Origin of the sequence: Clostridium tetani (genome assembly GCF_900167265.1) — a bacterium.
Classification (GTDB): domain Bacteria; phylum Bacillota; class Clostridia; order Clostridiales; family Clostridiaceae; genus Clostridium_G; species Clostridium_G tetani.
This window is the reverse complement of the sequence record NZ_FUWT01000020.1, coordinates 1-44685: the sequence shown is the minus strand read 5'-3', so window position 1 is coordinate 44685 and position 44685 is coordinate 1. Positions and strand designations below refer to the sequence as shown.

The window sequence follows — 44685 nt, the reverse complement described above, 5'->3', positions numbered from 1 at the left end:
TTCCCCTCTTTGAGGCAGGTTGCCCACGTGTTACTCACCCGTCCGCCGCTAATCCACTTCCCGAAGGAAGCTTCATCGCTCGACTTGCATGTGTTAAGCACGCCGCCAGCGTTCGTCCTGAGCCAGGATCAAACTCTCAATTTAAAAGTTTAGTCTTTATCAACTATATATAATTGATAAAACCTTGCTCAATTACTATTTTTTGATTCTCAATAAGAATCGACTGGCTTATTTCTCTGTTTAATTTTCAAAGACCTATTTGTCTGTCGCACTCAAGCGACTTTTACAGTATACAAGTTTTTTTTAAACTTGTCAACACTTTTTTTTATTGAATATTTGTTTCAATAAATATGTTGCTTTTAAATCTCTGCGTTGTTTTCTCTCAACAACGTATTTCATTCTAACACATTTGAATTTACCTATGTATTGTTGACATCTTATTCTACAGAATTATCTTTTATTTAATTCTTATTTTTAGCTTTTTCTACATATTTCGCATAAAGATACACTTGATTCAGTTGTTTTATATAAACAAAATTAATACTCCTGATTTTAATGACTTCAGGAGTATTATATCCATAAACTATAAAATAATTACAAATTCCTTATAATGCTTTTAAACTTATTTCCCCTTTCTTCAAAGTTTTTAAACATATCAAAACTAGCACAAGCTGGAGATAAAGTTACTACATCTCCGGATTCTCCATTCTCTTTAGCTATATTTATAGCTTCTTCTATAGAATTACAAATAGAAATAGGCAAATCTTCACTACTATCTCTCATTACCTTTTTAAAAGCTTCTTCTATTTTGTATTTGGTATCTCCCAGAAGGATTAAATGTTTTATATGAGAAATTCCTTCTTTAGCTAAAACCTCAAAAGATATCTTTTTATCATATCCTCCTGCAATTAAAATAACAGGTCTATCAAAGGATTGTAATGCTGCTAATGTTCTAGTTGGACTTGATGCAATGGAATCATTAAAATATTTGACTTCTTGAATTTCTTTAACAAATTCCAATCTATGCTCCACCCCGTTAAAGTTTTTAGCTACCTCTCTCATACTATCTATACTACTATCTTCACTAACACAAGAAAAAGCAGCCAATAAATTTTCTACATTATGCATACCCTTCAATTTTACTTCACTTACATTACACACTTTTTTTTCATTAATATACAAATCTTCATTATAATAAAATGATCCTTCTTTTAATTTTTCTTTCATGCTAAATTTAAGTAATCTTCCTCTACATTCTTCTTCCATAGATTTAGTTATTTTATTATCTTCATTAATTACTAAGAGGTCATTTTCTCTTTGATATTTAAAAATATTCTTTTTAGCTTTAATATATTCTTCCATATCCTTATGAATATCTAAATGATTAGGCGATACATTTGTTACAAGTGCTACTTCTATAGGTTCTTTTATAGACATTAGTTGGAAACTTGATAATTCTAAAACCACTTTATCATCTTTTTTTATCTCTTCAATTTTAGTAAATAAAGGATTTCCTATATTTCCGCCTACCCAAACAGTATATCCTTCAGTTTTTAATATATTATATATTAAAGTAGTTGTAGTAGTTTTACCATCACTTCCTGTTATACAAAACAGTTTTGCTGGACAATATTTTATAAATTCTTCCATTTCAGAAGTTATATACGCTCCTTCAGATTTAGCTTTTATTAAAATAGGATGATCTGTCCTCATAGATGGCGTTCTAAAAACAACATCAAAATTTGAAAGCTTATCTAAATAGTTTTCTCCTAATTCAAAATTGACTCCCTTAGCTTTTAATTCATTTATATTATTTTCTAATTCATTTTCATTTTTTTTATCAAAGCCAGTTACTCTAGCCCCCAAATTAGAAAGAAATTCTACTAGTGGCATATTGCTAATACCTAAACCTATTATAGCTACTTTCTTATTGTATATAAATTTTTTGAATTCATTAAAGTCCTTATTCATTTTTCCCTCCATGCTCATTTTTATTATAAATAATTATAACACTTTTACTCACTAAAATTATACTCTAAGCTAATTGAATTTATAAAATTTATATCTACTTCTTTCAAAAAAATTCTGTTTAATTATGTCGAAATTATTAGAAAATATTTAATTTAAAGACTTCACTTCTGAGTATTGCATTGTATAAAACATGATGATATACTAATAAACGTGCCGTAAGGAAACATTAATATAATTCCCCAAGTTTTAATTGAACATATAACATATCCCCATGATTAAACCCTATTTATACCGGATAAAAAATCCGGTCTTTTTTTAAGTATTTTTAAATAAAGAGAGGAGTTAAGATATCTTAACTCCTCTCTTTATTATTATAAATTCTAAAACTCAACTTTTTCTGATATATATTTTACTAATTCATCTATATTTATTCTTATTTGATCCATAGAATCCCTATCTCTAATAGTTACAGTGTTATCTTCTAATGTATCATAATCTATAGTTATACAATAAGGAGTTCCTATTTCATCTTCTCTTCTATATCTTTTTCCTATAGTTCCTGCTTCGTCATAATCCACATTAAAGTATTTACTCAACATGCTATAAACTTCTAATGATTTATCTTTAAGTTTTTTAGTTAATGGAAGAATAGCCGCTTTGAATGGTGCTAATGCTGGGTGCAATCTTAAAACAGTTCTACTATCTCCTCCATCAAGTTCTTCTTCATCATATGCATCAACTAAAAATGCAAGGGCAACTCTGTCTGCTCCTAGTGATGGCTCTATACAATAAGGAAGATATTTTTCATTAGTTTCTGGATCTAAATAAGTTAAGTCTTTTCCTGAATGATTCATATGTTGCTTTAGATCATAATCTGTTCTATCTGCTATACCCCATAATTCACCCCATCCAAATGGGAATAAATATTCTATATCTACAGTAGCTTTACTATAAAAAGCTAGCTCTTCTTTTGCATGCTCTCTTATTCTTAAATTATCTTTTGCAAGTCCAAGTGATAATAAAAAGTTCCATGAATAGTCTCTCCAATATTCAAACCATTCTAAATCTGTTCCTGGTTTACAGAAAAACTCTAATTCCATTTGTTCAAACTCTCTAGTTCTAAAGGTAAAGTTTCCAGGAGTTATTTCATTTCTAAAGGATTTACCTATTTGTGCCATTCCAAAAGGCATTTTTCTCCTGGTAGTTCTAATAGCGTTTTTAAAATTAACAAATATTCCTTGAGCTGTTTCTGGTCTTAAAAATATTTCTGATTGAGCATCTTCTGTTACTCCCTGAAAAGTTTTAAACATTAAATTAAACTTTCTTACATCAGTAAAATTATGTTCTCCGCATTTAGGACATGCTATATTATTTTTATCTATAAAATCTTTTAGTTGTTCATTACTCCATCCATCTGCACTTTCAAAGTTTTCATCTTTATCTTGCATATAATCTTCTATTAATTTATCTGCTCTACATCTTGCTTTACATTCTTTACAATCCATTAAAGGATCTGAAAATCCCCCAACGTGTCCTGACGCTACCCATACTTCTCTGTTCATTAGTATTGCTGCATCTATCCCTACATTATATGGTGATTCTTGAACAAACTTTTTCCACCATGCTTTTTTAACATTATTTTTAAACTCTACTCCTAGGGGACCATAATCCCAAGAGTTTGCTAGACCCCCGTAAATTTCAGACCCAGGAAATATAAATCCTCTATTTTTAGCTAATGCTACTATCTTATCCATAGTCTTTTCAACTGTCATGTTATTATCCTCCTTAATTATTAATAATCTTATTTTTTTGTATAAAAAAAACTGCTACCATAAGGGACGAAAGAAAACTTCCGCGGTTCCACCCTTTTTGGCAACAGCCCTGCTCTACATTTTACACTCTTGAGCTCCATTCACAATAAAAACTTAGTTATTTACACCACCCATAACCTCTCTTTAAAGTTTATATAGTTACTCTTCTCTATCATCGTGGTATATTCAATTATAATATATTCTATCAAATATGTTAATTTTATCAATAGTCAAAAAATAAAAATGGCTCCGTGGAAAGGATTCGAACCTTCAACCCTTCGGTTAACAGCCGAATGCTCCACCATTGAGCTACCACGGAACGTTGATACAATAACTATTATAACACATATTTTTTATAATGCAACCACTTTTTTTATTTAATGAACAAATAACAATAAACAATGAATAATCAACGTAAAAATTTTATGTATTTTAAAGTTTTTTATAATGATAATGAAAAATTTATCCATAGTTATTCACTGTTTACTGTTCACTTAATAAAAAACTGTGTCGCAGTTTTTTTTATTAATTATGTGTTGGCTTCATAGTTGGGAATAGAATTACATCTCTTATTGAATGAGAATCTGTTAAGAACATAACTAATCTGTCTACTCCTATCCCTAAGCCACCTGTCGGAGGCATACCTATTTCTAAAGCATTAATAAAGTCTTCGTCCATCATAAATGCTTCGTCATCACCTAATTCTCTTTCTTTTAATTGTTGAATAAATCTCTCTTTTTGTACTATAGGATCATTTAACTCAGTATATGCATTACATAATTCTCTTCCGTACACAAATCCTTCAAATCTTTCTGTATACTCAGGGTTATCATTCTTTTTCTTACTTAAAGGAGATATTTCAACTGGATAATCACATACAAAAGTAGGTTGAATTAAATTCTTTTCAACATATTCTTCAAAGAAAAGATTTAAAATATCTGCTTTTGTACAGTCTTCTAATTTTTTCTTTAATTCAAAGTCTTTTCCTTTAACAAGCTCTCTTGCTTCTTCATCTGTTTTTATTTCGTTGAAATCTACTCCAGAATATTCTTTAACAGAGTCTACCATTGTGATTCTCTTCCACGGAGGTCTAAATTCTATTTCTGTTTCTTCATATTTTACTTTTGTATTTCCACAAACCTTTTCCGCTATATAAGCTACCATATTTTCTGTTATTTCCATCATATCATTATAATCTGCATATGCTTCATATAATTCAATCATTGTAAACTCAGGGTTATGTCTAATATCTATTCCTTCATTTCTAAAGTTTTTACCTATTTCATATACTTTTTCAAATCCACCAACTATTAATCTTTTCAAATAAAGTTCAGTAGCAATTCTTAAATACATATCTATATCTAATGCATTGTGATGTGTTGTAAAAGGTCTAGCTGCTGCTCCCCCTGCTATTGGTGATAGTACAGGTGTTTCTACTTCTATGTAATCTTTAGCATCTAGAAATTCTCTCATATATTTTATTATTTTAGTTCTTTTCATGAAAGTATCTCTTACATCTTCGTTTACAATTAAATCTACATATCTTTGTCTATATCTTAAATCCGGATCTTTTAGTCCATGCCATTTTTCTGGTAATGGCTTTAAAGACTTTGCTATAAGCTTAAAGTCTGTTATGTGTATAGAAACTTCTCCCGTTCTCGTTTTAAATACCGTTCCTGTAATAGTAACAAAATCTCCTATATCAAAAGATTTATATTCTTTTAATCTTTCTTCTCCTACATCATTTATTTTAATATAAAGTTGAATTTTCCCATATCTATCATGAATATCGGAAAAACCAGCTTTACCATGTACTCTTTTAGACATTAGTCTTCCAGCTACAGTAACCTCTTTATCTTCTAGTTCTTCAAAATTACTTTTTATTTCTTCGGAAGTATGAGTTCTTTCTACTTTTGTTACTTCAAAAGGATCTTTTCCTTCAGCCTGAAGATCAAAAAACTTCTGTCTTCTTTCTTGAATAAGCTGATTAAATTCTTGTTCTTCATTCATTAAATTCTTTTCTTCATTTGACATGCTAGCATTCCTCCAATTAATTTCTTCTTACTGATATTATTTCATACTTACTTATACCATCAGGTACAATTACCTCTACTTTTTCTCCTGCTTTTTTGCCTATTAAAGCTTTGCCAACTGGTGATTCATTAGAAATTTTGTTTTCTAATGGGTCTGCTTCAGCTGAACCTACTATTATAAATTCTTCTTCATCATTGAATTCAAAATCTTTAACTTTCACTATACTTCCAACATTTACAGTATCGGCTGGCATTTCATTCTCATCTACTATGGTAGCATTTTTAAGCATATTTTCAAGCTGAATTATTCTGCCTTCAACAAAAGCTTGTTCATTTTTAGCTTCATCATATTCTGAGTTCTCACTTAGGTCCCCAAAGGATAGTGCAACCTTTATTTTTTGTGTAATTTCTTTTCTTTTAACGGTCTTTAAATATTCTAATTCTTCCTCTAGTTTTTTTACCCCTTCATATGTCATAACATACTTTTTTGAATCACTCATGTCATTCTCTCCTTTTAGATCTTTTTTATAAAAATAATAGTTTTCGTCAAAATCATTGACGTTATTATAAATCAGCATAATTTTAATGTCAACTTAGTATCTAGTAAAATTTATATTTCTGTCATTAAATTTAATATTTCTTAATTCAATTCCATTATACTTTAGTGCTTTTTCTACATTTTTTTCTTCCATTTCATTTAAAATAGCTCCTAATACTTCTATAGATATATTATTTTCACTGAAAATATTCCATGGTACATTATAATAAACATCATTAACTGCCTTTATACTTTTACAATCTACCTCATAAAGATTATCTATATACCAAATTAGTTTATCATAGGTTTTTATATTTCTAGAAGTTACTACAAAGTCGCTATATTTTAATGCATACTCTTTGTCTTTTGTTATTATCGGAGCTATCCCATAATTTGCAGAAATACATTCTGAAATTTTAATAACTTTACTTATATCCTCTGTTAAAAAAATTAAATTTTTTGCCATAATACAAATAAATTTAATTATTTCTTTCATCCCTTCATCTAAAGGGTCATATACTAATATAGTGCTATTTTTTATACTTTTGTTTTGTAACCTTAATATTAGCTGAATACTTTTGCTTACGCTATATGAAAATAAATCTTTTTGAAAACTATTAAAATATTTAAAGTCTTTTTTCCTCCATACTTTTGGAGCTATGGAATAATCTTTATATCTTTTTCTCTCTATTATTCTTTTAAAATTTCTATTATATGCTACCGAATTTATATTATATGGCATTTTTACATTTAATATCTTTATACCTAAATCTTTTATAAAAATGCTTCTATCAAACTTTATTTTCATCTTATCAATTATATTCGTAATAATATCATTTTTATTATAAATTTTATTTTGGTTGTAGCCACTTATATATATTATATCTTTCATATACCTTCTTAACCTAAATTGATTCAATAAAGTATATGCTAATTATATTTTCATTATACAAATTCTTTTCTATATTCTTCTAATATATTTAATACCTTATCCTTATCTACTTCTTTATTTATAGTATCTTTTACTTTGCTACAATTTTTTAATCCTTTTATATACCAACCTATATGTTTTCTCATTTCTCTTACTGCTTTTTTTTCATCATAATAATATAAAGCCCTTTTAAAATGTTCTATACAAACCTCCAATATCTCATCTGGAGAAGGTTCTAATATCTGTTGTCCTTTTAATGCTTCACTTATTTGATTAAATATCCATGGGTTTCCTAGAGCTCCTCTAGCTACCATTACACCATCACAATTAGTACTTTCAATCATATTTATTGCGTCTTCACCTGTAAATACATCTCCATTGCCTATTACTGGTATCTTAACACTTTCTTTAACTTTCTTTATGATTTCCCAATCTGCTTTTCCTTGATACATTTGTTCTCTTGTCCTACCATGTATGGTTAAAGCATCTGCACCTGAATTCTCCATTATTTTAGCAAATTCTAAAGCATTTATATTATCATTATCAAATCCCTTCCTAAACTTTACTGTAACTGGTTTAGTAGAAACTTTTTTTATGCTCTCTACAATATCTGATGCCAATTTTGGATTTTTCATTAGAGCTGATCCTTCTCCATTCTTTACAATTTTAGGAGCTGGACATCCCATATTTATATCTATCAAACATACATTATCGTTACTATTAAAATATTTTTCCACTACATTTGCCATAATATCTGGTTCCTTGCCAAATATCTGTACTGCTATAGGTAATTCTTCTTTAGAAAAGCGTAACATATCTTTGGTTTTGTCACTGTCATAAAAAAGAGCCTTTGCGCTTACCATTTCCGTATATACAAGAGTACATCCCATTCTTTTACATAAACCTCTAAAAGCTAAATCTGTAACCCCTGCTAGTGGGGCTAAAAAAACGTTCCCTTTCAGTTCTAGTCTAGATATTTTCATTAAGCATCCAAATCCTTATTCTTTTCATATATTATTCTTAAACCTTCAAGAGTTAAGAATGGGTGTATTATATCTATAGTTTCTGATTCTTCACTTATTAATTTAGCTAAACCACCTGTAGCTACTACTAAAGGTTCCTTTTCTCCTGAATCCATCAATTCTTGCTTTATTTTTGATACTATATGATCTACTAGTCCTCCATATCCATAAGTCATTCCTGCTTGCATACTGGATACAGTATTTTTGCATATTACGCTAGATGGCTTCATAAGCTCAACTCTAGGTAATTTAGCAGCTTTTTCAAATAATGCTTCAGAAGATATTTTTACACCTGGCGCTATAGCTCCTCCTAAATAATCTCCTGACTGAGTTACCGCACAAAACGTAGTTGCAGTACCAAAATCTATTATAACTAACGGTTTCTTATATATTTCATGAGCAGCAACAGCATTAACTATTCTATCTGCTCCTACTTCCTTAGGATTATCATATTTAATATTTATACCTGTTTTTGTGCCAGGTCCTACTATAATAGGCTTCTTCTTGAAATACTTAGCTACCATGTGCTCTACAGAATACATGATATTAGGTACAACTGATGATACTATAACTCCCTCTACATCCTCTAGTCTTAAATTACTTTGTAAAAACAATTGTATAACTTGTATGCTATATTCATCTGCAGTTCTTAAAGGGTCAGTTGATAATCTCCAATCAGCTATAAGGTTTTTATCTTCATAAAGTCCTAAAACCATATTAGTATTACCTGCATCTAAAACTAATATCATTAGCCTTCACCACTCCTTTGATATGTACTTACAAAAATACATAACATTGTTTACTTTTGTATTATGTTATATTTTTATATAATTATTCATATTTCTTATATTACACAAACCATTATAAGTTAAAAAAAGATATCTGTAAATTAAAAAGTACAGATATCTTTATATTGTAGCCTATATCCTTATTTCAATTTTTCCATAAACTTTTTACTATTTACTATATATCTTACATGTGTTCCTTCTCCTATCGTTCCTTTTTCATCCCAAGCTTGAACATTGAAAAATAGTTTCTTACCATCTACTTTATATAAAGTAGCTTCTGATCTTACTTTCATTTTTAAAGGAGTTGCTTTTAAATGTTTAATATCTATACCTATTCCTACAGTGGTCGTTTCTTCTTCTAAGTAAGGTGTTACACAAATTTTAGATGCCTTTTCCATTAATCCTATCATAACTGGTGTTGCCAATACTTCCAAATCTCCAGAACCATGGATTATAGCTGTATCTTTTTCTTCAACAGTTATTTCAACTATTGAACTTATACCTTCTTTTAAATTAATTGCCATAAACTCATCCCTTTTCTTTTTCCATTTTTACTTCATATAAATTATATCATATATTAACCATTTATTAGAAAATATTAGTATATTTATAACATAAAAAAACAGAGGGAAACCTCTGTTTTAATTACTTTCAAATATTTCTTCAAATTCTTCTGCTTCTAATTTTTCTTTTTCTAGAAGCTCTTTGGCTACTGCATGAAGTTTATTTATATTTTCCATTAGTAAGTTTTGGGCTCTATCATATGCTGTGTCTATTATACCCTTAACTTCTTTATCTATCTTAGATGCTACTTCTTCACTAAAGTCTTTAGATTTTCCAAAGTCTCTACCTAGGAATACCTCATCATGCCCACTTCCAAATGCTATTGGACCAAGCACTTCACTCATACCATAATCCATAATCATTTTCTTGGCTATAGTAGTTGCTCTTTCGATGTCATTTTGTGCTCCAGTACTTATATCTCCTATTATTAGTTTTTCCGCTACTCTTCCTCCCAGTAATCCTACTATTTCCTCTTCTAACTTAGATTTTGACATATACGCTCTATCTTTTTCAGGAAGATGCATAGTATATCCTCCTGCCATACCTCTAGGTACTATACTTATTTGATGTACTGGATCTGCATGAGGTAATAATTTCATAACTACAGCATGCCCTGCTTCATGATAAGCCGTCAATCTTCTATCCTCTTCATCTATGACTCTACTTTTCTTTTCAGGTCCTGCTATTACTCTAGTTACTGCTTCTTCTAATTCTTCCATGTCTATTTGTTTTTTATCTTTTCTTACTGCTAATAATGCGGATTCATTCATTAAGTTTTCCAAATCAGCACCTGTGAATCCTGGAGTTCTTTTAGCTAATACATCTAGTTTTACTTCCTCAGATAAAGGTTTATTTCTTGAATGTACTTTTAATATTTCTTCTCTGCCTCTAACGTCCGGAGCTCCAACTAATATTTGTCTATCAAACCTTCCCGGTCTTAATAAGGCTGGGTCCAAAATATCTGGTCTATTAGTTGCTGCAACCATTATAATTCCTTCGTTAACTCCAAATCCATCCATTTCAACTAAAAGCTGATTTAGTGTTTGCTCTCTTTCATCATGACCTCCACCTAATCCTGCTCCTCTTTGTCTTCCAACTGCATCAATTTCATCTATAAATATTATACATCTTGAATTTTTTTTAGCTTGATCAAATAAATCTCTAACCCTTGATGCTCCTACCCCAACAAACATTTCCACAAAATCTGAACCTGATATACTAAAAAATGGAACTCCTGCTTCACCTGCTATAGCTTTCGCTAGTAAAGTTTTACCTGTACCTGGAGGACCTACTAGTAACACTCCCTTAGGTATTCTAGCTCCCATTTCAATATATCTTTTAGGCTGTTTTAGAAAATCTACAATTTCTGCTAACTCTTCTTTTTCTTCCTCTGCACCTGCCACATCGTTAAAAGTGACTTTCTGCTTGTCTGGCGTTGCCATCTTGGCTCGACTTTTACCAAAGTTCATAACATTTCTATTTCCACCGCCACCTTGCGATTGTTGCATAAACATAAACCAAAATATCACAAACATTAAAATAACTAAGGCCGTCGGTATCCAATTTAACCACATAGGTGTTTTTGCAGGTAATGCATATTTTTCTATAACTTCTCCATTTTTATCATGGGCACTTATAAATTGATTTAACCTCTCAAAGGGAACTATAGTTTCATATTGACTCCCGTCCTTCAAATTACCTGACACAGTCATTTTATCTTCTTTTACTTCGAAACTTTTTATCTCATTATTAATCCAATGCTTTTGAAACTTATTGAATGTAATAGTTGTTGCTGTTTCATTGTTTCTAGCTAAATACAAAGATGCAAAAATCACAAAAACAAAAATAATAACCCAGGCCGTTGCACTTGAAAACTTTTTATTGTTCATTGGATGGCCCCCCTTTCTACTAGTTAATAATTATACTGTAAAATTGTATCATATGAATTATGGCTTTACAACATTATTGATATTAAAACCATAGTAAATTAACTGTAAACTTCTTCTTTTAATATTGCTACATATGGTAAATTTCTATACCTTTCTGCAAAATCCAAGCCATATCCCACAAGGAAATAATCTGGAACATCAAAACCTATATATTTAACATCTATATTGCTTTGTCGTCTTTCTTCTTTGTTTAATAAACAAACTATTTCTATACTAGCTGGTTTTCTGCCTTTTAGATAGTCAACAAGATATCTTAATGTTACTCCAGAATCTACTATATCTTCAACTATAAGTACATCTCTATTTTCAATTTCAAAATCTAAATCTTTTAATATTCTCACTACTCCTGAGGTTTCACTTGAATTTCCATAGCTAGACACAGCCATAAAATCCATATTGCATGGTATATTTATTTCCTTCATTAAATCTGCCATAAATATAACAGACCCCTTTAACACTCCAATTAATATTAAATCTTTTCCTTTATAATCTTCAGTTATTTTCTTTCCCATTTCTTTAATTTTTTTTCTCAATTCTTCTTCATTATAAAGAACCTCTTTTATGTCGCCTTCACACCAGTTCATTTTCTTTCTCTCCTTCTATTTTTATTTTTAGTATATTTTTTGTATTTTTCTCTACTTTAAATTTTTCACTTATTCTGTATCCTACAATCCATGCTATTTCATTTCCAAAACATATTAAGGGAACATAATCTCTAAGATGTTTAGGTATTTTAAAATCTATAAATAAATCTTTTATTTTTTTACTTCCCTTCATTCCTAGAGATGTAAATCTATCTCCATCTTTTCTGTACCTAAACATTATATTACCATTAATTTTATCGAAATCAAAATACTTTACATATACATCTTTTCCCATTATATCTTTATGTATTTCATTTGTTAGTTCAATCTGAACCTTTATGTTAGAATTTATTATGTTATTTCCAATTTCTAATATTTGTTCTTTCTCTTTGTTCTCACCCTTATTATCTGAAAATTCTTCAAAAAATATATGTATATCTCCGTAATTGTTTAATGCTTTTATCTTTTCTGGAAGAGTAATGAACTTTCCTGTAGATCCTTTTTGAAGATTTAATATATCCTCTACATGAACTCTCTCAAAATTATATAGGTTACCCTTTAATCTATTTATGCTTCTTCTTATAATTCTACTAGTTATAGCTTTATGCTCTAAAAAAGCTTCTTTTTTAATAACTACTTCATATTTAGTACTGGTACAAAATTGATAAAATTTTTTATCACTTGCAAAATCCAAATACTCTCTATCTACATCAATATTATTTCCCATCCTATTTATTACAGCTATTATGTCTTGATTAAAATTTTCTTGTATATAAGGTATAAGCTCTAGTCTTACTTTATTTCTAGCATATATAGATTCTAAATTAGTTTTATCTATTCTAGCTTCCAATTCATGTTCTTCACAATAGTCCTCTATTTGTTTCCTGCTTGCTTCTATTATAGGTCTAATATATATATTATCTCTTATAGCTTTTATTCCTGCAAGTCCTTCAATTCCTGTTCCTCTCATAATCCTCATAAGAATTGTTTCACATTGGTCATTAGAGTTGTGTGCTAATGCAATTTTATCACAATTAAATTTCAATTTTAGTTTATTGAAAAAATCATATCTACACTCTCTTCCTGCAACCTCAAAGGATATATTTTCTTTCTTGGCTAATTTTCCTACATCTATTTTTGTAGAATAAAAATCTATATCGTATTTTTTGCAAAAGTTTTCTACATACTTTTCATCATTATCTGCATCTTTTCCTCTTAGACAATGGTTTATATGGGCTGCTATAATATTTAAATTATACTCATCCCTTAATCTATATAATATATGTAATAAGCACATAGAATCAGGTCCACCTGATACTCCTACTATTATCTTATCTCCTTTATTTATCATATTATATTTATGTATTGTATTTAGGACTATGTCTATCATTTAATCACTCTTCCTTAAATTTATAATTAAAATTATATCATAAAAAATACCAGAAATCATAGTTTTTATAGATTTCTGGTTTATTACTTTAGTACTAATATAGTGAGTACACCTTAGAAACTACCACTGTCATATCATCCTTTACTTTCCCTTTCCTTAATAGTTTAGCCTTCTCCATTATATCCTTACATATGTCTTCAGGTTTATTCATATTTGTTTCTTCTAGATATTTTACTATCCAGTCAACTTTTCCAATTTCCGTATCATCATAATCTAATACTCCATCACTAAGCATAACTATTATATCTCCATTATCTATATCTTTTTTTACAAGATCCACATCAACCTTATCTAAAACTCCAATTGGTAAAGTTTTAGAACTTATAACTTCTACTTTGCCATTTGATTTTATAAAGCTCGGTACAGCACCAACTTTCATGAAATCTACTTCTCCTGTATATAGATTTATATCACTTAAATCTACAGTTGAAAATTTTTCATTTTCTGAGAAATTTATAGTCATTAAAGAATTAACCATATTTATGGCATTAATTCTATCGAAACCTATTTTAGCAAATTTTTCGATTAAATTTACAGCAGCATTACTTTCTTGCCCTGCCTCTGGCCCTGAACCCATACCGTCACTTATAACAGTTATATATTTACCATCTTTTAATTTCCCATAGGTATAGCTATCTCCACTATAAGTTTCACCATCTTTACATACTGCTCCTGCGTGAGTAGCTACATGGTATTTAGGACTTTCTTCTAAAGTAATTTCACATCTTTCATTATTAGAATCTATATTACAACAATCATCACTAATACACATAATCTTCCCAGTAACTTTATTTATAAAAGGTAATATTTCCTTTATACATTTTTGCTTCCCTCCACAAGGGGATAAGTGTATCTTAACTATTATTTTACCTAACTTATCATTATATGCAAAAATGTCCTGATACTTTATTTTATTTTTATTTAAAATTCTTCTTATATCATTTTCAAGATATTTATTAAAATGCACTTGAGAATTTATGTTCTCTGTCAATTCTTCAACAGAATAAGATATATTTGTTATCTGCTCTGCTAAAAAGTTTCTATACTCATTTATTCTCTTTTTCCACATTTCATCTATAATATAATTCTTTATTATTTCCTCAGCATTCTTCACTAGCACTGATCTTTTTATACATTTCCTTTCAATCTCATTTGGTATAACTTTCTTTTTATTCTCAAAGTTGTTAATAAGCTCTGAAAAAGCGGAATAAGTGTAAAATCCTTCTCTTTTCCAACACATATGTTTCATATTACATCCACTACAAACTCTATCCGCTAGCTTTTCTACTATTGAACTACTCTTCTTTTTCATCTGTAGATTATGATTTTCTGCTAAATTCTCCAATGTATCTCCCATATATAATAGCAATTGAGAAAACTCTGTTAATTTCTCTTGAACTATATCCTTTACTTTAGATATATAATCATCCTTTATATTCTCACTTTTCATTTCCCAGTCTAAGTCAGTTTCTATTTTTTTATAAATCTTATTAGGTATTAGGAGAAATATACTGCCCCCAAGTAATACCTCTCTAAATTCAAATTGTATTCCAATATCAGAGTATAATTTTAATATTGCAAAAGCTACTACATAGGATAACCCACTTATTACTTTACCACTTTCTTTAAATATGCCTGAAATTAAACCGCATATACCAAAAACTCCAACGAAGGTAGTCATATCGTTTGTTGATATTCCTATAATAACTCCCATTGCTACGCCACATGCTCCCCCTACTGAGCTACCTTTGATATATCCTATCATAACTATTATAGATAACGCTATTATATTTCTTATAGATAGTCCAAATATATTTAATCCCCTTACTCCTGATATTATTAATGATAAAGTTATACACATACTGATTATTTCTTCGCTATTAAATAAATGTTTTGTTTTAAATCCTTTTGCGCATATTTTTGAATAATTAATAATATAATATAATGAGAATACACAACTGGTTTGAAAAATTGAATTAGTTATAGACATAAGTGGCGAAATATGAAGTTTGAATCTATTATATATAGTTACTTCTAAAAATACTAATATGAACACAGATTTTATAATACTTTTTTCCTTTTTATTTCTCAAAATATATGAATTTAAAATTATTAATGGTACTAAAATTAAATACATCCATATGTCCTTTACCGAACTATGTATAGAAATATAACCTACAATAGTTCCTAACGCCGAAGTAAGTTTTATACTGTTTTCTTCTTCTAACATATTTGATATTAAGAATGCTATACCAAAAGGTGCCATTAAATTTACCATTACTACTCTACTTATTAAAAAACTAGCTAAAAAATAAACTATTAATTTTATTAGTTCTTTAATTAATATATTTTTACTACTTTTTCCTTCCTCATCTCTTCTTTTTATTCTTTCATAAGGAAGTATATCGATACCATATTGCATCTTAATCATCGCCTCCAGTCTTTTTCTATATTATACCAAATCCACTTGGAAATATTTGTCATTTACTGTGAGGCTAAAAATATTTTTTAGGACATTTATTTATCATATCTAACTTAATATTCAGTTTCAATTTATTAAATATAATTTTTTATATAAAAAAAGTAGCAGGATTTTCTGCTACTTTTTATTTTTGTTATTGGTTGCGGAGGTAGGACTTGAACCTACGACCTTCGGGTTATGAGCCCGACGAGCTACCAGCTGCTCCACCCCGCGTCATTATAAATTGGTGCCGAAGACCGGAATCGAACCGGTACGGTGCTTCAAAACACCGCAGGATTTTAAGTCCTGTGCGTCTGCCAGTTCCGCCACTTCGGCATATATGGTAGCGGAAATAGGACTTGAACCTACGACACTTCGGGTATGAACCGAATGCTCTAGCCAGCTGAGCTATTCCGCCACATTTTATTTAATTGTTATTGGTTGCGGAGGTAGGACTTGAACCTACGACCTTCGGGTTATGAGCCCGACGAGCTACCAGCTGCTCCACCCCGCGTCATTATAAATTGGTGCCGAAGACCGGAATCGAACCGGTACGGTGCTTCAAAACACCGCAGGATTTTAAGTCCTGTGCGTCTGCCAGTTCCGCCACTTCGGCTTGCGTAAAACCTTTTGTGTTCTTACGACATGTTCTATTATATATTATGATTATATACATGTCAACACATTTTTTTATTTTTTTATATATTATTATAAATTATATAATTTTACCCTTTGAATTATATAATTAAAGAGGCTTTAGAGCCTCTTTTTCTATCTTTATTGTGTTGAACTTTTTCTATATCCTCTATTTCTTGTATCTTGATTTTTTCTTATATCTTGTAATCTTTCCTCACTTTCTTTTAAGAACTTACTCATGATATCTTCAAAATCTTTTGTTCTATGGGTATCAGTTTCCTTCTCCCAATCAATTTCTATAGGTCTGCAAGACTTTTTTTGAGGTTCTGCTTGCTTTATAGAAAGACTTATTTTCCCTTTTTCATCCACTGATATAACTTTTACCTTTACTTTATCATTTTCCTTTAAGTAATCTTTAATATCTTTTACATAGCTATCAGAAACCTCTGATATATGCACTAAGCCGGTTTTGCCGTCTACTTCGACAAAGGCTCCAAAATTAGTGATGTTAACTACTGTACCTTCTAGTATGTTTCCTGATTTTAAGGTCATATTAAAAAAATTCCTCCTTAAAAATTTAATTATATTTTAAAATTTAATTTAATAAATTATTTTTTGCTGTCTACTACTGTGTTCTCTCCTGGTTTAACTAATCCAAGTTTTTCTCTAGCTAATTTTTCTATATAATCGTTTGTTTTAGTCATGTCTATTTCTTCTAACATTTTTTGATTTTTTATTTTTACTTCTTCATGTTCTAAAGTTTTTTCTGCAATTTGGGTGTTTATATTGCTTATTATTATTTGTTGTTTCCCAAATATATAACACACATAGAAGGTTAACAGTATACAAATAATCTTTTTCTTATTAACTTTTACCCCCATAATTGAAATTTTTCCTTTCACCTTTTAATTTAGTCTTGTATCTATATTCTAATGTTATTTCTAACTTTCTTCAAGTCATTTTTTCATTTTTATCTTTTTTTATATTTTTTTTTCTTACTTTATAAAACAATATCTCAAAAGGCATAATTATGATATTAAAAATCACCCTAAAAACTCTTCCAACAATGCTCAGTATGTTGATTAAAAAAGTAATAATACTTTTACTTATAAATTTTATATAAAATAACGTTCCTAATGTTATGAATAAATAAACATAGAATCCTATATATGCATAATTTGTGTATAACAAAAATATAAAAACTATAATGGATACTAATATCCAAAATAATATGTCCTCCACCATGGTTATTATTTTGTTTCCCCCGTTATATCCTCTAATTATTCTATAAAAGTCAAACAATATTCCTATAATAAATCCAGCAAGAAAGCTAAATACTACCAAATTCAGTTGATGATCCATAGGTATTATCATATTTCCTCCTATTTAAATAGCTTTGATAATAACTTTTCCTTATTCTTTTTGTTCTCCTTATTTAAATATATACATGAATTTATAGTTCCGTTAATTATAACATCTCCATTTTGTACATCCAACTTACTCATTTTTAATTCTTCTCCTTTTATATGTAGAGTGCCTAAATTAGTATTTAGTATTATTTGCTCTTCATTAAAACTTACTACATCTGATACTCCATCTAAAAATATCCTCTTTCTACTCTCTATTTTTAAAGTACTCTTCTCTTCTGTCACTTTAATATCTTTTCTCTCCATAAAACTCACCTCTACTTTCTCATAATATTTATATGTTCTATACTTTTTTTATATTACTTTGAAATTTTAAAATCCATCCTAGAATATATTCTAAGATGGATTTTTAGTATATTATTCACTTATTATCTCGTACATGTATTTTGCTTCATTTTTTAATGCATGGGAGGAAATATCTAATACTTTAGCCTTCATTGTACCCTCTGCATAATTGATTTCTATTAAATCCCCTTCTTTTACTTCACTGCCTGCCTTTGCAGCTCTTCCGTTTATAAATACTCTTCCACTTTCACAAACTTCTTTGGCTACAGTTCTTCTTTTTATTATTCTAGAAACCTTTAAATATTTATCTAATCTCATTCTTCCTCCTAAACACAAAAAACCTAGATTTTCAACCTAGGTTTTTTGGAAAAAATTTTAAATTCTTATATCTTATTTATTAACTCTTTCTTTGAATTCTTTACCTGGTTTAAATACTGGAACTGTTGATTCAGGTATTTGAATTTCTTCTTTAGTTTTTGGATTTCTTCCTATTCTAGCTGCTCTTTTTCTAGTTTCAAATGTTCCAAAGCCAACTAGCTGTACCTTTTCTCCAGTTTCAAGTGTTTCTTCTACAGTTTCAATAAAAGCTTTTAATACTAATTCTGCATCTTTCTTTGTTAGTTTTGACTTTTCAGCCATGCTTGTGATTAATTCTGATTTGTTCACTTTTGTTACCTCCTTAATTTGAGTATGTTAATTAACTTTTTAACCATAGAATAGCATATTCTTCAATGGTCTTAGAATTCCTTTTTTTAAGAATTAATTTTAAGAAAATGCTATTTTATTTTGGCTTCCTCCCAAAACTTATCCATTTCTTGAAGAGTCATGTCTTTTAGACTCTTACCTTGTTTGGAAGCACACCTTTCAATATACTCAAATCGATTAATAAATTTCTCTATAGTATAATTTAAAGCATTTTCTGGGTCTATGTCAAGGAATCTTGCAACATTTACTGTTGAAAATGTTAAATCTCCTACTTCTTCTAATATTTTTTCCCTATTTTTATTTTTATATACATCTTTTACCTCATTTAGCTCTTCATAAACCTTATCTAATGCATCTTCTACTTTATCCCAATCAAAACCTACCTTTGCAGCTTTCTTTTGAACTTTTTCCGCTCTCATTAATGCAGGTAGAGTTTTAGCTATATGTTTTAACTCTTCAGTATAAGTTTTAAATCCTTTTTCTTTCTTTTTTATCTTATCCCAATTATCTAAAACTTGTTCTGATGAGTTAACTATTTTATCTTTAAATACATGAGGATGCCTATCTATCATTTTATTACAAATAGTAGCTATTACACTATTAATATTAAAATATCCTTCTTCCTTTGCTATTTGGCAGTGAAATACTATTTGAAACAATACATCTCCTAACTCCTCTATTATCATATCTTCATCTTTACTATCTATAGCTTCTATAAGTTCATAACTCTCCTCTATTAAGTATCTTTTTAGAGTTTCATGGCTTTGTTCTCTATCCCAAGGGCAACCATTATCCCCTCTTAATATATCCATTATATTTAATAACTCATAAAAATCTTTTATATTATTTTGTTTATCCTCTGGAATGTATATAGAGGTTAAATAGTCTATATCCTCTTCCCTATCTAACTCAAATAATTTAATCTTTTTTATTTTTTCTACTCCCTCTACTCCAGCTCCTCTTATAAAGAATATTTCATACTCGTCTCCGTAATAATCCATTAATTCTAGTTTAACATCTGATGCTATAAATCTATCGTATACCTGAGTTACTATTGTTCCTATTCTTTTATCTAGAATTTCATTCTTTATATTGAAAGCATCCACTATCTTTATGCCATTTATAGGATCAATCTTCATACTCTCTAATATTGAGTCTATAAAACTAACTGCTGGTAAAATTTTAAAAGGTATATCATTTTCATTGCATATTTTTATTAAATTTTCTACAGATTTTTCTGCTACTAATGGATGACCCGGAACAGCATATACTATATCCTCATGCTCTTTATATACATTTATTATATCCATAGCTATAGAATTATAGACATCATCAAATTTGTTTGAACTTTCATAGATGTTATCAAAGGTTTTAAATTTTATATTTAATTCCTTTAAATACTCTACAGTTGGATGCTTTTCCGTTCTAAGGTATATATTTTTACAATTCTTTAAAAGTTTTAATGTTCCCAAAGTTAATGCCTCTTCAGAACCAGGTCCTAATCCTACAATGTTTATCATCTTTTTTCTCTCCTTTTGTATTTCCATAGCTTATTTTTTACGTCTCTGTATTCAAATATATTTAATACTATAACTAATATACTATATATTATAATACCAAAAATTATGGAGATTAAGCATGAAATAGAATTTTTTAAGGTTATTTTATAAATAAGATTGTAGGATGTCATTACTCCTAATATCATAATAATTGATGCTAACAGTGGTGCTAATATTACTTTTTTATATTGGATTTTTACCTTCAACATCCTTTTTATGCATATTATATTGAGTATGGTAGATATACTATAGCCTAATATCGTTCCTATAACAGCACCATATACATTTATAATTTCTATTGGCACTAATGATCTTGTTATAAAAAACTTGACCACACATCCTATAAATAGGTTTATTACAGGTATTATGTATACACCTACCCCTTGTAATATAGAGGTAAATGTTTGACATAATGCTATAAATGGTATAGATATAGATAAATACTTTAAAATTTTTGCTCCTTCATAATTTCCTAGAAATAAAAGAGACATTATAGGTTTTGATAGAAAAAAAAGACCTATAAATGCTGGTATAGATATAACTGTAGAAAATTTAATAGCTTGATTTACTTTATGTACTAACTCATTTCTTCTATTTAATATATAATATTCTGCTATTATAGGTACTATTGATGTACATAAAGCCATGGAAACCGTAAGTGGTACATTAACTAATACAAAAGCTTTTCCTGTAAGTTGTCCATATAGAACGGTAGCTTCTTTATAACTTAATCCTCCTTGTACTAGTTTTCCCGGAACTAATGCTGAATCTATTAAACTCATTACACTACTTACAGTTGCCCCTAAAGATATAGGTATAGATATATATATAAGTTTACTTAATATATCTAAATCATCTCTAATTAACTTAATATTGAATTCTGATTTTATATTTCTATACTTTCTATACAAATATATATTACCCAGAACAGCTCCTGCCGTAGCTCCTAAACTAGCTCCACCTGCGGCAAACTCTATGCCTTTAGGAAGTAATATTATAGTTAAACCTATTCCTATAATAACTCTTCCTAGTTGTTCTATAATTTGTGATATGGCTGTAGGTGTCATATTTTGCATACCTTGAAAAAAACCCCTAAAGGTACTCATTATAGATATAAAAATAGGTGCTATAGCAATTCCTAAAAGAGAATAATAAGATTTATAGTCCCAATTAAAAATTCTAACTATAGATTTAGATAATATTAATATTGTTGCAGTAAATCCTCCCCCAATAAATATCATTAGTATTAATGACTTCCTAAATACTTGTATTATACCTTCATAGTCTCCTATAGCATTTCTTTCTGATACCATTTTTGATATAGCAACAGGTATTCCAGAAGAAACTGCTATAAAAAATAAATAAAGAGGATATGCCATCTGATAATAACCTATCCCTTCATCTCCTATTAACATTATTAATGGCCATCTAAAAAATAATCCTAGGAACTTCGCAAATACTCCTGCTATTCCTAAAATAAAAGTCCCTTTGATAAGAGAATGTTTTTTCATAATATAAATACCTCCAAAATCCTTATAAATATACTTATTTGAATTTTGGAGATATTATTACTTTTGTTGAATATTTCATTGTTTTTGTGTCAATAATCCTCTTATGAACAATAAATTTATATGTATTATTTATTGTTCCATTTGTTTTCCCAAGAAGGATGATGCAGTTTCAGCTAGTTTCATTTCCACTTCTCCAAATTCCTCATCTTTATCCTTTGAAACTATGATAACAGCTCCAATTGCATCGCCTTCAGCTATTATTGGTGATATAACTTGTGTTGCATATTTTTCTTCAAATTCTTCATCATCATAAAGAGGTATTATTTCTCTTTCCTTTGATATAAGAATAGTTTTTCTTTCTTCTATAATCTTTTCTAATTCAAAGCTGATCTTTTTGTCCATATATTCTTTTTTCTGAACTCCACTAACAGAGATTAACATATCTCTATCACAAATAATAACTATATTACCTATAGTTTGCTGTAGAGATTCAGCATAACCCTTAGAAAATTCACTTAACTCTCCTATAGGTGAATATTTTTTTAATATGACTCCTCCTTCTCTGTCTGTGAATATTTCTAAAGGATCTCCTTCTCTTATTCTTAATGTCCTCCTTATTTCCTTTGGTATAACAACTCTTCCAAGATCGTCTATTCTCCTTACTATTCCAGTTGCTTTCATTTAATATCCTCCTCTTCAATATATTTAAAAGATGTAGTAATATTATCTTTCTTTTTATGAAATTTTATACACATTTGTAATTTAAAAAACCCGGAATTTAAAAATTCCGGGTTTTTATTATATAATATTCTTTTCATATTTTTTTGTTTCTACTTTTAATTCTTTTTTCCATTGCTCAATTTTTTCATTAAATACTTTTCTTTTCTCTGTTTCTAATAGGTCCTTTTTGATTTGCTCTTTTACTGAATTAAAATCTTTAAATGTAACTTCATCCTTATCTATAAGCTTTATAACATGATATCCAAACTGACTTTTTACTGGTTGAGATATTTCACCTTTATTAAGTTTTACTATTGCATCTGCAAATGGTTTAACCATAGATGAATATGGTGCTTTACCTAAATCACCTGAATTTTCTTTAGCACTAGGATCTATAGAAAGTTCTTTTGCAATTTTCTTTATATCTTCTCCTTTATCCAATCTTGCTTTAACTTTCTTTGCTTCTTCTTCTGTTTTCACTAATACATGTTGTGCATGAAAAGTAGGTTTATTTACTGTAAATGTATATTTACTTTCTTCATAGTGTTTTTTAGCGGTATTATCATCTACCTTTACATCTTTTACTACTTGTTTACTAACTTCTTCTGTTATCACCTGTGCCTTGAAAAATCTTTTAATTGATTCTTCTGTTGTACCCATTTTCTTTAAATCTTCTTTGTATTTATCTTTATTTCCCTGGAAACCTTGATCCATAAAATTCTTTAGATTTTTCTCTACTTCTTTTTCCACTTTAGCATTATCTACCTTTAGTTCTTCTGATTTTTCAAATACTATTTCTTCTTGTATCATTTGTTCTAACACTTGACTTTTAAATTGAATCAATTGATCCTTAATCTCAGCATTTTTTGAAAGATCTCCACCAAACTGTTCCTTTAATTTTGTTAGTTGTTCAGCTAATATAGGGTATGTATCTAATTCACCTCTTGTTATTGTTTTCTTTCCAACTTTAGCAACAGGACTTTTTTCTATAGCCTCAGGTGTTTTCTCTATCATATTGCATCCTGCTATTGACATTGAGAAAAGCAATGCAAAAAGTAGTGCTGTGAATTTTTTAGTATTATTTTTCAAATGTTTCACGGTTATTCCTCCAATTCATAATTAAATTACATTAATATTATACTATATTAAATTGTACTTGCTATTTTTATTTTTTTATTTAACCTTCAGTTCTTTTAAGTATATAATAAATTCCTTCAATTTGTTTAATAAATCTTCCTTTTTTATTCTTTCAAGTCTGTACCCTAATGTTGCTTTTTGGCCAAATTTAAAGGAAACTATTCTATTAAAATTAGTTTTTATATCTATCATCATTTTCTGATTTAAATCCTCTATGCTTTGGAATTGTATTAATACTTCTTCTCCTTTCTCCTTTATTTCCTCTATTCCAAGTTCCTTTGCTATACTTCTTATATAAGCTATATCCATAAGATTCTGTACAGATAAAGGTATATTAGAATATCTATCCTCTAACTCCTCTTGTATATCCATATAATCCTCATAGGAGCTAATACTAGCAATCTTTTTATATATCTCTATCTTCTGACTTTCATCTTTTATATAATTATTAGGAATATATGCATCTACTTTGATTTCCACAGCAGTTTCTATAGGTTCTCTCTTTCTTTCTCCTTTTTTCTCTTTTATGGTATCCTCTAGCATTTTACAATATAAATCATATCCAATTGAAGCCATATGCCCATGTTGAGATGAGCCCATCATATTTCCCGCTCCTCTTATTTCTAGATCCTTTAAAGCTATCTTAAATCCAGATCCTAATTCTGTAAACTCTTTTATTGCCTTTAATCTTTTCTCCGCTACTTCTGTTAAAATTTTATCTTTTTTATAAGTTAAATAACAATAAGCCATCCTACTACTTCTACCAACTCTTCCTCTTAATTGGTATAGTTGCGATAATCCCATTTTATCTGAATCATATATTATCATAGTATTTACATTTTGTATGTCCATGCCAGTTTCAATTATGGTAGTAGCAACCAATATATCATGTTCCTTATTCATGAAATCCATTACTACCTTTTCTAACTCTCTTTCTTTCATTTGACCATGAGCTATTCCGACTTTAGCTTCTGGCACCAATTTAGAAACATGTGTTGCAATTTCTTTTATATTTTCTACTCTGTTATATACAAAATATATCTGTCCACCTCTATTTAGTTCTCTTAAAATAGCATCTCTAATGAGTTGATCGTTATATTCAACAACATAGGTTTGTATAGGATACCTATCTTCTGGAGGTGTCTCTATAATACTTATATCTCTAACCCCTACTAATGACATATGTAGCGTTCTTGGAATAGGTGTAGCAGTAAGTGTAAGTACATCTACATTTTTCTTAAATTCTTTTATCTTTTCCTTATGTTTTACACCAAATCGTTGTTCTTCATCTATTACTAAAAGACCTAAATCTTTAAATTGTACATCCTTTTGCAAAATTCTATGAGTTCCTATTAATATATCTATATTTCCTTCTTTTAAAGCCTTCATAGTAGCATTTTGCTGTGCTGATGTTCTGAATCTACTTACCATTTCTATATTTATAGGGAAATCTGAAAATCTTTTTAATAAGTTATTGTAATGCTGTTGGGCTAATATTGTAGTTGGAACTAGGAAAGCTACTTGTTTACCATCCATAACTGATTTAAAAGCTGCCCTAAGTGCTACTTCTGTTTTTCCATACCCTACATCTCCACAAAGTAATCTATCCATGGTTCTATTTGATTGCATATCATTTTTTATCTCTTCTATAGCAGTAATTTGATCTGGAGTTTCTTCATGAGGAAACTCTTCTTCAAATTGTCTTTGCCAAACTGTATCTTTAGAAAACTTATACCCCTTTAAAGTAGATCTAACAGCATACAGATTTACTAAATCTTCGGCTATTTCCTCTATAGACTTCTTAGCTTTATTCTTGGTTTTTGTCCATTCAGCATTGCCTAGCTTATTTATTTTAGGAGTTTTTCCCTCTCCCCCTATATATTTTTGTACTATATCTAATTGTTCCACTGGTACATAAAGCTTGTCATCGCCATAGTATGTTAGTTCTAAATAATCTTTTCTATGCCCTCCAACTTCTAATTGCTTAATTCCTTTATATACTCCTATTCCATGATTTACATGAACTATATAATCTCCAGGCTTTAAATCTGTAAAACTCTTTATTCTACTAAATCCTTTTTTATTAGTAAGCTTTTTATTCTTTCTTCTTTTTGCTTCTCCAAATACCTCTTTGTCCGATATAATACATAATTTAAAATCTGGATATTCATAACCTTTTATTTGACTTCCAAAGGTTATAACTACTTCTCCTGGCAAAATTTTGTCTATTACATCCCTATAAACACTATCTATTCCTCTATCTCTTAAAGTATCTACAAGTCTTTCTCCCCTGGCTCTAGTACCAGCAAGAATTACTATCTTATATTTTTCCTCTTTTCTTTTTTCAATATCTTCTATAAGCAAATCAATTTGTCCTTGATAATTTTGCGATGTAATTTCCTTAAAATTAACAGTTTGTCTTTCCTTTAAAACATCTGTTTTTTTAGGTAATACACTTAAAGTCATAACTTTACTTTCTTCTAATGCTTCCCATATATCTTCTTTTGGTATTAATAACTCTCCTTGCCTTGGAAGTATGTCTCCTCTTTTAAGAAAACTATCATAGCTATCATAATATTCATAATATACACTATCTAGTTTACCTTGACATCTCTGTATATCATCTACCACCACAAAGCAATCCTTAAAATAATTTAAAAAAGATGTAGTAGTATCATATAAATATGGCAAATAACTATCTATAGTTTCAAAACCCCATGTTTCCTTTAAACTTTCTATATTTTTATCAATGGTATTCTTCAACTTATCAAAAGATTCTTTATTATTTAAAGAATCTAAGTTATTTCGAACTTTTTTCAAATCCATCATAATTTTTTCACAAGCAGAATCTATATTTTCTTTATTTAATATAATCTCCTTAGCTGGAAATACTTCTATACAATCTACTTTTTCTATACTTCTTTGAGATTCAGTATTAAAATTCCTTATAGAATCTATTTCATTATCAAAAAATTCTATTCTATAAGGTTCTGATGATGTTGGTGGAAATATATCTAATATCCCACCTCTTATAGAAAATTGAGCTTTATTGTATACTAAATCCACTCTATCATATCCTGATTTTAAAAGTTTCTCACTTAGGTCTTTATAGTCCACTACATCCCCTATAGAGAATTTAAAAAAATACTCTTTATATAGATTTAATGGTATACATATCGGCGCTATTGATTCTATAGACGTAACTATAATTTTTTTACCCGGTTCTAATATATGTTTTATTATTTTTAACCTTTCCCATCTTAAATCTCCAGAAATAGCATCTACATTATAAAAGACCACTTCTTTGCTGGGAAAGTAATGTACATTTGCTTCATAAAAGAATAAATCTTCATAAATATTTTTTGCTTCTATATCGCTATGAGTAAGTATTAACAAAGGCTTGTCTATTTCATCATACACTCCCTTAATTAAGTAGCTCTTCGAAGAGTCTTCAAGCCCTATTATATTTATGGGATATTCTTCACTTTTTATATTATCTTTTATATCTTTAAATTCCTTACTATCTTTTAATGGCTTTAGAATACCATTTAATCTCATAATAAAATTCACCTCATTAATAAAATTACTCTGCTCTAAAATTATTGTATTTATTCATAGCCTCTTGTGGTCCTTGGTTAATTATTGTATAAGCTAGTTCAGGAATTATTTTTAAAACTTCTTCTATATTCTTTTCATCTTCTTTCGCAAACTTTCCTAAAACATGAGATACCATATCTCTTTGAGGTTTTCCTACCCCAATTCTTAATCTAATAAAATCTTCACTGTTTAAATTATATATAATACTTTTAATTCCATTATGCCCACCAGCACTTCCTTTGGTCCTTATTCTTAGTCTTCCCACTTCTAAATCTACATCATCATAAATTACTATTACATTTGTAATTGGTATATTATAATATTCTATAATTTCCCTTAAACTTTCTCCACTAAGATTCATGTATGTGGTTGGTTTTAAGAGAATTACTTTTTCATTTGATATACGTCCATCTCCAAATACTCCTTTAAATCTTTCCCTTTTTATAGGAATATTATACTCATAGCTTATTTTGTCTACAGCTTCAAAACCTATATTATGTCTGGTTTTTTCATATTCCTTTCCTGGATTTCCTAGTCCTACTAATAAAAACATATCATACTTCCTCCATTTTTACATTTCTTATGTAATATTTTATACTAAGCATAAAAAATAATAAAGAGAACGTGTCTCTTTATTATTTTTTAGTGATATTATTATTGATTAAAATCCTGTAATTCTGACAAGGTAATATTAACTTCTCTAGTGTCTCCATTTCTCCAAACTTTACACTTAACAGTATCACCTATTTTATGTTGTTCTAATATCTGTGCTATATCATCAAAATTTTCAACCTTTTTACCATTTAACTCTATAATAACATCTGTTGGCTTGATTCCAGATCTAGCTGCCCCTGAGCCAAGTATAATTTCATTTACATAAAATCCTTTTATCTTACCATCTCTGGAAACCACCGGTTGACCCTTTACACCTAATGATGGTCTTTTTACTTTTCCATAATTCATAAGAGAATTTATTATTTCCTTAGCTTCATTTATACTGATAGCAAATCCCATACCTTCTGCATTAGCAGCTACACCTATTTTTAAACTATTTATACCTATTACCTCACCATTTTCGTTGCATAAAGCTCCTCCGCTATTGCCTGGATTTATAGCTGCATCGGTTTGCAATACTTTGTATATTGCTCCTCCATGTTCCACTCTTCTATTTAAAGCACTTATTATACCTGCTGTAACAGACCCTGCAAACTCTTCTCCTAATGGATTACCTATTACTATAGCCAAGTCTCCTACACTTACTTTAGATGAATCTCCAAACTTAGCAGTAGGTAAATTATTGGCTTCTATCTTTATTACAGCTAAATCAGATCTTTTATCAAATCCTACAATCTTAGCAGGAAAAACTTTTCCGCTTGATAATTTTACTGTAACTTCACTTGCTCCTTCTATAACATGAAAATTTGTTATTATATATCCATCTGGTTTAAAAATTATTCCAGACCCACTACCTTTATTAATTTCTCCCCAAAAATTTTCACCCTTATTACTTATGCCTACTACTGCCGGTCCAACACTTTCAGCCACCTTGGTTATGGAATTTTTATCTCTGTTATTAACAGAAGTTCTCTCGCTAACTATAGGAGCTCCCTTATAACTTTCATTTTTTTCTATACCATTTATTTTTTTATCTACAACATAATATCCAGATATTGAACCAGAAATAATGGCTATTAGAATAAAGACTATTAATTTTAAGAAATTTTTTATTCTATTATGGCTTTTGTTATTTCTAAATTTTATATTTCCCTCATCTGGGTTTATGCTTTCCCATCTAACATCTTTTATCTCGTTAAATTTGTAATCGTCCATTATTTACACCTCCTAATATATCTAGATTATACAATCATAAATTAACTTTTCTATGAACAAATTGTAATTAAATAATGGATTAAATTTTATATTTTTTTTAACGAAAAAGTAAACAACACTCCTGCATCTACATTCTTAACCCAAATATCTTCTCCTAACTGAGTTAGTATACTCCTAACTATAGAAAGCCCCAGTCCTGTGCTTACTTTAGAAGTTCTTGACTTATCTACTTTATAAAATCTAGACCATACATTTTTTATATCCTCTTCTGGTATATGCTTGCCTGAATTATATATAGATACGTATACTTTATTTCCTTTTAATTTTGTTCTTACTTCTACCTTTCCATTCTCTACTGTATACTTTATGGCATTATCAATTAAATTTATCATAACTTGGAATAATCTATCCTTATCTCCAACTACATATAAATCATCTTCCTGTAAGCAAATATCTACATCTAAATTCTTTCGGTCTATTAAAGGTTTAAATTTTATTACTGTTAATCTTATTATTTCATTTATATTAACTTCCTCTATTCTTAGTTTTAACTGTCCTGCCTCTATAGCAGATAAATCTAACAAATCATTAACTAACCTAGTGAGTCTTTGGGTTTCATCATAAGCTAATGCAAGGTAATAATTTTGCTTTTCTGATGGTATAACTCCATCTAAAATACCACTTATAAATCCTTTTATGGATGTTATAGGTGATCTTATTTCATGTGACACATTAGATATAAAACTTCTTCTATTTTCCTCTATTTTTTCTAAAGACTCTGCCATAGCATTAAAAGAATTAGCTAAATCCCCAATTTCATCTTCAGAATTTACAAAAACTCTCTTATCTACTTCTCCTTTAGATATTTTATCTGCAACATAGTTAATTTTCTCTAAAGGCTTAATTATTATTCTTTGTGAAAAATAATATATTACAAAAAATGAGAACATTATAGCTAATATGGCAGATAGCCATATTATATTATATACTTTTTTTAAAGGTTCTTTTATTTCTTCAACGGATGTATGCATTATAATTGAACCTTTGAACATATCCTTATAGAATACAGGTATAACAAAGGTATGTACAGGCACATTTAAAAAAGGTGATGTAACCTCCCTTTTTTCTATACTATTACCAAACCTTAATTCATCTAATTCATCTATCAATACCTGTCTTCCAATTATATTATCATATTTATCATTGGAAACTGCATAAACTATTCCATAATTATCTGCCAGCCATATATTTGTAGATAGATAATTTCCTATATTATTTAAAATCTCTGTAATTCTATCTTTAGTAAAATTACCTTCTAGGTAATTAACAGCTGCTACACTTATAAACTGCGATTCATTTACCAATTGATTTTTTCTTTGTTGAAAATAATATCCTTCAAACCAATAAGATAAAAAAGCAGCTGTTACTACAAAACTAATAGTTATAATAGCTGTAAATGTTGCTATAAGTTTAGAAAATAAGCTTTTCTTCATTTATTATTTCACCTCAAATTTATACCCAACACCCCATACAGTCTCTATTTGCCAGTTTGAACCTTCTTCCAACTTTTCTCTAAGTCTTTTTATATGAACATCTACAGTTCTAGAATCTCCTGGGTAGTCGTATCCCCATACCTCACATAATAATTGTTCTCTGGTGAAAACTCTGTTTTTATTACTAGCTAAATAATACAATAATTCAAATTCCTTTGGAGGCATCTTTATTTCTTTTCCATTGTATATAACAGTATATGAATCTATATCTATTGTTAAACCATTAAACTGTAATGCTTCCTTACTTACATTATCTGAATTAAATCTTCTTAAAACAGCTTTTACCCTGGCTAATAATTCTTTTGGTTCAAAAGGTTTTACCATATAATCATCTGCTCCCAATTCCAGCCCTAGAACTTTGTCAAAAGTTTCTCCTTTTGCTGTTAGCATTATTACCGGAGTTTCATGTTCCTTTCTAATCCATTTTAAAACGTCAATTCCGTCCATGCTAGGTAACATTATATCTAGCAAAACTAAATCTGGATTGTATTCTATAAATATACTTTGTGATTCCTTTCCATCGTGGCAAACTCTTGTATCGAATCCTGCACTCTCTAAATACATTTTTATTACTTCACATATATTTTGATCATCATCTACTATTAATATTTTAGCTATTTTCCCATTAATCATTTTTATTCCTCCCACAATTACATATATATTTAATTTATCATATATAAACATAATGTAATAGATTAATATAAAAAAGTTACAATTTATTTATATATATTTTAAAGGCTATTTCAAATACAAAATTTGAAATAGCCTTGTCTATATTAGTCAAATAATTTACTTACAGAAATTTCTTCATATATTCTTCTTATGGCTTCTGCAAATACTGGTGCTACAGATAACACTTTAATTTTATCACTTGGTTTAATCTTTGAAATATCTATTGTATTTAAAGTTATAAGTTCTTTTATAACAGAATTATCTATTCTTTCCATAGCAGGTCCAGAAAGAACAGCATGAGTACAACATGCATAAACATCTTTAGCTCCTCTTTCAACTAATGCATTAGCACCATTAGTAATAGTTCCTGCTGTATCTATCATATCATCTATAAGTATACAGGTCTTGTCTTTTATGTCTCCTATTATATGCATTACTTCTGAAACATTTGGTTTCGGTCTTCTTTTATCTATAATAGCTATTGGAGCATGTATTCTGTCTGCAAATTTTCTTGCTCTAGTTACGCTTCCTAAATCTGGTGAAACTACAACTACATCCTCTCTTTGGTCAAATCCATTCTCTGCAAAGTATTTTCCTAGTATAGGAACTCCTAAAAGATGATCTAAAGGTATATCAAAATATCCTTGTATTTGAGAAGCATGTAAATCCATAGTTAAAACTCTATCTGCCCCTGCTGCAGTTAAAATATCTGCTACAAGTTTAGCTGTAATAGGATCTCTTGCCTTTGTTTTTCTATCCTGTCTTGCATACCCATAGTATGGTATTACTGCAGTTATTCTTCCAGCTGACGCTCTCTTAAATGCATCAATCATTATAAGCAATTCCATTAAATTATCATTTACAGGCGCACTAGTGGATTGAATTATAAAAGCATCAATTCCTCTAACTGTTTCATTGATATTTACTGTAATTTCTCCATCACTAAATCTTCCTACTTCTGCACTTCCTAATGGTACTCCTACAATATCTGCTATATCCTTAGCTAATTTGTCATTTGAATTTCCAGCAAAAATTTTAAGACTTTTTCTTTCGTGAATCATTACCAAAAGAACCTCCTTAGTATTCTATTTTTCATCTTTTTTCTTTACCCAATCTTCCTTATTTATCTGCTTACTTCTAGCTATGGCTAAAGCTCCTCTAGGAACTTCATCTGTAATAGTTGAACCAGCTGCTATGTATGAATTATCTTTAACCTCAACAGGTGAAACTAAGTTAGCGTTACACCCTATAAAAACATCATCTCCTACAATGGTTTTATGTTTTTCTTTGCCATCATAATTTACTACCACTGTTCCACATCCAAAGTTGCATCTTTCTCCTACTTCTGCATCTCCTATATATGTTAAGTGAGATACTTTAGTATTATTTCCTATGGTAGATTTTTTTATTTCTACAAAATCTCCAATCCTTACAGCACTTCCTATATTACTATCAGGTCTTATATAAGCAAAGGGACCTACTGTAGTATTTTCTCCAATGTTACTTTGTAGTATAACTGAGTTTTGAATTACAACACTCTTTTCTATTATGCTGTCAACTATTCTAGAATTTGGGTATAGTACACAGTTTTCTTTTATTACTGTCTTACCTTGTAGTATATTTCCTGGATATATTATGCTGTCATTATGTATAACCACATTGCAGTCTATATATGTATTATTCGGATCTATTATTGTAACACCATTTTCTAAATGCATGGCATTTATTCTTTTTCTCATAATTGCTTCCACTTCTGCTAATTGAAGCCTTGAATTTACACCCATAGTTTCTTCAAAATTAACAGCTAATGCTCCAACTTTTTTTCCATCTTTTTTTAGTATTTCAATAACATCCGTTAAATAATATTCTCCCTGTGCATTATTATTATCTAATTTATCAAGGGCTTCTAATAGAGCTTGAATATTAAAACAGTACATTCCTGCATTTATTTCTTTTATTTTCAACTCTTCTTTTAAGCAATCTTTATGTTCAATTATTTTGTCAACTTCTCCGTTGTTTTCTCTTAAAACTCTTCCATATCCACTGGGATTATCTATAATAGATGTAAGAATTGTACCATGAAAGCCATTAGTTTCGTGGTATTCCATAAGTGTTTTTATGGTTTTTGAAGTAATTAATGGAGCATCTCCTGTAAAAATTGCCACATTTCCTTCTTTTCCTAGTAGAAATTCTTTTGCGCATTTTACAGCATGTCCTGTGCCTAGTTGTTGTTCTTGAAATGAAAAAGATACACTTCTAGATTCTGTTTTTAATTGTACTTCCTTGGCTTTTTTGCCAACGATTACATTTACATCTTCTATATTTGCTTCTCTCAAAGCATCTATAACATGATTAACCATTTCTTTTCCGCATACTTTATGTAAAACTTTTGGAGTGGCAGATTTCATCCTTTTTCCTTCTCCTGCTGCCAATAATATAGCACAATTATACATTCTATCACCTCATTGTAGGCTTAATTTAAATATTTTATATATTTATTTATCCTATATCATTATATTTTATATATTTTACAAATGCAACCTAATAAATTTTTTTCAGAAAATAGCAAATAATAAAAAAAGGAGTAGTACTACTCCTTTATTTTTATTCTTCAGTTGTTTCAACTACTTCATTAACTTCATCTTTTGCTAATTCATATTTTTCTAATATAGCACTTTGTATCTTTTCTCTGGTTTCAGTATTTATTGGATGAGCTATATCTTTAAACTCACCATCTGGTGTCTTTCTACTTGGCATAGCTATAAACAAACCATTCTGTCCTTCTATTACCTTTATATCATGAACAACAAATTCATTATCAAAGGTTACTGATACTATAGCCTTCATCTTTCCCTCAGTAGCAATTTTTCTAACTCTTACATCAGTAATTTCCATTAAATTCCACCTCCAAGATGCTTATGTATACATTATATATAGTATTCTATATATATTTTATTTTTCCTTCTAAAAAATTTAAATTTTTTAGAAATTTTAATTTTTTTAAATCTTAAATTTTTTAGATGGATATATTATACTGTTATTATCTTGGTCTAATCCATCAAATTCTATTATAGAAATATATTCACTAACTAATTTCTTGTCTATGCCTACATTATCAACTAGTACTCCCATACCCAAAAGTTCACTATCAAATTCTTTTAATAAGTTTATAATTCCTAAGGCTGTTCCTCCTGCTTTCATAAAATCGTCTATAAATATACACTTACTACCACTTTTAATAGCTCTTTTAGGTAAAGACATATTTTGTATTCTATTAGTTGATCCTGAAACATAATTTATACTCACAGTAGAACCTTCTGTTACCTTATTTTCTCTTCTTACAACAACTAATTGTACTCCTAGCATCCTAGCAACTTCATATGCTAAGGATACTCCTTTTGTTTCTACTGTAACTACATAGTCTATATCCATAGCGTTAAATTCTGTTGCTAGTATCAACCCTGCCCTTTGTATTATTTGTGGATTAAACACAAGATCTGTTACATAAAGAAAGTTCCCTGGTATTATTCTTTCTCTATCTTTCAAAATAATACATAATTCTTCTGCAAATTTTAAACTTTCTTCTTCAGATATGCCACAAATATATTTAACTCCACCTGCTGCTCCTGAAACAGTTTCAATTTTTCCTAAAGATAATTTATTTAAAACATCTTTTATAGCAATCAAATCTTCACTTATAGTAGATTTTGCTGCATTAAACATTTCTGTGAATTTATTTAGATTTACTATTTTATTAGGATTTTCTATTAAAATTTTAGTTATAGCTGAAATTCTCTGATTTCTAGTGAACTTTTCCATTATATCACCCATTTGCTTTTTACGAATTATTTTATTATAATACATTCCATTATTCATATTCTATTCTAAAACAAAAATATTATCAATAGATATAATAAATTAAATGTGTTTTTTCTACTATTTTTTGTATATAATTAATAGATAGATGGATTTAGATTTATAAGGAGTTGAATATTGTATGTCTTTTGATTTTTTAAAATACATTAAAAAAGTTCATTTTATCGGTATTGGTGGAATAAGCATGAGCGGAATGGCTGAAATCCTTTTAAAAAAAGGATATAAAGTTTCAGGGTCTGATTCTACAAAATCACCAATAATAGATAAACTAATAAACCTTGGAGCTGAAATATATATAGGACACAAGGCAGAAAATATTAAAAATGTTGATTTAATAGTATACACAGCCGCAGTCTCAGAAGATAATCCTGAGTTAACAAAAGCTTTAACTAATAATATTAAAATTATGAATAGAGCGGAATTTTTAGGTTATTTAATGGATGGACATAAGTATAATATAGCTGTTTCAGGTACTCATGGAAAAACAACAACTACTTCTATGATGTCCCATATAACTGTAAATGCTAATTTAGATCCCACTATTCTAGTAGGTGGAGAATTAAATATTATAAATGGAAATGTTAGGACAGGTAAAAGTGAATACTTTTTAACAGAAGCCTGTGAATACAAGGAATCTTTTCTTAAATTTTTCCCTTATATCGGAGTTATATTAAATATTGATGCAGATCATTTAGATTACTATAAAGACATAAATCATATTAAAAATGCCTTTTCAAAGTTTGCCAACTTAATACCTAAAGATGGATATTTAATAGCTTGCGCAGAAGATGAAAATATTAACGATATTATAAAAAATATTGATTGTACTATAATAACATATGGTCTTAATAAAGGAGATATACAGGCTAAGAATATAACCTTTGACAATAAAGGCTGTGCTAGTTTTGATGTTATAAAAAATTCTTCTGTATTATTCTCAGTAAAATTAAATGTTCCTGGAAGTTATAATGTTTTAAATGCTTTAGCAAGCATATGTGTATCCTTTGCTCTTAACATAGATAAAGAATCTATTATAAAAGGTTTAGAAAGCTTTCACGGAACACATAGACGCTTTGAGTTAAAAGGAGTTAGGAATGATGTTACTGTTATAGAAGATTATGCACATCATCCAACAGAAATAAAAGCAACATTAAGTGCTGCTAAAAATTATCCTAGTAATAGAATTCTCTGCGTTTTTCAACCTCATACTTATACCCGTACTTACAGTTTATTTGAAGATTTCACTGAAAGCTTTTATAATACAGACACTCTTATATTAGCTGATATATATCCTGCCAGAGAAAAAGATACTGGTATAGTTAGTTCCGATATGCTAGGTAATAAACTTAGGAAAAAAAACATAAACTGTATAAATCTACACAGTTTTGAAGATATATCTGATTACTTAAAAAAAGAAACTAAACCTGGAGATTTAGTTTTAATAATGGGTGCTGGAGATATTTATAAAGCTGGAGATTTATTCCTTAAATAATTTAATTTAATTTGGGTAAAACACCTCTAATATGGAAATAATAATTGTAAACCATATAGGAGGTGTTTTTTTGAAGAACTTTTTTATTTCCGCTGTTTTAGATTTAATAATAATTTTTGTATCCTATTTTATTTTTAGATTTATACTAAAAGGACCCACAAGGCATAAAATATACGAAAAATTATTTAGCTCTTTTGGTAAGTTTATAATATATATTTTTCTAATAACTGTTATTATAACTAGCTTAAGTGCATTCGCCCTATATAGGACTCGTTATATTGCCTATGTAAACATAGTGGCTCCTGCTTTAGTTTCAATACTAGTAGGCTTTGTAATGTCTACAGTTCCTACTAGAGGTATTGGTGATGAAGGCTAAGTAAACATGGATAAACTTTGACCTATGTATATTAGTCAAAGTTTATTCCTTTTTTTAAAAATTTTTATGATATAATTGGATTAATTATTAAGGAGCTGATACTCAATGCATAATGACTATCGCGAAATATTTAAAAGACTTTCAAAATCCTATTATGATGATACTTTTGAAAAAGAAGTAGAAAATATTCTTTCATCGCATAGTATGGACAGAGAAAAACTTGCTAAAATAATTTCTATTTTATGTGGCGTTAATATTGAACATAGTGAAAATTATATATCTAATTTAAAAAACGCTATAAAAAACTATACAGCTTCAGCTGAAAAAGTGGTAACTAAATTACCTTGTTCTACCCAATGTGCTAAAGATGGAGATATTATTTGTGAAAAATCCTGTCCTGTAAACGCTATATTTAGGGATCCTAACGATAACAATATATATATAAATGATGAGCTTTGTTTAGATTGTGGACTATGTGTAAGGAATTGTCCTTCTGGAAGTATATTAGATAAAAAAGAGTTCATACCTCTTGCAGAACTTCTAAAAAGTGAGTCCATAGTAATCGCCGCAGTAGCTCCTGCTATAATGGGTCAATTTGGTGAAAATACTACTATAAATCAATTGAGAACAGCTTTTAAAAAATTAGGATTTACAGATATGGTTGAAGTAGCATTTTTTGCAGATATGCTTACTCTAAAAGAAGCAGTAGAATATGATCATTTTGTGAAAGATGAACAAGATTTTATGATAACCTCTTGTTGCTGTCCAATGTGGGTAGGAATGTTGAAAAAAGTATATAATGATTTAGTTAAGTATGTTTCCCCATCAGTTTCTCCAATGATAGCAGCTGGCAGAGTTCTAAAATTGCTAAATCCTAATTGTAAAGTTGTATTTGTGGGACCTTGTATCGCTAAAAAGGCTGAGGCTAGGGAAAAAGATTTACTTGGAGACATTGATTTTGTATTAACTTTTACAGAATTAAGAGACATATTTGATGTCTTTGATATACAACCTGAAAATTTAGAGGAAGACTTTTCATCAGAATATGCTTCTAAAGGTGGAAGATTATATGCTAGAACTGGTGGAGTGTCTATAGCTGTTAGTGAAGCTATAGAAAAACTATTCCCTAATAAATATAAGTTTTTAAAGACTATACAGGCTGATGGTGTAAAAGGATGTAAATCTCTATTGGACAAAATAAAGCAAGAAGATATTAGCGCTAACTTTGTAGAAGGTATGGGTTGCGTTGGTGGTTGTGTTGGTGGACCAAAAGTCATAATAGATCCTTCAGAAGGTAGAAATGCTGTAAATAATTTCGCAGAAAATTCTTCTATAAAAGTTTCTGTAGATAGTAACTGCATGAATGATATACTAAGCAAAATAAATATAAATTCAGTAGAAGACTTTAAAGATAAAGATAAAATCTCCATTTTTGAAAGGGAATTTAAATAATTTAACATAAGAAAGGACTTAGATTTTATGTTTCAAGATATAAAAGCAGCAATTTTTGATATGGATGGTACTCTAATTGATTCTATGTGGGTTTGGGAGAAAATTGATATTGATTATCTAAAAAAAAGAAATATTCCTGTGCCAAAAAACTTAAGTGAGTCCATTGCTCATTTAACATTTGAAGAATCTGCTCAATACTTTAAAAATAAATTTAATTTAAAAGATAATATAAAAACCATAATGGATGAGTGGAATAATATGGCCTATTATGAGTATGTCCATAATGTAAAACTAAAAAATGGGGCATTAGACTTTTTAATGTTATTAAAGAATAAGGGAATAAAATTAGGTCTAGCTACTAGTAATTGTGATATGCTATTAAAAATAGCATTAAAAAATAATGGTATTTATGATATCTTTGATTGTATAACTACATCGGATGAAGTTAATAAAAGTAAAGAGTTTCCAGATATTTATCTATTATGTGCTGAAAGGTTAAATATTTCCCCTAAACATTGCATAGTATTTGAGGATATTTTACCTGCTATAAGAGGTGCAAAATCTGCTGGAATGAAAGTTGTTGGCGTTCATGATATGTCCGCCAAAAATCAAAAAAAAGAGATTATAAAAAATGCTGATTTTTATATACTTGAATATAATGAATTAATTAAAGCCGTTTAAAATTATTCATAGTTTCTAGATTTCAATGAATAGAATATAGTGTATAGTATATAAATATTTGGAGGCGATACACTATATTATTTTTTATCATCCTTATTCTTATACTAATATGTTTGTACATGTTTTATTATTTTAATAATAAAATAGCAGTGCAAAAAAGACAAATTTTTGTTTTAAAAAAACAGTATAATGACTTTAAAAATGAAAAAATGTCCTTTGCAAAAGAGAAAATAGAAATTAAATATATAACTCCTAGTATTTCATCCACAACTATTTATACTAACTGTAATCTTTTTATAAGTCCCTTAAAAAGTTCCCCTTTATTATGTACTTTAGAAAAAGGAACTTATGTAACTATAATAGATTCTGCTGAAGTAAATAATGAAATATGGTATGAGATTTCAATAGATTCTGTAGAAAAAATAAATTCAAAAGGATGGATTCAATCTAAATATATAGAAATTAATTTATCCGATGACTAACCGCTCTAATAATCCCCTCTTCTTTAAAGTGGGGGTAAAGAGCCTATGTCTCTGGATAACGATTTCTAAGCTTCAGAGGGAGTAAAAACTCCTTCTGAAGCCAAGAACTCTGTTTATAATCCTTTAGTAAAAAGGGGTAATACCCCTTTTTAGCCTTTATTTTATAATACCATTTTTATATTGAGGCACTATACTAACTATGTCTTTTTTACAACAATATTCTAAATCCATAAAAAGACCTAACTCCATTATTCTCTTAAAATGTTTTGCTTCTTTAATAAACTCCATATTAGTATTCATGTTATACAGATATTTAGCAACCTTTGATATATCGCTTAATTTAACTTCCATATCTTTTGCAATACAATCTATTATATATCCACTGCATATAAAATCATCTATGGAAAATTCCCCATAAGTTCCTGCATTAATTATAACTACATCATTTTTTAAAGATATTAATTTTTCTGCAACAGCCTTTCCATTTATTAAAGCACCTATTAATATATCTTTGGCTAACAACGCCTCTTTTATAGCTCTTGTTCCATTACTAGTTGTTATAACTAATGTTTTACCTTTAACTAATTCACTTTTATACTCTAATGGTGAATTGGAACAATCAAACCCTTCTATTTTTAAAGCTTTTCTTTCTCCTCCCAGTATGTAATTTTTTCTATTGTTTTTAACTTTCTCTAAAGCTTCTTCTATTTCTACAACAGGTACTACTTCCTTACATCCATTATTAAGGGCTGTTATTATAACAGATGTAGCTCTTAATATATCTATAACAACTATAGATTTATCTTTTATCTTTTCTTCTTTTATATCATCCGCAGATATTATTATATCAATATTCATAACATAGCCTCCATTATTAAAAATCTTTATTTTTATAGTAACACTATTTATATAAAAAATAAAAGTGAAATTATAAAATTCCACTTTTATCTTTATACTTCATTCCTTGATATATATTTCTATCTTGTAGCTCCCTATCTATAGAATTTAAAATCTCCCATTTTTTCAAACTCCATTTTGGACCTATTAATAAATCTCTTGGTGAATCCCCTGTAAGTCTATGAATAACAATATCATCTCTAATTATAGCAATAGACTCACACACTATATCTATATACTCTTCTTCAGTAAGAAATTTTAAATCTCCATTTTCATAGGTATTTACCAAAGGCGTTCCTTCCATAAGATGTAGTAGATGAATTTTTAAACCTTGTATATCCTTATTGGATAAATATTTAACTGTATTTATCATATCTTCTTTTGTTTCACCTGGGAGTCCAAAAATAGTATGTACTACCACATCTATATCTCTACTTCTTAGTTCCTTCAGTGCTTTTTCAAAAACAGTTAATTCATATCCTCTATTTATTATTTTAGCTACCCTATCATTAGTTGTTTGTAATCCTAGCTCAATCCATAAATAAGTTTTTTTATTAATTTCAGATAAGAGATTTAATACTTCTTCATCTAAACAATCGGGCCTAGTAGCAATAGCCAAACCAACTACTCCTTCTTGCATTAGAGCTTCCTCATACTTCTCTTTTAAAATCTCAACAGGTGCATATGTATTAGTATATGCTTGGAAGTATGCTATGTATTTATCTCCTTTCCACTTTTTTCTCATTACTGATTTAATTTCTTCAAATTGAGCCTTTATTGAAAAGTGTCTATTACCTGCAAAGTCTCCAGAGCCTCTTTCACTGCAAAATAAACATCCTCCACTACTTATAGTGCCATCTCTGTTAGGACATGAAAATCCTGCATCTAAAGATATTTTAAATACTTTCTCACCGAACTTTTCTCTTAAAAAATAGTTTAAAGTATGGTATCTTTTATCTCCCCATTTCATTTTCATATATAAAACTCCAATCTATTAAAAGTATGATATCCATAGAAATTATATACTATGAATGCTCATACTTTCAATAAATGTTCTATTGTACTTTTTTACATTTATAATCTCTTAAGTCTAATTGCCAATTTCCTATAAGATTTTTTAAACTCTTATCCTTATCATTAACAGGAATTACTCTAACATTCACAGATTTGTCATCAAAGGATGAAAACAGTACTTGCACTTTATCTAATGGAAACTTTTCTTCAAATTTAAAAGGTATTATTTCACCACTATCTGCATTATATACTCTTATGGATTTTTTATTTTTATCTTTACTGTATTGCAGTAATATAAATTTCTCATCTTGAGAAAAAGTCATATAATCTATTTTAGAATTAATCAATATATCTAATTCTATTACTTCTTTCCCTAATGGTTTTTCTTTGACCATATCTCCTTTTCCATTTTGACCTTGTTGTTGTCCTTGATTGCCATCTTCTGTAGCTCCGCCATTCTCCTGACCTTGAACACTTTTACTTTCATCTAATTTTACTATGCATGCAAAGGAATTATTATCATAAGTACTTATAGCTATAGAGCTTCCTGAATATGAAAATGTCATTACGCCATAATTTTTCTTAGGTATAACTAATTTACTCATTGCTAGTTTATCATCTTTAGGAAATGAATACTGAGGTATACCTGATAGATTTATTAAAAGATTGGTATCTGCATTACTTTTTTTTCTAATTCTTATATTACCTCTTTCTATAAATGCTTCACCTTCTGTATTGCTTTTTATATCTACTATTTTGTAGTTTTCATCTTCTTTATTTATTTTTATAATACATTCGTCTAATGTTGCAAAGGGTTCATTTAAATTTATTCTTGCAACCTTTAACTTAAAAACTCCTCCCTTTCCAACTTGATTTATATCTTCTATGTTATATCCTTTAACTTTAAGAGGAGTAGTTTTTATGTCCATCTTTTTATCTATCATTTCTTTAGAATAATATTTCATTGCACTTTTGTAATCTTCTTTAATTAAATAGTTTAAATATAAATCTACTACATTCTTTGCTGCATTAATATCAAAGCTTTTTTGTATATTTTCTTCGGTATTTTTACTACTATTTTTCTGTAATCTACCGCAAGAACTAGAAAGCATAAAAACGAATATCAGAATCACAATAAAAAATCTTTTTTTATTCAAATTTAATTCCTCCTTTGTTAATATTCTTTCTTAAATTAAAATTTTTAATATATAAAATCATTATTTCCTATATTTTATATATATTTATAAAGAATAGCTTTTTATAAATAAAAGGAGTATTGATATGTTTAAAAACTTTATTATGTACTTTAAAATAGCTGCTGTTTTTGTAGGCACTATTGTAGGAGCTGGATTAGCTTCTGGACAAGAAATAACTCAGTTCTTTGCTACATATGGTTATAAGAGTTTTTTCGGATTAATTATTTGCCTAATTTTTTATATATTTTCTTCCTATATAATAATTAGTATTAGCATTAAATATAATTTAAATTCTTATAAAGACTTAATTATACTAGTTAGCCCAGGGTTTTTAGGTAAAGTTACTAATATAATAACTGGATTGTTTTTAATTAGTAGTTCTGCAATAATTCTAGCAGGTAGTGGAGCACTAATAAGTCAATACTTTAATTTAAGTAAATGGGTAGGAATATGTACAATGTGCTTACTCTCTTTAATAGCACTATTAAGAGATACTAAGGGTCTTTTTGAAATCAATTCCTTTATAGTTCCATCTTTAATATTTGTAATAAGTACAATATTTATTTTGTATTTAGCTTTTTATGAAAACTTTAATCTTGTTCATGTTAAATCTATACCTTATTATAAAACTACTTGGATTACTTCTAGTATTCTTTACTCAAGCTTTAATATACTTTCATCCTCTGGGGTTATGGTTCCTTTAAGTAATGAAATAAAAAATAAAAAATTACTTTTTAAGTCTATACTTTTAGGCTCCATCATCCTTACATTTCTATCATGTATAATAAATTTATTGCTTATTTTAAATATACCTAATATATTTAAATATGAAGTGCCTTTACTATATGTAGCAAATAGGTTTGGTACATTAATTCAAATAATGTTGTTATGCATAATATGGTTAGAAATGTTTTCAACAGAGGTGTCAAATATATATAGTATCAGTAAAACCTTAGAGCAAACTTTTAATATTCCCTATAGGAAATGTTGCATACTCATATTACTTTTAGCTATACCTATATCTCAATTAGGTTTTGTAAATCTCATAACTTTCCTATATCCATCCTTTGGATTGATAGGTCTAATATTCTTAATTCAATGTATACTATTTCACTTTAAATATATAAAAAGATAATATAAAAAGGCTGTTCATATAATAAATTTAAAATGTACCCTTTGTCAAGGACAGTTTAAAAAAAGACTAGGCGGTACTAAGAAGATGATTTCTGTATTTTACAGGAGTCATCTTTTTTAAATTCCATTGACCTCTATAATTATTATAATAATCCATATATTCATCAATTTCTTCCAAGAGTTCAGCAAATGTATTACAATTTTTAATATTTGTTTCATCCTTAAGATGTCCAAAGAATGACTCCTGTGGAGCATTATCCCAGCAGTTACCTCGTCTAGACATAGATTGTTTTATATTATATTTTTTAAGCAATTTCTGAAATATGGGACTAGTGTAATGTGCCCCTTGAT

At 28.7% G+C, this 44685-nt stretch carries 41 protein-coding genes, 6 tRNA genes and 1 rRNA gene; 6 read left to right on the top strand and 42 right to left on the bottom strand.

The features are described 5' to 3' along the window. The 38 genes from B5D21_RS12535 to purR form a co-directional block, all read right to left on the bottom strand. Positions 1 to 144 (bottom strand): 16S ribosomal RNA (locus B5D21_RS12535); the annotation flags it as partial. Between the two features lie 450 nt (positions 145 to 594). Continuing rightward, positions 595 to 1971, bottom strand: a complete 1377-nt coding sequence (murD, locus tag B5D21_RS12530) for a UDP-N-acetylmuramoyl-L-alanine--D-glutamate ligase (protein ID WP_035110621.1) — start codon at positions 1969 to 1971, stop codon at positions 595 to 597. A 380-nt stretch (positions 1972 to 2351) separates the two neighbouring features. Continuing rightward, positions 2352 to 3743, bottom strand: coding sequence for a glycine--tRNA ligase (locus B5D21_RS12525; RefSeq protein WP_011098530.1), 1392 nt, complete (start codon positions 3741 to 3743; stop codon positions 2352 to 2354). 283 nt (positions 3744 to 4026) lie between these two features. Continuing rightward, positions 4027 to 4101, bottom strand: a tRNA-Asn gene (locus tag B5D21_RS12520). A 206-nt stretch (positions 4102 to 4307) separates the two neighbouring features. Beyond that, positions 4308 to 5816: a lysine--tRNA ligase gene (lysS, locus tag B5D21_RS12515; RefSeq protein WP_011098529.1), complete on the bottom strand. Its 1509-nt coding sequence runs from the start codon at positions 5814 to 5816 to the stop codon at positions 4308 to 4310. Positions 5817 to 5832: 16 nt separating this feature from the next. Next, entirely contained in the window at positions 5833 to 6315 is a 483-nt protein-coding gene (greA, locus tag B5D21_RS12510) for a transcription elongation factor GreA (protein WP_023437032.1), read from the bottom strand. 93 nt (positions 6316 to 6408) lie between these two features. Continuing rightward, entirely contained in the window at positions 6409 to 7245 is an 837-nt protein-coding gene (locus tag B5D21_RS12505) for a hypothetical protein (RefSeq protein ID WP_035110625.1), read from the bottom strand. Positions 7246 to 7298: 53 nt separating this feature from the next. Continuing rightward, on the bottom strand, positions 7299 to 8267 hold the full coding sequence (dusB, locus tag B5D21_RS12500; protein WP_011098526.1) for a tRNA dihydrouridine synthase DusB: 969 nt from the start codon (positions 8265 to 8267) through the stop codon (positions 7299 to 7301). Further along, positions 8267 to 9055 carry a type III pantothenate kinase gene (locus tag B5D21_RS12495; protein WP_011098525.1) on the bottom strand — a complete coding sequence of 263 codons (789 nt, stop codon included), beginning with the start codon at positions 9053 to 9055 and terminating at the stop codon, positions 8267 to 8269. The genes dusB and B5D21_RS12495 overlap by 1 nt, the downstream gene beginning before the upstream one ends. Positions 9056 to 9234: 179 nt before the next feature. Next, complete coding sequence (locus tag B5D21_RS12490) at positions 9235 to 9618, bottom strand: thioesterase family protein (RefSeq protein ID WP_011098524.1); 384 nt, start codon at positions 9616 to 9618, stop codon at positions 9235 to 9237. 117 nt (positions 9619 to 9735) lie between these two features. Then, positions 9736 to 11547, bottom strand: coding sequence for an ATP-dependent zinc metalloprotease FtsH (ftsH, locus tag B5D21_RS12485; protein WP_011098523.1), 1812 nt, complete (start codon positions 11545 to 11547; stop codon positions 9736 to 9738). Between the two features lie 98 nt (positions 11548 to 11645). Then, positions 11646 to 12191, bottom strand: coding sequence for a hypoxanthine phosphoribosyltransferase (gene hpt, locus B5D21_RS12480; protein ID WP_011098522.1), 546 nt, complete (start codon positions 12189 to 12191; stop codon positions 11646 to 11648). Beyond that, on the bottom strand, positions 12178 to 13581 hold the full coding sequence (tilS, locus tag B5D21_RS12475; RefSeq protein ID WP_011098521.1) for a tRNA lysidine(34) synthetase TilS: 1404 nt from the start codon (positions 13579 to 13581) through the stop codon (positions 12178 to 12180). Before tilS ends, hpt begins: the two co-directional genes overlap by 14 nt. A gap of 94 nt (positions 13582 to 13675) precedes the next feature. Continuing rightward, on the bottom strand, positions 13676 to 16063 hold the full coding sequence (gene spoIIE / locus B5D21_RS12470; protein ID WP_035110629.1) for a stage II sporulation protein E: 2388 nt from the start codon (positions 16061 to 16063) through the stop codon (positions 13676 to 13678). A gap of 197 nt (positions 16064 to 16260) precedes the next feature. Continuing rightward, positions 16261 to 16336: transfer RNA gene (locus tag B5D21_RS12465), tRNA-Met, on the bottom strand. A gap of 11 nt (positions 16337 to 16347) precedes the next feature. Beyond that, positions 16348 to 16438, bottom strand: a tRNA-Leu gene (locus tag B5D21_RS12460). Between the two features lie 5 nt (positions 16439 to 16443). Continuing rightward, a tRNA-Met gene (locus tag B5D21_RS12455) sits at positions 16444 to 16520 on the bottom strand. Positions 16521 to 16540: 20 nt separating this feature from the next. Then, positions 16541 to 16616, bottom strand: a tRNA-Met gene (locus tag B5D21_RS12450). 11 nt (positions 16617 to 16627) lie between these two features. Next, positions 16628 to 16718 (bottom strand) — tRNA-Leu (locus tag B5D21_RS12445). Positions 16719 to 16879: 161 nt separating this feature from the next. Then, positions 16880 to 17290, bottom strand: a complete 411-nt coding sequence (locus B5D21_RS12440; RefSeq protein ID WP_011098519.1) for a S1 domain-containing RNA-binding protein — start codon at positions 17288 to 17290, stop codon at positions 16880 to 16882. A gap of 56 nt (positions 17291 to 17346) precedes the next feature. Further along, complete coding sequence (locus B5D21_RS12435) at positions 17347 to 17619, bottom strand: FtsB family cell division protein (RefSeq protein ID WP_035110633.1); 273 nt, start codon at positions 17617 to 17619, stop codon at positions 17347 to 17349. 70 nt (positions 17620 to 17689) lie between these two features. Next, positions 17690 to 18112 carry a spore cortex biosynthesis protein YabQ gene (gene yabQ, locus B5D21_RS12430; RefSeq protein WP_035110635.1) on the bottom strand — a complete coding sequence of 141 codons (423 nt, stop codon included), beginning with the start codon at positions 18110 to 18112 and terminating at the stop codon, positions 17690 to 17692. 8 nt (positions 18113 to 18120) lie between these two features. Then, positions 18121 to 18411 (bottom strand): sporulation protein YabP, encoded by a 291-nt coding sequence (gene yabP, locus B5D21_RS12425; protein WP_035110636.1) that lies wholly within the window; start codon positions 18409 to 18411, stop codon positions 18121 to 18123. 111 nt (positions 18412 to 18522) lie between these two features. Beyond that, positions 18523 to 18768: an RNA-binding S4 domain-containing protein gene (locus B5D21_RS12420; RefSeq protein ID WP_035110637.1), complete on the bottom strand. Its 246-nt coding sequence runs from the start codon at positions 18766 to 18768 to the stop codon at positions 18523 to 18525. Positions 18769 to 18840: 72 nt separating this feature from the next. Continuing rightward, positions 18841 to 19134 carry an HU family DNA-binding protein gene (locus B5D21_RS12415; protein ID WP_158001433.1) on the bottom strand — a complete coding sequence of 98 codons (294 nt, stop codon included), beginning with the start codon at positions 19132 to 19134 and terminating at the stop codon, positions 18841 to 18843. Positions 19135 to 19226: 92 nt separating this feature from the next. Beyond that, positions 19227 to 20675, bottom strand: a complete 1449-nt coding sequence (gene yabN / locus B5D21_RS12410) for a bifunctional methyltransferase/pyrophosphohydrolase YabN (protein ID WP_035110642.1) — start codon at positions 20673 to 20675, stop codon at positions 19227 to 19229. Continuing rightward, positions 20672 to 22225: a putative polysaccharide biosynthesis protein gene (locus B5D21_RS12405; RefSeq protein ID WP_011098516.1), complete on the bottom strand. Its 1554-nt coding sequence runs from the start codon at positions 22223 to 22225 to the stop codon at positions 20672 to 20674. The genes yabN and B5D21_RS12405 overlap by 4 nt, the downstream gene beginning before the upstream one ends. Positions 22226 to 22354: 129 nt before the next feature. Continuing rightward, positions 22355 to 22906 (bottom strand): stage V sporulation protein T, encoded by a 552-nt coding sequence (gene spoVT / locus B5D21_RS12400; protein ID WP_011098515.1) that lies wholly within the window; start codon positions 22904 to 22906, stop codon positions 22355 to 22357. Between the two features lie 117 nt (positions 22907 to 23023). Further along, a complete protein-coding gene (locus tag B5D21_RS12395; protein ID WP_011098514.1) occupies positions 23024 to 24043 on the bottom strand; it encodes a peptidylprolyl isomerase in 1020 nt (339 codons plus the stop codon). Positions 24044 to 24118: 75 nt separating this feature from the next. Continuing rightward, positions 24119 to 27640: a transcription-repair coupling factor gene (mfd, locus tag B5D21_RS12390; protein WP_035127514.1), complete on the bottom strand. Its 3522-nt coding sequence runs from the start codon at positions 27638 to 27640 to the stop codon at positions 24119 to 24121. A 25-nt stretch (positions 27641 to 27665) separates the two neighbouring features. Next, on the bottom strand, positions 27666 to 28232 hold the full coding sequence (pth, locus tag B5D21_RS12385; RefSeq protein ID WP_011098512.1) for an aminoacyl-tRNA hydrolase: 567 nt from the start codon (positions 28230 to 28232) through the stop codon (positions 27666 to 27668). A 101-nt stretch (positions 28233 to 28333) separates the two neighbouring features. Then, a complete protein-coding gene (locus B5D21_RS12380; protein WP_011098511.1) occupies positions 28334 to 29509 on the bottom strand; it encodes a S1C family serine protease in 1176 nt (391 codons plus the stop codon). Positions 29510 to 29595: 86 nt separating this feature from the next. Continuing rightward, positions 29596 to 31002, bottom strand: coding sequence for a sensor histidine kinase (locus tag B5D21_RS12375; RefSeq protein WP_011098510.1), 1407 nt, complete (start codon positions 31000 to 31002; stop codon positions 29596 to 29598). Positions 31003 to 31005: 3 nt separating this feature from the next. Beyond that, positions 31006 to 31695: a response regulator transcription factor gene (locus B5D21_RS12370; RefSeq protein WP_171816078.1), complete on the bottom strand. Its 690-nt coding sequence runs from the start codon at positions 31693 to 31695 to the stop codon at positions 31006 to 31008. 143 nt (positions 31696 to 31838) lie between these two features. After that, positions 31839 to 32795, bottom strand: coding sequence for a ribose-phosphate diphosphokinase (locus B5D21_RS12365; protein ID WP_035110644.1), 957 nt, complete (start codon positions 32793 to 32795; stop codon positions 31839 to 31841). A gap of 24 nt (positions 32796 to 32819) precedes the next feature. Then, complete coding sequence (gene glmU / locus B5D21_RS12360; RefSeq protein WP_011098507.1) at positions 32820 to 34187, bottom strand: bifunctional UDP-N-acetylglucosamine diphosphorylase/glucosamine-1-phosphate N-acetyltransferase GlmU; 1368 nt, start codon at positions 34185 to 34187, stop codon at positions 32820 to 32822. Between the two features lie 151 nt (positions 34188 to 34338). Next, positions 34339 to 34629, bottom strand: coding sequence for a septation regulator SpoVG (spoVG, locus tag B5D21_RS12355; protein WP_035110645.1), 291 nt, complete (start codon positions 34627 to 34629; stop codon positions 34339 to 34341). 105 nt (positions 34630 to 34734) lie between these two features. Further along, entirely contained in the window at positions 34735 to 35553 is an 819-nt protein-coding gene (purR, locus tag B5D21_RS12350) for a pur operon repressor (RefSeq protein ID WP_035110646.1), read from the bottom strand. Positions 35554 to 35731: 178 nt separating this feature from the next. On the opposite strand from purR, the gene murC reads away from it, so the two are divergent. The 5 genes from murC (at position 35732) to B5D21_RS12325 (ending at position 40093) form a co-directional block, all read left to right on the top strand. Further along, positions 35732 to 37102 carry a UDP-N-acetylmuramate--L-alanine ligase gene (gene murC, locus B5D21_RS12345; protein WP_011098505.1) on the top strand — a complete coding sequence of 457 codons (1371 nt, stop codon included), beginning with the start codon at positions 35732 to 35734 and terminating at the stop codon, positions 37100 to 37102. Positions 37103 to 37172: 70 nt separating this feature from the next. Beyond that, positions 37173 to 37478 carry a hypothetical protein gene (locus B5D21_RS12340; protein WP_023436999.1) on the top strand — a complete coding sequence of 102 codons (306 nt, stop codon included), beginning with the start codon at positions 37173 to 37175 and terminating at the stop codon, positions 37476 to 37478. Positions 37479 to 37583: 105 nt separating this feature from the next. Next, on the top strand, positions 37584 to 38930 hold the full coding sequence (locus B5D21_RS12335) for a [Fe-Fe] hydrogenase large subunit C-terminal domain-containing protein (protein WP_011098504.1): 1347 nt from the start codon (positions 37584 to 37586) through the stop codon (positions 38928 to 38930). A gap of 27 nt (positions 38931 to 38957) precedes the next feature. Then, positions 38958 to 39611 carry an HAD family hydrolase gene (locus B5D21_RS12330; protein ID WP_011098503.1) on the top strand — a complete coding sequence of 218 codons (654 nt, stop codon included), beginning with the start codon at positions 38958 to 38960 and terminating at the stop codon, positions 39609 to 39611. A gap of 149 nt (positions 39612 to 39760) precedes the next feature. Continuing rightward, positions 39761 to 40093: an SH3 domain-containing protein gene (locus tag B5D21_RS12325; RefSeq protein ID WP_158001432.1), complete on the top strand. Its 333-nt coding sequence runs from the start codon at positions 39761 to 39763 to the stop codon at positions 40091 to 40093. A 156-nt stretch (positions 40094 to 40249) separates the two neighbouring features. Here B5D21_RS12325 and B5D21_RS12320 read toward each other — a convergent pair whose 3' ends face one another. The 3 genes from B5D21_RS12320 to B5D21_RS12310 all read right to left on the bottom strand — a co-directional run bounded on the left by B5D21_RS12320 (position 40250) and on the right by B5D21_RS12310 (position 43161). Then, positions 40250 to 40951: a 2-phosphosulfolactate phosphatase family protein gene (locus B5D21_RS12320; RefSeq protein WP_035110650.1), complete on the bottom strand. Its 702-nt coding sequence runs from the start codon at positions 40949 to 40951 to the stop codon at positions 40250 to 40252. A 70-nt stretch (positions 40952 to 41021) separates the two neighbouring features. Beyond that, positions 41022 to 41966 carry a tRNA modification radical SAM protein MnmL/YtqA gene (gene mnmL, locus B5D21_RS12315; protein ID WP_011098500.1) on the bottom strand — a complete coding sequence of 315 codons (945 nt, stop codon included), beginning with the start codon at positions 41964 to 41966 and terminating at the stop codon, positions 41022 to 41024. A 79-nt stretch (positions 41967 to 42045) separates the two neighbouring features. Then, positions 42046 to 43161 carry a hypothetical protein gene (locus B5D21_RS12310; RefSeq protein WP_011098499.1) on the bottom strand — a complete coding sequence of 372 codons (1116 nt, stop codon included), beginning with the start codon at positions 43159 to 43161 and terminating at the stop codon, positions 42046 to 42048. 124 nt (positions 43162 to 43285) lie between these two features. Here B5D21_RS12310 and B5D21_RS12305 point away from each other — a divergent pair, with 124 nt between their 5' ends. After that, positions 43286 to 44335: a YkvI family membrane protein gene (locus B5D21_RS12305; RefSeq protein WP_011098498.1), complete on the top strand. Its 1050-nt coding sequence runs from the start codon at positions 43286 to 43288 to the stop codon at positions 44333 to 44335. A gap of 66 nt (positions 44336 to 44401) precedes the next feature. Here B5D21_RS12305 and B5D21_RS12300 read toward each other — a convergent pair. After that, the coding region (locus B5D21_RS12300) for an IS3 family transposase (RefSeq protein WP_143323997.1) at positions 44402 to 44685 on the bottom strand (284 nt) is incomplete at its 5' end.

What these genes read in the sequence shown, in the direction of transcription:
- greA (WP_023437032.1), bottom strand. Translation starts at nt 6,315, where the DNA reads ATGAGTGATTCAAAAAAGTATGTTATGACATATGAAGGGGTAAAAAAA.
- B5D21_RS12305 (WP_011098498.1), top strand. Translation starts at nt 43,286, where the DNA reads ATGTTTAAAAACTTTATTATGTACTTTAAAATAGCTGCTGTTTTTGTA.
- B5D21_RS12320 (WP_035110650.1), bottom strand. Translation starts at nt 40,951, where the DNA reads ATGAATATTGATATAATAATATCTGCGGATGATATAAAAGAAGAAAAG.
- purR (WP_035110646.1), bottom strand. Translation starts at nt 35,553, where the DNA reads ATGGAAAAGTTCACTAGAAATCAGAGAATTTCAGCTATAACTAAAATT.
- B5D21_RS12330 (WP_011098503.1), top strand. Translation starts at nt 38,958, where the DNA reads ATGTTTCAAGATATAAAAGCAGCAATTTTTGATATGGATGGTACTCTA.
- B5D21_RS12375 (WP_011098510.1), bottom strand. Translation starts at nt 31,002, where the DNA reads ATGAAGAAAAGCTTATTTTCTAAACTTATAGCAACATTTACAGCTATT.
- murD (WP_035110621.1), bottom strand. Translation starts at nt 1,971, where the DNA reads ATGAATAAGGACTTTAATGAATTCAAAAAATTTATATACAATAAGAAA.
- B5D21_RS12490 (WP_011098524.1), bottom strand. Translation starts at nt 9,618, where the DNA reads ATGGCAATTAATTTAAAAGAAGGTATAAGTTCAATAGTTGAAATAACT.
- tilS (WP_011098521.1), bottom strand. Translation starts at nt 13,581, where the DNA reads ATGATAGACATAGTCCTAAATACAATACATAAATATAATATGATAAAT.
- spoVT (WP_011098515.1), bottom strand. Translation starts at nt 22,906, where the DNA reads ATGAAAGCAACTGGAATAGTAAGGAGAATAGACGATCTTGGAAGAGTT.
- spoVG (WP_035110645.1), bottom strand. Translation starts at nt 34,629, where the DNA reads ATGGAAATTACTGATGTAAGAGTTAGAAAAATTGCTACTGAGGGAAAG.
- B5D21_RS12365 (WP_035110644.1), bottom strand. Translation starts at nt 32,795, where the DNA reads ATGATTCACGAAAGAAAAAGTCTTAAAATTTTTGCTGGAAATTCAAAT.
- B5D21_RS12335 (WP_011098504.1), top strand. Translation starts at nt 37,584, where the DNA reads ATGCATAATGACTATCGCGAAATATTTAAAAGACTTTCAAAATCCTAT.
- yabN (WP_035110642.1), bottom strand. Translation starts at nt 20,675, where the DNA reads ATGATAAACATTGTAGGATTAGGACCTGGTTCTGAAGAGGCATTAACT.
- hpt (WP_011098522.1), bottom strand. Translation starts at nt 12,191, where the DNA reads ATGAACTGGTGTGAAGGCGACATAAAAGAGGTTCTTTATAATGAAGAA.
- yabP (WP_035110636.1), bottom strand. Translation starts at nt 18,411, where the DNA reads ATGGAGAGAAAAGATATTAAAGTGACAGAAGAGAAGAGTACTTTAAAA.
- B5D21_RS12525 (WP_011098530.1), bottom strand. Translation starts at nt 3,743, where the DNA reads ATGACAGTTGAAAAGACTATGGATAAGATAGTAGCATTAGCTAAAAAT.
- B5D21_RS12440 (WP_011098519.1), bottom strand. Translation starts at nt 17,290, where the DNA reads ATGACCTTAAAATCAGGAAACATACTAGAAGGTACAGTAGTTAACATC.
- murC (WP_011098505.1), top strand. Translation starts at nt 35,732, where the DNA reads ATGTCTTTTGATTTTTTAAAATACATTAAAAAAGTTCATTTTATCGGT.
- B5D21_RS12420 (WP_035110637.1), bottom strand. Translation starts at nt 18,768, where the DNA reads ATGAGATTAGATAAATATTTAAAGGTTTCTAGAATAATAAAAAGAAGA.
- ftsH (WP_011098523.1), bottom strand. Translation starts at nt 11,547, where the DNA reads ATGAACAATAAAAAGTTTTCAAGTGCAACGGCCTGGGTTATTATTTTT.
- B5D21_RS12435 (WP_035110633.1), bottom strand. Translation starts at nt 17,619, where the DNA reads ATGGGGGTAAAAGTTAATAAGAAAAAGATTATTTGTATACTGTTAACC.
- pth (WP_011098512.1), bottom strand. Translation starts at nt 28,232, where the DNA reads ATGTTTTTATTAGTAGGACTAGGAAATCCAGGAAAGGAATATGAAAAA.
- yabQ (WP_035110635.1), bottom strand. Translation starts at nt 18,112, where the DNA reads ATGATAATACCTATGGATCATCAACTGAATTTGGTAGTATTTAGCTTT.
- B5D21_RS12405 (WP_011098516.1), bottom strand. Translation starts at nt 22,225, where the DNA reads ATGAAAAAACATTCTCTTATCAAAGGGACTTTTATTTTAGGAATAGCA.
- mfd (WP_035127514.1), bottom strand. Translation starts at nt 27,640, where the DNA reads ATGAGATTAAATGGTATTCTAAAGCCATTAAAAGATAGTAAGGAATTT.
- B5D21_RS12495 (WP_011098525.1), bottom strand. Translation starts at nt 9,055, where the DNA reads ATGATATTAGTTTTAGATGCAGGTAATACTAATATGGTTTTAGGACTT.
- B5D21_RS12505 (WP_035110625.1), bottom strand. Translation starts at nt 7,245, where the DNA reads ATGAAAGATATAATATATATAAGTGGCTACAACCAAAATAAAATTTAT.
- spoIIE (WP_035110629.1), bottom strand. Translation starts at nt 16,063, where the DNA reads ATGCAATATGGTATCGATATACTTCCTTATGAAAGAATAAAAAGAAGA.
- mnmL (WP_011098500.1), bottom strand. Translation starts at nt 41,966, where the DNA reads ATGAAAATGAAATGGGGAGATAAAAGATACCATACTTTAAACTATTTT.
- lysS (WP_011098529.1), bottom strand. Translation starts at nt 5,816, where the DNA reads ATGTCAAATGAAGAAAAGAATTTAATGAATGAAGAACAAGAATTTAAT.
- B5D21_RS12370 (WP_171816078.1), bottom strand. Translation starts at nt 31,695, where the DNA reads ATGATTAATGGGAAAATAGCTAAAATATTAATAGTAGATGATGATCAA.
- glmU (WP_011098507.1), bottom strand. Translation starts at nt 34,187, where the DNA reads ATGTATAATTGTGCTATATTATTGGCAGCAGGAGAAGGAAAAAGGATG.
- B5D21_RS12380 (WP_011098511.1), bottom strand. Translation starts at nt 29,509, where the DNA reads ATGGACGATTACAAATTTAACGAGATAAAAGATGTTAGATGGGAAAGC.
- dusB (WP_011098526.1), bottom strand. Translation starts at nt 8,267, where the DNA reads ATGAAAATATCTAGACTAGAACTGAAAGGGAACGTTTTTTTAGCCCCA.